Raw genomic sequence first — 44,170 nt, 5'->3', positions numbered from 1 at the left:
GGTTTGGGCGGCGCGGGCAGTGTGGCGGCAGGGTTTTCCTGCGACGCAGGCGTGGCGGAAGTGGATTCGGCCACGGCGTCAACGGCCTTCCAGGCGCAAGTGGAAAAGAGAATGAGCAACAAACAGCAGAGAATAAATTTTGAAAGCTTCTTCAACACGTTCGGATACAAAATAACAAGCTAACGGCATTACCGGTAAGCAACGGTGCAATGAAATGTGAACGGGTTAGGGTGGAGCCGAGCACCACGAGCATTTCAAACGGGACAAGCGGGGGAAGTGGCACAGGCATGCCATCATCGCTAAGGGAGGGCCAAAAATCAAACGCAAAGATTAACGAGAGGCAGGCGCAGGATTGTCGCTGTTAAAGGCTTCGTGTACACTACGGCTGGCATTGGTCAAACAGTGCAAGCACTCATCTGGCTGCGAACCGGTTCAAGGCAAAGCGCAGCACAACCAACAAACGCTGAACCCCGCAAGTTTTACTGAGCGGATCACGCTGAGGAAATGAACCTTATGGATAAACTCAACCTCCTAACGCGCAGCGCACTTTTGGCGTTGCTGGCTGGGTTGGGCACGGCCTGCCAGCAACCAACAGCGGCTGTGTCACCCCCCGGAACGGTGCCTGTGGCCAGTCCGTTGCCAGCGGCGAATGGCGCAGTTCAAAGTGCGCCTGCGGCGGCGGCGGCGGCGGCCCCCGCGCAAAACCCTGAAGATTCGATTCCGCGCGTGCCAGTGGCGGAAGCCAAAGCTGCTATTGACAGCGGCAAAGCGATCATCATTGATGTGCGCGGCCCTGACGCTTATAAAGCTGCCCACGTCAAAGGCGCGCTTGAGCATGGGTTGTCGCGGTTAGAACAGGGCGATTTCAAAGATTTGCCCAAAGACAAACGCATTATTGCGTACTGTAGCTGACCGTCCGAACACACGAGCGCCCGTGCGGCGCTGCTCTTGCAAAAAGCTGGCTTCACGAACGCGGGAGCCTTACTGGGCGGCAACATGGCTTGGGAAGCGGCTGGCAACGAGATGGTCAAGGCTCCGCCTGCCACACCTGCTCCGGCGGCTCCGGCTCCGGCGGCGCCAACCAAACCGGCGGCCAAACCTGACGCGAAACCTGCGCCTAAGAAATCGTAGTCTTTTTTGATGACCAACGTATTGAGCCGCTCTGCAATGCCAACCCGGCGTTCCCAGAGCGGCTTTCGCGTTCATGGACGAAAGCTTTGACCAGACATCTCTTATTCGCATTCCTGCGCAGGAAATCCTGGTAGGCAAGCCGCGCTGAGTTTGCTATAGTGCCGCTCGTGGCTGAGACGCTTTGCCCTTTAATTTTGCGTTCACGCTGCACCCCGAAACAGCATCCCTGCTTGATCCGAAACCCGTAACGACAAGGCCCCATAGCTCATTTCTACACACAGATCCTTGCGTCACTCTCACCCGTGCGCCAGGCAATTCTCAACGGTTGAAGTAGCAAGGTAGGTGCGCGCACAAAACAGTGCCGCCATAATCCTGGCCCGACCTTGACCACGTTGGGGCTAAGTTGGCCAAACTGGGTTGGCCAAACTGGGTTAGCCAAACTGGGTTAGCCAAGCTGGTCTGCGAACCCGGCAAGTCCTCGCATCCCGCGCGCCGTGGTTCGGTTAAGTTTGAATTTATCAGTGCTGCTATTTTCATAGCTGACCAAAGGCCCGTGTGACCCATGTGGCCCGTGTGAAAAGATGAGTGAGAATGTGATGATGGCTTTGGTGCGAACTCTCTGGTTGTGTCTATCTTTGGCGCTCTGGGCTGGCGTCGCAGTCGGTGTGCAGGCGCAGAATGGATTCGCTGTGCAGGTGGCGGCGGTGCAAACGCGAGCCGAAGCCGAAGCTTTGACCGGCGGGTTGCGCGAGCGCGGCCTGCATGCGTATTGGTTGATAGGCGAAGTGAGCGGCAAAGGCGTCTTTTACCGCGTGCGCGTCGGCGGTCAATTTGCCAGCACGCAACAAGCCACGGAATTCGGGCGCAAACTCGTGCTCGCCAAGTTAATTTCCGAATACACCGTTTTTCGCTACGAAGCGCCCGGCGCAGCCCTGGGGGCGAGCGGACACGCGCTCACCGAACGCGCCAATCCGCGCGAACGCAAAGGCGGTGAAACCAGTCGTGCGACAACTCCTGTCGCCAGCAAAAAGGCCGGCGGGACGCCTCGGACAGATTATCTGATTAGCGGCGATCCGCTGCGTGAGCCTGACGCCGCACAGTTGATTGCTCCACCGCCAGCCAAGACTTCAGGCGCCGCTTCCACACAAAAACATCAGGATGAAATCGAACTCGACGATTTCAAGGAATTTGCCCCGCCGATGCTGCAAGGCGTCATCGAGGCCAAAGACGGTCAATTGCTGGTGACGCTGCAAAATCGCAACAACCGCTATCGGTTTCGCGGCACGGTCAAATGGGCGCTCAGCGATGGCGAGCAGGAACGCCCGCAACCCGCGATGCAGATCGAAATCGCTCCGGGACAAGAGCAGGTATTTCCGCTCCAGGGCAGCGGCAAGAGCTATTTGCTGACCATTCTCGACGAACAAGGCGCGCCGTTGTTGACGCAGAATGGCGCTTTTGGGTCAGGCGGGCGGCAACAGGTCATTGCCGAAAATCGCTCGCCGCGCAATCTCGCGCCGAATCCAATCGGTCAACCCGGCGATGTGCCCGTCGAGCAAGTTGAGGAAGACGACGGCCGTCCACGACCGCCCCGGCCCGGCGAAAAGAGCGTGCTTCAAACGGCCAACTATCCGACCGGCAAAGTCGAGGATGGCAATCCGCCCGCCGAAACGGAGCCAGCCCCCGACGCGAAAAAAGACCCGGTTCAGCCGGGGGATGTCAAAGTGATCGTGCGCCAGGTGGCGGAAACCGCCGAGAATGTCACCATCGAATTCGAGATTCTGGCGCGTGAGCCTTTGGGGATGATCGCCATGACGATTCACACCGCCAGCACGTCCGATACCAAACAGGCGATCATGACGACCAAGCAAGGCCGGTTGCCGTTTCTAGCGCCGGCTGGCGATACCACAGGCAACATCAGTTACGAACTGCGCAATGAGCAGGGGGTGATCCTGGCGACAGGGAGCAAACCCTTTCGGGATTTAGCCAAGAATTGAAGTCCCTTTATGCCGGACTGCCGGATGAATCAGCAGACAAACCAACGCCACGCGCCCGGTAGCCTAAAGGCCGAACTCCATCAAGAAAAAGAAAACCACGGGGAGCGCGGGGGAGAGCAAGCATCGGACGACGTGCGTTGCTCAATGTTTACGTACCTTTTCGCTGTTTCGCTGTCCCCGTGTCCCCCGTGTCCCCCGTGTCCCCCGTGGTTTTGCCAAAGTTCTTTTCCCGCGAGGTACTTCGTTACGGCAACGGCCGGGTGAACACCGAACTGCCGATATTGCCTGCCGCCAGGCTGTTGCCGCTGACGACGAGGGCTTTGACAAAGAGGTTAGGGAGACCTTCGTTGAAAGGCGTCCAGAGTCCGCCGTTATTGATTGAGCGGAAGACGCCGCCAAAGGCTGAACCGACGAACAGGTTCTGACCGCTGGCGGCAAAGGATGACACCAGCACGCCGGTGAGGCCGGTGTTGGCCGCCGTCCAGGTCGCGCCGTTGTCGCTGCTGCGGAAGAGGCCGGTGGGGGTGCCGACAAAGAGCGTCGTGCCGTTCAGTCCCAGCGAATAGGCCGTGAGGCTGGAGAGGCCCGTATTCACCGCCGCCCAATTGTTGCCGCCGTCGGTGGAGCGGAAGACGCCCGCTTGATCGGTGCCGACAAAGACCGTACTACCGCTGGCGACGATGGACAGGATATTCAAGCTGCCCAAACCTGTATTCGCTCCCGTCCACGTAGCGCCGTTGTCGGTCGAACGATAAATCCCGCTGCCCGCCGTCGCGGCGAATAACGTATTGCCGCTCATCGCCAAGCCCGTAATCGCGCGATCCAGCAAGCCATTGTTGGCGGGCGTCCAATTCGCGCCGTTGTCGGTCGTGCGGAAGACGCCATCGCCTTCGCTGCCGGCATAGAGCGTCGTGCCCGTCACCAGCAACGACAGAATGATGCGATTGCCCAGCCCGTTGTTGACCAGCGTCCAGGCCGCGCCGTTGTTCGTCGTGCGGAAGACGCCGCTATAGGTGCTGGCGAACAGATTCGCGCCGTTGACGGCCAGCGCAAAAATGAATTGCCCGCTGAGGCCCGTGTTGGCGGCGGCCCAATTCGCGCCGCTATCGGCACTGCGCAAAGCCCCGCTGTTCGCGCCCGCGACCACGGCTGTGCCGCGCGCGGCCAGCGCATTGATGAACTGATTCGCCAGGCCGTTGTTGACCGCCGACCAATTCGCGCCGTTGTCGGTCGAACGGAAGACGCCGCCCACCTGCGATCCGGCATAGAGCGTCGTCCCGCTCACGGCCAATGAGGAAATGGCCTGAATGCCCAAACCCGCATTGACCGCCGTCCAGTTCGCGCCATTGTCGGTCGAACGGAAAACCCCGCCGCCATTGGTGCCCGCAAAAAGCGTCGTGTTGATGACGGCGAAGGATGAAATCGAGGGAAAGGTCAACCCTGTGTTGACGGCTGTCCAATTCGTGCCATTGTCAGTTGAACGGAAGACGCCGCCTGTCAGCGTGCCCGCGAAGACGTTGGAGCCAAGCGCGGCAAAAGCGTAGACGAGTTGTTGGCTCAACCCCGCGCCGGTGGCGGCCCAATTCGCGCCGTTGTCGGTGGTGCGAGCAATCCCGCCGGACACCAGACCCGCAAACACCGTAGTGCCGCTCGCGCCCAAAGCGAAAACATTCGGCGTGCTCAACCCGTTACTGGCGGGCGTCCAATTCGCTCCGTTGTCGGTCGAACGGAAAATACCAGCGCCGCCCAGCAGACTGGTTCCGTAGGTGCCCGCAAACAACGCCGTCCCGTTGGTCGTCAGTGCTGAGACGAACTGGCCAGCCAAGCCGTTGTTGGCGGGCGTCCAACTGGCTCCATCATTGGCCGAACGGAAGACGCCGCCATCGGTGCCGGCAAAGAAATTGTTGCCGCTGACCAACAAAACTCTGATCACCGCGCCCTCTGGCCCCGCCGTTTGCGCCCATTGCGTAATTGCGCCGCCGACGTTGATCGCCACTGACTTGCGGTCGGTCATGACTGGGCTGCCGTTGTCGGTGGCCGTGAAGGTCGCGGTCGCCAGGCCGGTTTGATTGGCGGTGGGCGTCCAGGTAAAGCGCCCGGTCGTCGCGCTCGTCTGCACGAAGCTTGCGCCGCTGGGCAGACTGGTTGCCATCAGCGTTACTGTCTGATCCGCATCCGGGTCTGACGCCGAAACGTTGAAGGCGAGTTGCTGTCCAACGCTGGCCGTTTGCGCCAGCGGCACGGATAGCACAGGCGCGCGATTGCCCGTGACGGTGAGCGAGGCGTTCAGCGTCGTGACGGCGTTCTGGTTATCGGTGGCCTTCAAGGTCAGCGGATACGTTCCCGCCGAGCCTGCGGGCGGGGCGATGCGTATGTTGGCGATGTTTTGAATGAGCACCAGCGTGACGAAGTTGGGGCTGGTCAGAACCAGTTGCACGGGTTGATCGGAATCAGGATCGCTCACCACCAGCGGGATGTTGCGCGTCTGGCCTTCGGTAGCGGTCAGCAGCGTCGGCGCGATCAATGACGGCGGACGATTGGGTTGCGTCGTTGGCGAAGGCAGCACCAAGTCGGGCGTGATGTGCGTCAGCCCGTTCGCGCCGACGGCGATGTTGTTGCGCGTCACGCTGTCGGTACGGCCAGTTGGTCGCACGAAACTGGCTTCGATGTTCAGCAGGTTATTGGCCGGGACGGGAATGTTGCGCAGCGTAAAGCTGCCGTTGCCATCCGTGAACGTTTGTTGCCCGCGCAAAGTGACCAGCGCGCGGCGCACGGGCGTTGTGTTATCGCTGTCTACCACGCGGCCCGTGACGGTGGTCAGCGGACGCGCGAGCGCGGCGAAATAGATGCTGGTTTCGGTGATCGCATTCGCGCCGGTTTCGACGCGCTGGCCGTCGGCGGAAACGGTGGCGACGCCTACGTCAACGAACTGGCCCAGCGTCGGGCTGCCAGCGGTTTGATCCAGTTTGTAAAGCCGCGCCTGTGCATTCGCCGCCAAGCCGTCGGTGTTGGGAAACGTCAGCTTGCCGCCCGGCGCGAGTTTGACGCCGATGGGTGAAAGTTGCGCAATGGTCGAACTGAAAATCCCGGCGGGCAGCGGCGTCGGCGTGCGGCTGTTGGTGAGCACCGTCAGGTAAATGCGGCCATCGGTGACACCGGCGGGAAAGGTGCCGACCGTGTTGTCGTCAAAACTGAATGTCACATTGCCGGTCGTGATCGTGCCGTTGGGCGCGAGCAGGCGGTGTTGCGTGAAGTCGCCTTCTTCAGCCGCGCCGCTGCCTTGCGTTTGAATCGAAGCGGCTTCGCCAGAGACGGTTTGCAGCGCGGTGGTGGTTTGCAGGTTGTCGCGGTTGGCGGTGGCCGTGGCGATTTTGCTGTAGGGTTGCATCGCCGGGGTCAGTGACAATTTTGACGGGTCAATTTTGAGCGTGCCGAAACCGGCGGGCACATCGCGCAACAGATAGGTGCCGTCATTGCGCGTCGTGGTTTTGAATGCGCCATAGCTGACTTCGACGCCGGGCAGCGGATTTCCATTCGTGTCGGTGGTGAGACCGCTGATGGTCGTGCGCACGCTGACATCGCTGTTGCTCGAACCCTCGCCGGTTGTCGTGCGCACGATGACGCGGCCGGCTTCCGCGCCGTAAGGCACACGCACGATCAATTGCGTGGCCGCAGCCGATTCGACCGAGGTTTCCAGCCCATTGACGCGCACCAGGTTGTTCGCGGCCACCGTCGAAAAGCCGACGCCGTTGATGTTGAGTGTTTCGCTTGCGGTGGCGAGCGTGGGCGCGAAACTCGTCACGGTCGGCGGGTTCGTGCCCGTCGCGCCCGCGATTTCGATTTCGACTTCGAGCGAAGAGAGTCCGCCGCCAATCACTGCGGTTTTGATTTTGCCGCGCCCCAGCAATTCGCGCGGGATTTCGACGTTGATCTGATCTACACCCACGAGGCCGCCCTGTTTGTTGGCGAATATCGGTGTCTGTTCGATGCCACCGATCAACACGCGCACATTCTCGGCCACGCCGTTGCCGCTGTTGCCATCGCTGTTAGGCAAGCCGCGAATGCCGCAGAGAAACAAAATCAGAAAGACGCGCTCGCCCGTCGGCCCCAGGTTGATGGCTTTGGTTTGCCAGCGATTGCTGACCAGTTGGGCGATGGTTTCGGTGGTTTGCGCGCCGTTCGTCGCCACACGCAAGACGATGGCGGCGGGGACGCCTGTGCCGTTGGAGTTGGCGGTGAAGATGGCGGGTGCGGCGCTGACGATGGTCACTTTGCCGGTGTGCGTGATGACGCCGCTACGCAAGACATTGACGGTTGCTTCACCCGCCGCCGTGCCCGCCGGGATCAAATAGTTGATCTGGCCTGATGAGACAAAGAACAACCCCGCGTTGACACCGTTGACCGTCACCGAAATCGTGTTGAGCGTGGTCGGCAGCGGCGTGGTGGTGGCCGATGCGGTACTCGGTGCGAGATTGCTGCCAAAACCGGCGGCGATGCCTTCGGGCGTGAGGTTAGTTTCAAAACTGGCGGCGGACAGGGAACTGAACGCCGCTGGCGTTTGAAACGGCGCGCTGAAGCCACGCGCATTGCCAATGAAACTCAGCCCGCTGAACAAGAGCAAATTGACGCAGACGAGCGCGCCGAATTGAACAACGTGCAACTGTGCGCGGCTGGTGAGAACTGACTTGGAAGAAAATTGATTTCGGAGTTTCATCGGATAAATCCTCTCGCTGATCATGGCGCTGAATTTTGATTCCGTTCCAAACTGGAACCTGGGGGAAGACTGCCTTGCTGTGCGCGCGGTGAGGTCGGCGCGCGGCAGTATATGTCGGCGGTCCGGATATGCCAAAGTTATTCGACCGTACCGCAGGCTGCCAGCAGGGCTTTTGCAAAGTCCTCAAAACACCCGCCAAAGACATTACACTGATTCCTGACTCCTGATTCCTGCTATAGATTTCAAGAAAAAGAATTTCCGAATTGAACCCGCGCAGCGGGTGGCCAGCATAGATCCCAGGGTGAAGGCGCAGCCGCAACCCTGGTGCCGGTTGCATGAGCAGTAAGCCCGTGAAACGGGCGGCAGAGACTGGTCTGTCGCCCATTTCACGGGCTTACTGCTCACCCTGTCGCCACCCAGGGCTAACGCCCTGGGCTTTATGCTGTCGCCCGCCTTCGCGGGCTTGCTACGGAAAAGCATTATCTTGAAATCTATAGTTGGAAAATGCCGGCTGATTTTCCAGCTAGCGGGAATCAGGAATCAGTTAAGCCGCTCAAGTGCTCTTGTTGGCGGCTTTGAATTCAGCCTCCCTCCGCTTCCCCGTCAATTTCTTTGCGGCAGCCCGCTGCCAACTGACAGGCTGCGATACGGTATTCGCAGTGCCAGGATTTACCTGTGCGGTTGGTAGCTGCAAGCGCCCCAAACAAGATTCCCTGAAAAAGTTTTTTCTCTCACCAATATGCATCCCCGCCGCCCATCGTTTAGCGGCGAAACCGTAGATGCCCCTGCTGCCCGATGCCCTGGCGGTCAAATGCCGAAAGTCGCCGCCGTTCCCCAAAAGCGCAGCACTCCTCTCTCTCCCACGTGTTAGTCCGTTAATTGTTTTCGTGTCATGCGCACGTCGCATGGACTGGGATTCACCCTAACCATGCCTGGCGGACGGGTCATGCACACGCTAGCGCGCAAACGCTGTGTTTGCGTACCCCACAAAATCCCAAAACTAATTTAGGGCCAAACAGATTTAAGGAAAAAGAAGCTATGCGTCTCAATAACAGGTGGCGTGCGACAGCCGCAGGGCTGTTTGTACTGGTCTGTCTCTGCCTGGTGCAAACCAACTCGTCAGCTCATGCGACGACTTTTTCAGCAGCACCCCTGGCAGTGACGGTGACGGTGGATCCGGTCACAGTGATCTTACCTTTCAACACAACCAAACAATTCAAAGCGACGGTCAGCGGCGCGGCGAATACGGCGGTGACCTGGTGCGTCAATAACATCCCCAACGGCAATGCCTCGGTCGGGACGATTGATGCGGCGGGGAATTACAAAGCCCCCGCCGCCTTGCCGCCCGGCAATCCGGTGACGGTCAAAGCCGTGAGCGTGGCCGATCCCAATGTTTCGGGCAGCGGCGCGGTGACGGTGGTATATCCGGTCGCGGTGTTTAACTGGTGGTCACCGAGCAAAGTGCCGCTGGGCAATACGACCTTCGATCTCTATAGCAATAACAATACGTTTTATAACGGCGCGGTCGTCAAGTTGGGCGGGGTGGCCTTGCCGACGACCTATGTTTCGGCGGGCCAGTTAAAAGCCACCAGCAATGTGCTGCAATCGGGCAGCGGCTACGTCACGGTGACGAATCCTGGGGCGGCTGCTTCGAGTTCGCGACTGGTCGAATTCGGGCAAGGCATTGTCATTACAGTTGCGCCCGCGACAGCCACGGTGGCGACGTATGCCAAACAGCAATTCACCGCCACCGTCACAGGCGCGCCAACGACCCAAGTGTATTGGGGCGTGGTGGGCGGCAGCGTCAATGGCACGATTTCAGCGAACGGTTTGTACACTGCGCCGAATGCCGTGCCTGCCGGGCCGGTGACGATTCGCGCGGCTGCGGCTGCCAATACAGAGCGGCAAGCCACGGCCACTGTGACCGTAGTATTGGGGCCGCCGCCATCACCCACGCCAACGCCGATGCCGTCACCGATGCCATCACCATCACCATCGCCGAGTCCTGTGCTTTCACCTTCGCCAAGTCCATCACCTTCCCCCTCGCCCTCGCCCGCGCCCGCGCCGACGCCCGATGCGCAAACATTGGCTGTCGGACGCTTTCTGGATCAGGCGACCTTTGGGCCGACGTCGGCGTTGATGACATACGTCAAGCAGGTCGGTATCAATCAATATCTGGACGAGCAGTTCCTCGCGCCCGAGTCAGTCTATCCGAATGGCATCAACTCGACGGCGACCGAGATGACCGATCAGTTTTACCTGCACTTCCTCAACGGGCAGGATCAGTTGCGGCAGCGGGTGATTTACGCGCTCAGCGAAGTCATCACGATTTCGCGCAACAAGAACTATTACCCGAACATGCTCATCCCCTGGCAGCAGATTTTGAGCAAGCACGCCTTTGGCAATTACAAGAACCTGCTCAAGGAAATCACGCTCGACGCTTCGATGGGCAATTTCCTGGACATGGTCAACAGCACCAAACCGCTTGGTGCGAGCGGCGCGAATGAAAATTACGCGCGCGAATTGATGCAGTTGTTCAGCATCGGCCTGTACAAGCTCAATCCGGACGGTTCGCAGATGCTGGACGCCGCCAACAAACCGATTCCGACCTATAACCAAACCGACGTGCGGCAATTGGCGCTGGCCTTGACCGGCTGGACGTTCAACCGCAGCGGCACACCGCCGACCTATCCGAACCCGAACTACTACCCGGGGCCGCTGTATCCGCTGCCGTCTTATCACGACACCAACTCAAAAACCTTCCTGGGCACGACGCTGCCCGCGAATCAGACCATCCAGAAAGACCTGGACGACGTGATTGACACGATCTTCAATCACCCGAACGTCGGGCCATTCATCTGCACCCGCCTGATTCACGCGCTGGTGACGAGCAATCCGTCAGCAGCGTATGTCACGCGCGTTGTGAATGTCTTCAACAACAACGGCCTTGGCGTGCGCGGCGACCTGGCCGCCGTCATCCGCGCCATTTTGATGGATCAGGACGCGCGCAATGACGCGCCGCCGAATGATTTCGGACGCTTGCGCACGCCCGTGCAAACGCACATCGCGCTGATGCGCGCGTTGGGCGGCACGATTACGCCGAGCCTCTACGCCTACGTTTATGACGAAATGGGCGAGAGCATTCTCAATGCCCCGTCGGTCTTCGGTCATTACTCGGCGCTCTATCGCATCCCGAAACAGTCGCCGCCGCTCAACGGCCCCGAATTCCAGATTCACGGGCCGGGCGAGACGGTCAACAGCGGCAACTTCCTGTGGGGCTTTATGAACTACTACAGCACCGGCATCTGGGATTTGTCCTGGCTGTTTGCGCTGGGCGGCAATCACACGGCCTGCATCAATGCGGTAGACACCTTGCTGCTCTATGGCCGTATGTCGCCCGGCATGCGCCAAACGCTGCAAACCGCGTTGCAAACGTCGCAAACCGCTGGGGCCGATGCCAAACACCGCGCCCTGACCGTGCTCTATCTGACGGCGATGTCGAGCGAGTATTTGGTGATTCGGTAAAGAGAAGTGGTCAGTGGTCAGTGGCTAGTGGTCAGTCGTGTGGCGGTTGCCCGCACTGACCACTAGCCACTGACCACTGACCACTGACAAAAAGAGGTGAACAAACAATGAAACAAGATTTATCCCGACGCAATTTTCTCAAACTCACGGCGAGCACGGGCCTGAGTGCGGGCATGGTCGCCGCGCTCGGTCAATTCGAACAGGCCGCCGCCGCGCAGGCACAGGATTACAAAGCGCTGGTCTGCCTATTCCTATTCGGCGGCAACGACGGCCACAACATGGTCATTCCCATGTCGGCCAGCGAATACCCGGTGTACCAAGCCAAACGCGGCGGCCTGGCGTTGACCGGCAATCACCTGTTGCCGATCACGACCACGAATGGCGGGCAGTACGCGTTCAATTACGGCATGGTCGAGCTACAGCAATTGTTTCAGCAAGGCAAGCTGGCGGTGGTCGCCAACACGGGCACCTTGAGCCAGCCGACGACACAGCAGCAGTATCAGCAAAACGCGGTGCCGCTGCCGACGCAACTGTTTTCGCATTCCGATCAAGTCGTGCAAATGCAGGCGGGCTTGGCGGCGAATACTGGCTGGGGCGGACGTATCTGTGATTTGGTGCAGGCGAACAATGCGAACTCAACCTTTCCGGCTTCGATCTCATTTAATGGCGCGGCGCTGTTTTGCAACGGCCAGGTCGTGTCGGGCACGAGTTTGCAACCCGGCAACGATCTGAGCCAATACGCGATGAGCGGCGGCTGGCCCTTGGCTGCGACCGACGCCCGCGCTACGGCGCAAAAGCAACTGGTCACGCTCAATAACAGCAATCGCCTCGTCGCGGCGGCGGACAAAATCATGAGCGATACCTGGGCGCTCAACGGCCTGCTCAAAGGCATCGGCAACAACGGCGGATTGACGACCGTATTCCCCAGCAGCCAACTTGGCAATCAGTTAAAAGACATCGCCCGTTACATCAGTTTGCGCGCGCAAACCGGGGTCGGGCGGCAGGTCTTTTTCTGCGGGCTGGGCGGCTTCGACACGCACAGCGGGCAGGATTACCAGCAATGGGTGTTGCTGCAACAGGTCAGCCAGGCGTTGAAGGCGTTTTATGACGCGACCGTCGAGATGGGCATCGCCAATCAGGTCACGGCGTTTACGCTGTCGGATTTCGGGCGCAGCTTGCAACCCAGCGGCACCGGCACCGATCACGGCTGGGGCAGCCACTATCTGGCACTCGGCGGCGCAGTGCTGGGCGGTCAGGTTTACGGCAAGTTCCCGCTGCTGAATCAGGCCGATTCGGCGTATGACCCGAATGCGTTTGCCGACAATCGCGGCGTACTGTTGCCCTCGACCTCGCTGGCGCAATACGGCGCGACCCTGGCGAAATGGTTCGGGGCACCAACCGCACAATTGACCGGCTTGTTCCCTGAACTCGCCAATTTCGGCCAGCAAGACTTAGGCTTCCTGGCCTAACGTAAAGCGGCCAACGTTGATGCTTCGCAAAAGAGCATGGAGTTCAAACTTTAGCTTGTCTGGCGCGCCCCTAGTGCGCTCCGGCAGCCTGTAGGCTGAACTCCATGCTCTTTTGCTTTTGCACGCCCTCACGCCGGTTAAAAAAAGCCTCTATACTTCGCGCTGCTATGCGCAATCGAATCGGACTCCCGACGCTCAATCGCCGCGCGTTGCTGCGTTCATTGGCAGCCGCATTCTTCCTTCCTGCTCAAGCTCGCGCTCCGCATAACCGCGCCGAATGGCAGCAAGCCCGCGCCGCCACACTCGCCGCCATGCAACGCGTGATGGGCGCATTGCCGCCGCGTGCCAAACAGGCCGTTGAGATGGAGACCCTCGAACGCGAAGACCTGTCCGCCTTCACCCGCACCAAGATTTGCTACTTGAGCGAGCCGGGCGATTGGGTACCCGCCTATTTGCTCGTGCCCAAACGCCCGAAGCGCCACGCGCCCGCCATGCTCTGCCTGCATCAAACCGTCAAAATCGGCAAAGCCGAACCGGCGGGCCTCGGCGGCAATCCCGAATTGCATTACGCCCAAGAACTGGCCGAACGCGGCTTCGTCTGCCTCGCCCCAGATTATCCGTATCTCGGTGAAAACAGCTTTGACCCTTATCAACACGGTTACGCCAGTTGCACCATGAAAGGCATCGTCAACCACATGCGCGCCGTAGACCTCTTGCAATCCCTGCCGCAAGTGAATGCCCAACGCCTCGGCGTCATCGGGCATTCGCTCGGCGGACACAATGCGCTGTTTGTCGCGGCGTTTGACGAACGCCTCAAAGCCATCGTGACGAGTTGCGGCTTCACTTCGTTTGGCAAGTACTACGGCGGCGATTTGACGGGCTGGAGCGGGGTGCGCTATATGCCGCGCATCGCGGAACAGTTCGGCAAAGACTCGGCGCTTATGCCGTTTGATTTTCCGGACGTGTTGGCGGCGCTGGCCCCGCGTCCGCTATTCATCAATGCGCCGTTGCGGGATGCGAATTTTGAGGTGAACGGCGTGCGCGATTGTGTGGCGGCGGCACAGCCAGTCTATGAAAAGGTGTTTCGAGTTGGTGGACGGTTGCAGGCGGTTTATCCCGACGCAGCGCATTCATTTCCCGACGAACAAAGAGCACAAGCGTATGCGTTTCTCGAACGCTGGCTGAGGCGTTGAACCTGGGTACGCACCGCTTCCAGCGTGCAGGTGTGGCGTCAGACCAATTCAGGCTGACGTATAACCCTTCAGCACGTTTTTGTTTGCTGCCACGCTTGCACGCTGGAAGCGGTGCGTACCCAGATTCATCTCGTTGATTTCCGTCCCACCCGCCGCGCCAATTCACGTGTTTTGCCGATGATCTTCTCTTCCAATGCTGGCGACCAGGAAGCCGGCTGATCGTAGTAGATCATCGAATCCACCACTTCATACCCGCCCTCGCTGAACATCCGCGCCGACGGGATGTAAGCCATGACTTCGTTGGTATAACCCGCGACCCACAAGCCGCGCGCGCCCAATTCGCGTTTGAGCCGCAACACATAATCGGTTACGACTTCGCCCGCCAACCCAATCAGCGTGAAGTCTTTGCCGAGTTGGAAGACCTGGATCGTGTAGGGATAGTCGCCCGCCAGCTTCCCGTCGCGCGCATAGCGTTCGAGCATGCGTTTGGCGTGGCGTTGTTTGAAGACATCTTTGTCATTCAACCGTGCCGTGAATTCTTCGCGCGTGGGCAACGGGCCGAAGGGCAGGGCGATGCGTTCAAACGCGGTCTTGAATGTGCCGCTGATGTTCAGGCGGCTGCTTTGCAAAACTTGCGTGACAACGGCAGCCAATGCTGTGCCGTGAGCCTGGGCGTTTTCGAGCTTGCTGCGCGGGTACGGATTGATGTCGGCGCCGCAACCCATCACGAACATGGCCGTCGCGCCGGGATGTTCGGCTTCGATAGCCAATTGCGCGAAGCCCGCATAATCGCCGCTGATAGTGTAATGCTCGCCCGTCAGCGTCGTGTTGTGGCAGGCGTAGCCGAAGACAATGCCGCGTGTTTTGCCGTCTTCAGATTCGATCAGCAGCACGGGCACGTCATGGTCTACGGGGCCAGCCTCGTTGACGCCGATGCGGATGCTGCCATCGGCGGCGCGTTGGCGGCGGTTCCTGGCGAAGCCGCCCACGCCGTGCCCGAACGAAATTTTGGCCGGGGCCAGGTCTTGCAACGCCGCGCCGATGACGCGCACGGCTTGATCTTGCAACCGTTCCGCAAACGCAGCGACGCGCGCGGTTTGTTCGGCGTCGAGGTCATACGCACCGATCAAATTGGAACGCACGATGGGTGCGGTGTGCGTGTGCGACGAGTTGAGCATCAACTGTTCGCGGCGCAACCCGAATTGCTGTTGCGCGCGCCCGGCAATGGTCGCGGCGACCTCGCGCGAAAAGCCGAGGATGTCGCTGGTGACGAGTACGACGCGGTTGCCGCGTTCGTCTTCTAGCGCCAGCGCCTTGACCCAGAGGTCGTGCAGCTTGCCTTCCGACGGTTTGTTGCGTGCGGCATACCCCGACAGCCAGGTCGGTTGTTCGGGCGTAATGACGGCGCGGGCCAGCCCGGCTTTTAGCGGTTTGGCGGCAGCCGTAAGCGCCCCGCACAACAGCACGAGGGTGACGAGGAAGATTCTTTTCATAGAGGTTCCTTTGCGAGAGAAAAGCGTTGGACAACGTGAGTTGCAACCAGCTTCCCTGATGCCTGACCCCTGGTGCCTGGCCCCTGAAACCAGAAAATGCGACGAGTTTTGCTCGTCAGGAGTCAGGCACCAGCGGTCAGGCATCAGCGCCTTGAACATGCCACTTTCAGGTGATTCGTTAGTTGATCTTCAAGACGCGCCGCGCATTTTCGTACAGCAACTTGCGCGCGACTGCCGGACTTGCCAGCCGGTGAATGGCTTCGATCATGCGGATGCCGCAACACTCTTTCACCTTCGTATCAATGTCTTGGCAGTCGCTGCCATAGAGCAGTTTGTTTTGATGGCGCGCAAAAAAACCGCGCGCGTGTTCTTCGTCACGCGTGACCGAATTCAACCCCGAACCTGCTGAGAGATCGGCAAAGAAATTCGGATAGTCGCGCAACCAGCGGTCGGTCAAACCACCTTGCGTGACTTTGCCGGTTGGATAAAGCACTGACTGATCGTGGTTGAGATCAACGTTGCCCCAGACCGATTGCGCGTGGCCGATGAAATTGACCTTGAGGAACTTTTTGAGCATCTGCTCAAAGCGCGCGAAGTTCGTGTTGAATTTGCCGTACTGAAAATGCAGCAGAATCGGCACGTTGTATTCCTGCGCCAGTTCGGCCATGCGCTGCGAATACACCGAATCACTCTCGACGCGGAACTTCTGTTCGCCGATGCCGATGGCGCCTTGCTTCAAGTATTTCTCAATCGTCGCGCGGGCATCCGGCGCTTGCGTCGTTTCGTTGGCGAACGTCACGAACTTGTCGGGGTAGCGTTTGACCAGCGCCATGCACGATTCGTTGCTGTAGATATACCCTTCCAACCCATCGTATGTCCCGCCCGGCAGCAAGACAGTTTTGGTCGCGCCCAGGGCCTGCTGATGCATCACCAGCCCCGTGTCGTCGCGGCCCCAGTAATGCGTGTGCTGGTGAATGTCTATCAATGCTTCTGCCAGCGGTTCTGCCGCGCGCGGATTTGGCAGCAAGTGCGCACAGGCGGTTGCCGTTGTTGCTGTAACGAACGCGCGTCGTGAAAGCGTGTGAGAGTTCATTGCCATTCAAGCTCCGTCAGATAAGTTTCCACTGCCGCTTTGCATTGTCGAATTGTTTCCAGCTCGCCGTTGATATGCGGCTCCAGCGAAAGCGGCCCGCCGTAGCCGCTTTCTTTCACTGCCCGCAAATGACCGCGCCAATCCAGCATCCCGCCGCCCGGCACGACCCAGGTAGGCAGGCCGCTGCCACGCGGCGCAGCAAGCTGGTCTTTGATGTGGACATTGGCGATGAACGGTGCCGCCTCGGCAAACTCAGCCAGCGGATCGCGCCGCCACCTCCACGCATCGTTGCACGGGTCGTAGTTGATGCCGAGCGCGGGCGAATCAACTGCGCGAATCATTCGTGCCGCTGCTGCTGCCGAATCGGCAAAGCAAACTGGCTCCGGTTCAATCAACAGTTTGAGGTTGGCTGCGCTTGCCCGTGCCGCCGCTTCGGCCAAACAATCCAACACCCACAGCGGCGGTGCTTCGGCAATGACCGTGTCCGCGTTCGCCTCCGTCGCGCCCGGTTTCTGAAAACCGAAGACGATCAGGGCTGGCAGCTTCCAGCGCTGCGCCCATTCGACCGCGCGCGGAAAAACCTCGGCCATTTCGTGTCGAAACTTTTCCGGCGTGTCCGTCCATTTGAACAAGCCCGGCGAGAGCGCGGTCAGTGTCAGCCCTTCGCCCGCGCAGATGCGTTCGATCTCGCCAAGCTCTGCGGCATCGCACAGCGGCGCGCGGCCCGATTGCAAGAAACGGATTTCGTAGCGGCGCAAACCCGCTTGCATGCCGACGCGCGCGGCGGCGCGAAAGTCACGGCTGATTTCATCGGCGACGATGCCTAGTTCTTTCATAACAGTGATCGTGAAGTTTGTGTTTGACGTGTCGCGTCTTTGGAGTGCGTGCGGCACAGGCCGCCGCTTTGGTAGTCCTTTGGCGTTTACGAAATGAAGGGCATACCAAAGCGGCGGCCTGTGCCGCGCGCACTCCAAAGGCTTCGCCAACCGGCAGCGACTCGTTTCCTTTCGCTGCGTTTATAACTTGACGGCTTGTCCCGTGCGCGCCGCTTCATAAACGGCGTGCACGACGCGCAAATCTTCGACGCCAGAGGCAATGGAAACCGGCGCGGGGCGGCCAGCGCACACGGCCTCCAAAAAGAGCCGATGCTGGTTGAACGGATTATGCACCTCGCCCAGCAAGGGCGCGGTGATCGTTAAGGTTTGCTGCGTGACAGCCGCGCCGGGAGCGCCAGGCGCTTGGCTGGCGCTGTTGGCGGCATACTTGATGACATTACCGTTGAACGCGCCCGCATCCGAATCGAGAATCAGCGTTTGATTGCCCAGGTATTCAGCCGTGCCGCGCGTGCCGTGCACTGCAAGCTGTTCGCCCGCCGTGTTCCAGGCCATATCCAAGGTCGCCAGCGCGCCGTTGCCAAATTCTAGAATCGCGCAGGCGAGGTCTTCGCCTTCGATGCCGGGGCAGTGCAGGTTTTTGGTCATCGCCGCGACGCGCACGATGGGCGAATCCAGCAACCAGCGAAAGAGGTGCACATAATGCACGGCCAACTGGATAAAACAACCGCCGCCCGTTTGCGCCAGCGACGCCCGCCAATTGGTTTCACCGCGTTGCAATTGCCGCGCGACCGCCAAGCCGCCGCGATGCATCAGGCGCGCGTAAAGATGCGCGATGTCGCCAAACCAGCCTTGTTCATTCATTGCGCGCAGGTCGTGCATCAGGGGCTGATCGAAATAGCTGAGATACAGCCCGCTGATGACGCCGCGTCGTGCGGCTTGCGCAGCGGCTTCAGCAATCACGACGGCATCTGCCAACGATGTTGCCACAGGTTTTTGCAACAGCAGGTGTTTGCCCGCCGCCAGCGCCGCCACGGCTTGATCGCGATGCAAATGGTTGGGGGTGTTGATGACGACGACATCAACATCGGCGGCCAGTGCGTCGTTGAAATCGGCAGTGGTACGTGGTTGCAGTTTAGCTTGCTCGGCATTTGTCGCCAGTGCTGCCGCGTGCGCGGCCCGCTTCAAATCGGGATCAATGCAGGTCACCACACTGACACCGGCGAGATCGCGGTACACACTCAAGTAATGTTCGGCGATGCCGCCGCAACCGACAAAGGCGGCGCGCAGTCGTTCACGTGTCATTTTTGGTTGAAGAGGGTTTTGCCACAGAGGCACTGAGTCACAGAGAGAAAGCAAGAAGGGCATTCACGTAGGTGTCGTGCAGCTTCTCTTTCTCTCTATGCCTCTGTGCCTCTGTGGTAACCAGGTTGTAATGAGCCAGAAGAAGCGTGTGGCCGAGAGGATCGCTTGATCCCCTCGGCCACGCAGTGTACCGCATCAACTGTCACAATCAATAGATCGTGATCGTGCGCGGTTGAGCCAGCCCGTTGTTGGCCGCGCTGTTGTCCCATTCGTCCACGTTATTGTCTTTGTCCAGCAACACGCCCAGGTAATACACGCCCGGCGGAGTGCCGGCGGGAATGTGCAAGGTGCGTGAGAAGGTCACCGTGCCGCCCGCCGAAACGTGCGCGCCGACGTTGGTGCCCAGCAACGTGTCAAAGGTCGTGATGTAGTTGTTGGTCGAGAGATAAAACCCGATGTTGAAATTGCCTGACGCGGCGCTGCCGATGTTTTGGAATGTGCTTTCAATCGTCACGTTCGTGCCATCCGCCGCGCCCGCAGGCCCGCTGACCAGCGCGCTCGACCCCGCGCCCGTGCGTTTGTAATTCAAGGCGACCAGATCGGGTTTGGCGGTGCCGCCTTGCGGGTAGAGGAAGCGCAGCCCTTGCCGCGCGTCGGCGGTCGGGATCATCAGTTTGCTGTACGAGAGCGGGCCGCCATTCGGGTAAAACGAATTCATCGTGTCGAGCACGTCGTCTTCGTGTTTCAAGCCCAGCGCGTGACCGAACTCGTGCACGGCGACGGTGCGGAAGTGAATGTTCGGCGACGTATAACTAAACGCCGACGTATACCAATTTTCATCCACATCGAAGATCACATCCGCCTCTTTGATGTCGGCATCGTCAAACGGATAGCAGAGGTTGTACCAGGTGTGTGTCACGGCCAGCGTGTCGCCCGGGCCGTCAATCTCGTCGAAGACGACTTCGTTGACATCGTTGTGGCCGTATGTGCCGTTGGTGTCGAGCAATTTGATAAAGGTGAAGTTGGAACGCTCCACCGCATTCCAGGTGTCCATCGCGGCATTCACTTCGGTCGTGAACGGATTGCCGGCGGGGAACGAGACCGTGTTGACATGCATGCGCGCGCAATCGTCGCACTCTTCGCTCCAGGTGATAGGGTCGGTGCCGTCATCGCAGGTCAGGTAAACATAGGCTTGGCTGATTTGCGCGGGCAAGGCCAGGCCAATGGTGAAGGCTGCGGCAATGAGTAGCCCGAAAATTGTCTTGCGTGTCAGCTTGAATTTCATAGTTCCTCCAATACTCGTCAGTTTTCGTCTCTTTCGTTTGTTCGCGTTGACTTGGTTGTGGGGTGCGCGGCGGCCTTAGTTTTTGCGGCGGGCCGAGCGTTGCGCGGGCGTTTCAAACGTGATTTCGGCGCTCTTCACCTTGGCGGCGACGCTGCGCTGATTACCGCCTTTGAGCAACACCGCGTGCACTTGCTGCCGCAATTCCGTCAGCGACAGATCGTCTTGCTGTTCGGCGGCGGTCAACGCCTGCAAGGGCTGCGTCCCGCCATTGTCGGCTTGGCCGGCACTGTTGCCGCCCGGCGCGTCTACTAGATAAACGCCGTCCTGTTGTTGGCCTTTTTGTTCGCCCGCGTCCAGTAGGAACGCGCCGCTCTTGATGCCATGAATGCGTTGGCCGCGGCTGGATTTGACGAGCGACTCGCCTGATTTCTGATCCTTCTCAATGCGCAACAGCCCTTGCTCCCAGCCGACGAACGGGCAAATCGCCTGGCCATTGCCTTTCAAAAAGATGACCACCTGTTCGCCGAACTGGAATTTCGGCACGCCTGGAATTACCAACCGCCGCCCGTCGCCCGTGTCACCGCCATCCATCCGCAAGGTGAGCTGCGACTCCTCAAAGCTGCCTTTCAGAATATCCAACTCATTCACCGTCACGTAGGTGTAGACGTATTGTTTGTCAGCGGTCGGAAAGGCTTGCACGTTGATGATGCGGCCGATGGCGACCAATTCGGCCTCCTGCACCAGTTCATTGAAATTCTTGCGCTTCACCGTCGTGGCCGTCAGCGGACTGACCAGACCCAGCAACAGGGCTAGGCTCGTAACCAAGAACAACAGTTTGGTTTTCATCACTCATTCCTCCTCGAATTTGTCGAAAGCGTTTTGGGTTGTGGCTCCCGCAATGACCGCGCGCCTGAAGAATCTGTCCCAGCAAAGCCGGGCCATCACGTCTGATTTAGTTGTTGAAGCCGTTGGTTCATTTGACGGCGTGAAGATAGGCCGACGCACCTAATCGCACAGCGACGCATAACACAGCGAAGGTGTGATGTCAGTAACAAGGGATAAGGGGCGAGGGATAAAAGACAGGTGGCGCTGGAACAGTACCGCGCGCGTGAGCAAGCGGCGCTTTGGCTGTCGTTCGATTACGGCAACGTTGATGACCCGCTTGCTCACGCGCGCGGTACAGCATCATTACGCAGGCTTTGTTACTTCCTGATAAAGCTGTCCAAAGCGTTCCGTCATCCACGCGCACACGTCCCACAAATCGCTGACTGGTTGAGCGGTGTAAGGCAATGTCGGCATGTAATTCGGCGGCCCGAATTCGGGATTGAAGGTGAAATGCGCCGCGCCCGCCCGCAGTCGCGCGCGAATGATCTCGGCCCACCACGTTTCGTGCGCCGCCAATTGCTGCGCCCATTCCGGCGCGCGCGGATCGTTGACCTGTGGCCCTTCTTCGTGGCCTACGCGCCCGTGCAAATGGCGGGAACGCGCAATGCACAAGGCCATGTCTGCGGTTTGGTCTTCCAGCAAGCTCTCGCACACGTTGCAGAAATGGCTGAAGTCCGCATTGATGTGCAACTCAGGGAATTCGCGCAACAGCCGCGCCGTTGCTGCGGGCGTAAACATAGGCCGCCCGCGATGCGTCTCGTGATTGATGATCAGGCCGGTTTGCCGCTCGACCTCCAAGGCCTTAGCAAAGAAGGCGCGTTGCGTTTCCCACGGCCACCAATCCTTGCCCGCGTGCACCGTCAGTTGCAGTGGTTCAAACGCGCGCACCTTTTCAACCTTGGCTTTGAATTCGGGCAGATGATCGTCGGTCAGCGTGATGACCATCGCGACGTATGCGAGCTTGGTTTCTTGCAGCAGGCGGCGAAACTCCGGCAGCAGTTCATCCGGCGGCAACTGCATTTCAACGGCGGCGTATCCGGCGTCGGCGATGCGGCGCAAATTTTCGGCGAGCGTGCCGGTCATGCCCCAGGTGCTTTTGACGAGTTTGAGTTGCATGGTTTGCTCCCAAATCGAAACAACCGAGTTTAGAACTTCAGTAGAAAAGGTAAGCGTAGACAGCAGGCGTTTAGAGTTTTCGCCTTTAGGCGGTCGGCGCGCCGCAGGCGCGTCAACTAAGGCGCTCCGCGCCACCACCGCCTAAAGGCGGAACTCTAAACACCTGTTGCCGGTTCACGTGATGAGACCTGAGCGCGTCAGCTTCGATTTAGCAAGAACCATCTTCCCCCAGCCACAGCGCCACCCGCTCTTCCGCCGTAATCTTTGGCACCTCTGCCACCGTGTAATGAAACTGCAAGGCGCGCCGCCGTTGCGCCGTGAGATTGCTCGGCGTGCCGTGCGGGATGTAGCTGTCGAACAGCACCAGCCCGCCCGGCTGTAACGGTGCAGCAATGCGGTGTGCTTTCGGCCCCGCCATCTCACGATCACAAATCTGTAAATCGCGCAGCAGGTAATGCGGCCACAGCGGGCGTAAGCCATCGCTTGTTATGACTTCGCGTGGTGCGGAGGCTTCCTCGCTACCTTGGCTCCCAATCTGCCGATGCCAGCCCGGCAGAAAGCGCATGCAGCTGTTCTCAATCCCTGCTTCGTCCAGCGCGATCCAGACGCCGACGACGCGCGCGTCGAGCGGCAATTCAAAATAGGCGTGATCCTGATGCCAAGGTTTTTCGCGTCCGCGCGGCGGTTTGACGAGCGCCATGCTCTGAAAAAGAACAGGCGGCGCGTTCAGCAGCTTTTCGACCGCCGCCAGCAAGGCCGGATGCTGCGCGATAGCAAGCAGCCGCGCGTCGTATTCAGCAAAGTAAAGCAAGCGCCGCACAGCGTTGATGCGCTCTTCGACGGTCAATTGATCCAGGCGGTCGCGCACGTCGCCGCGAAATTGGATGTTGGTAAATTCGGGTACCTTGCCCGCGATCAGATCGGTCAACCCGTCCAGCGCGTCTTGCACTTGTTGCGCTGTGAAGGCGTTATGCACCGCGATTACGCCTTGCGCGTGGTAGCGCGCGACCTGGACGTCATCAATGGCGTCCAGCCCGTCAATGCCTTCAGCCAGAGCCGCATAATCATACAAGTCGGGCGCATGCAGGCCCGGTTCATCGTCAAAACTAAATTGCGTTGCCGTCATTGTCGTGATGAAGAAATGCGTGTCAGCACATTGTTACAGTACGGGGAGCGTCAGCGACCTGAGCTTTGGTCATTGACGGATTGATGTTGTTGTAGTGCTTTGGCCTCAACCTCGGCCAAACCAACTGCTGGCCCAGGCTCAGGTCGCTGACGCTCCCCGTATCGCTTTGGTCGTGGCGTTCGCCGCCGAGTTGCGTGTTAAATACAGCGCCAGCGCCAGCGCCAGTAATGCCACGCCAGCCAAACCCAAGCTCGCCATCACATCCAGCTTCAAATAAATAATCAACACCCCGGCGAGCATCACCGAAGCGGCAATCAGCTTATCGCCGATGTCTTTCTCTTTGAAAATCAACCAGCCCAGCAGCACAGTTAAGATGATACCCGCGCGTTTGATGCTGATCGTGATGACCACTTGAATGTAGTTGTGCGACATCAATTGAAAGAGCAGCGCAATCGCTTCGCCCGTGCCCGCAATCATGCACCAACTTGGCATGGCGCGAATCACGTGTCCAATATCCGCCCGCCGCGCCAGTGCTAGCAGACCGAAGAAAAGCGCCATGCCTACGCCAAAGCCGCAGCCTTGCGTAAAAGCATCGGTCATCGTCACCAGCTTTTTATCAATCGGATTGGTGATCGCCATGATGAACCCGGCGATGAGCATGTAAAGGCAGCCGCGTTCACGATAAATCGCCTTGACCGGTTCGAGCCAGCCGTTCGCCCACAATGCGCGATGCATCACCATCGAACCGATGAAGATCAGCAACACGCCCACCATCGCCGCCTGCGAGATCGTCTCGTGGTTGATGAGCCGTCCGGTGAAGAGCAAAAACACCGGCGTGAACGATACGTATGGCATGCACAGCGAAATTGGCGACACCTGCATGGCGCGAAAGAACAGCAGCGTCGAACAGACGATCAAGGACACCTCAATCAGCAGGTAAACGAAGTAGGTCGGCAGCGGCGCGATGAACCAACCCGCCACGCCAAACAATGGGCTGGGATCAGGTTTCACGGCGGGCGGCCCGTACATCGCGATGCGCACCAACAGCGCCCCAGCAAAGACGACAGCGGCGAAGAAGCGAATCCAGAAGGTCGAGGCGACCAGTTCGTGCTGGTCTACGACCTTCTTGCCCGCGATGTCTTTGAAGACGTTGGTGACGGAGGTGGTGGCGGCCATCAGCAGGCCAGTTGTAGTGAATGCTTCAGACATAGATTCCTAAATTGTTTTCCACGAAGACACGCGCAGGAGCACAAAGCAGGTAGGGATAAGCGCGACAGTCGTTCGGCCAATCGGCATCATTGGTTCTGATTCCTGACTCCTGATTCCTGACCCCTGGTTAAGAAAATACGGCGAATTTTACTGACCAGGAATCAGGAATCAGGAGCCATGAGTCAGAAAACTGATGGCATTGTTTCTACTGCATAGCCAAATACGCTTTGTGTTCCTGCGCGTGTCTTCGTGGGAAAGAATAGTTATTTCAACCGCCCCGCCGCCCACAAAATCGCCTGCCGCACCAGCGTTTGATAATGCGGATTCAAATTCGCCTGCCGGTCGTGCCCCAATTGAATGTAGACAACACGCGACTTTTCATACGGACTGATCCACGCAATCGTCTTGTCGCTGCGCGGATGCGTGGTCGTCAACAGGGGTTTGACCTGGGGCGAAATCCAGAGGCCCTTGTACGTTTCGTCGTGAATGCGAAAGTCGCGCAGGCCGCGCGTGATGGGGTGATTGCCGGCGATCTTCACGTCCATCTCTTCGTCGTGTTGATACGTCGTGGCGGGCAAGCCGTTGGTGGGTTCAAACAGCCAGCGCCCGCCCGCGATGGTTTCGTACCAGGCGGGCCAGTCCGTATGACTGCAAATTGCGTGGTGCAAGATGACGATGCCTTTGCCGCTTTCCGCAAAGGCCAGCAGGTGCTGGCGGCGCGGCGCTTCCAGCGGTTCTTTGACATAGTCGTACAGCACCAGCACGTCGGCGCGTTTGCGAATGTCGTTGCGCAAGGCCGCCGGGTGCGGGTCAACAGTGGCGCGGATGCGGGCATCGGCAAAAACGGTGTAAAAATCGGCGTCGTGATCGTGGCCGCCCGTGACGACCAGCGTTTTGACGGCGTCAGTATTTTTAGGCGGCGGCAGCCACACGCCCTGCTGCGCAATGGCACGCCCCGCCCAGGCGTAACCACTCAGCCAGACAAGTGCCGCCGCCAACATGCCGCCCCACAGTATGGTCGCGCGCCCGTGTGCCGGGTTGTGCATTCTTTGCCCTCCTGATGATTGTTATCACAACGAAATGCCGGTTGGAATTGTGCGCACATCCTATGTGAGGCAGCGAGAGCGCACAAGCAAGCAACGCAGAGGCAGGAAAAAGGCTGCGCAGGCAGGCGTTGCGCGCTTGTCGGACAGGGAATAGTTGCGGGCAAAACAAGCGGGAACCAAACAGATTGAGGAACACGGGCAGATTTGTCGTTGGGGGCGCTGTGGGCTGCGCGCCGCACCAACAAACCTGCCCGACCTAGCTCAATTGCGTCCGGCCAAGTGTCCAGGCACAGGCATATCGGTGCCCAAGCCCCACGGTTTCACGATGGCCGCACTGGTGTTGCTGGGTTGAATGTACCAAGTGCCGTTGCTGCGCCGGAAGACGGCCACATCCGCGCGGCCATCGCCGTCATAATCGCCCGGTACGGGCACATCTTCGAGCGCGCCGCTGCCCCATTGAGTGACTTGGAATTGGCCGTCACTGCTCTTGCGCACATACCAATTGCCTTCGCCGCCGCGCCAGACGGCGAGATCGGCGCGCCCATCGCCATCGTAATCGCCGGGCACGGGCGCATCCGTACCGAGGCCCCAAGGCTGCACAATGATTTGTCCATCCGAACTCTTGCGCACGTACCAGACGCCGGTTTGCCGCCGGAAGACGGCGAGGTCGGTCTTGCCATCGCCGTCATAATCGGCGGGCACGGCGACATCGTTGTACGGCGCGTTGGGACTGCCCCAGGCTTGCACGGTGAATTGCCCGTCCGAGCTTTTCAGGATGTACCAGTTGTTGTCTGAGGGCCGCCAGACGGCCGGATCGGTCTGGCCGTCGCCGTCATAATCACCGGGCACAGGCACATCGCCGCGTTGCCCCCAGGCGCGCTGACTAAATGCGCCGGTGGACGAATTGATGATGTACCAACCGCCATCGAGCGGACGCCAAATGGCTACGTCAGCCTGGCCGTCGCCGTCATAATCGCCCGGTGCGATCACATCGTTGTAAGGCTCGCGGCTGCTGCCCCAAACGATGGGCGGCAAACTGCTGTTGCCGTCCCGCGCCGTGAACCAGGCGCCGGTCGCGCCGCGCCACACGGTCAAATCGGTCTTGCCATCCAGATCGAAATCGGCGGGCGCGGGCCGGGCGCGAATCGTCACGCGGCCTGCTGTGAGCGTAGTTCCGATGCCGCCTTCATTGAGCCGTCCTTGCGTGAAGGTGAAAGTGCTCGAACGGCCCACGCCACCCGTCGCGCGCAACCGCAGCCGCAATAGCTCACCGCTGCCCGCTACGCCGCGACTGCCCGCGAGCGCCACTCGCAGCAAGCCGGGCGTGTTGAGATTCACCGCGCGCAGCCAATCGCTGATCAAACTGCCATTCTCGACGGCCAGCACGCTGACGACCGTTGGGTCATAGGTGAGTTGCAAATCCGCGCCCAGCACCTGGCCTTGCGTCAAGCCCAGGCTGAGCAGCATGGGAAACTCTGCGCCTGCCGGCACGCTGACTTCCGGCAAACTGAGCGTGGCGAGTGTGTGCGGCGCGTTGCCTGTCGTGAAGCTGCCGTTGACATCGCCGAGCAGCATGCCGGTGAAATTTTGATTGGTCTGATCGGCGCTGAGATTGTTATAGCTGCGCGTGACTGGGTTGAATAACCAAGCCACGCCCGCGCCGGGGAAGGGCAGGCCGATCAAGCCGACCGTTTGTTGCAGGATGTAAAACGCATCCTGCGCATTCACGCCGCCGCTGCGATCCACATCCGCCGCCGTCAACGCCGCGCCCGTCAGCGTGATCAAGCCCGCCGAATGTTGCAGCACCAACGCCGCATCAAAGGCCGAAATGCCGCTGGTTTGATCGGTCTTACTTGGCGTCAGTGTGTAGCTGCCGCCCAGCACGTTGCTCAACGCGAATGCGCCATTCGCCTGACTGCTGGCTGTGTAATTGCCGCTGCCCGCGAGCGCCAGCGTCACATTGCCCAAGCCGCCCAACGTGTTGTTCCAATGACTGACCGTGCCGGAGATCGAGTAAACCGGCGCCACCGTGAATTGCCCCGCCGTGAGCGTGGCCGCAATCGCGCCGCCGTTGAGCAAGACTGAACTCAGTGTCAGCGGCGTCACCGCGCCCGGCGCGCCCAGCACTTGAAATTCGATCACCGCCACTGAACCCGAACCGCTGATTGGCCCGGTGGTGCTCGCCAGCGCCAGCCGCACTTCGCCCGGGGTGTTGAGATTCGTTTGCATGCCCCAATTCGGCGTGAGCGTGCCCGGACTGACGTTGACGGCGCTCAAGACCACGCTGTTAGAGGTGACGCGCACGTCGGCTGCCGTCAGCCCCTGCACGTTGGCGGCATTGATGGGAATTTGCACGTTGACGCCTTGCGGCCCGGTGGTCGTGGGCAAACTGAGCGCGGCTTGTGCGCCCTGATAGATGAAGCCGCGCGTCAACACATCGCTCGCGCCGTCGGGATTGGTCACGCGCACATCCACGGCGGCGGGGAAATGCGGCGGCGTGATGCAAACAAGCTGCGTCGCGCTCTGGTTGGTGATCGTCGCCAGCGCGCTATCAAAGCGCACGACCGCGTTCGCTTTGAAGTTGTGCCCCGTGAGCGTGACGCTTGTGCCGCCCGCCGCCGGGCCATTCGCCGGGTTGAGTTGCGTCAGATATGGGCGATCTGCGAGCGTCAGCCGGTACGGATCGTTGGGCTGGCCCGCTTGCGTGACGTTGCTCTGGTCGCGCGCTTCGAGGTAATACTCCACGCCGGGCACGACGAATTCGCTGCCCTGAATCCCTGTCTCATAAAGATTGTTGCCGCCGGTGAGCATGGCACGCTCGGTGTAACTGGCCGCGCCAAGCGTGCGGAAAAACAGCTTGACGCTTTGCACGCCGACGTTGTCCGTCACCGTCGCCAGGATGGGAATGGGCACGCCCGGCGCCGCAGGCGCGGCGGGCGGCGTATGCGTGATGACTGGCGGTTCACCGGCCACGGGTGTGGCGGCGGCGGGATTGGAAAAGCTCGATTCGCCGTTGCTGTCGAGCACGGTCAGCTTATAAAAGTACGCCGTGTTGGGCGTCACTCCCGTATCGCGGAACGTGCTGGCATTGGCCGCCAGGCTTTGCGCCAGCGCATACGACCCGCCGCTGACTGTGGCGCGATACAGCTTGAAACCCATCAATGAACTGTAGCCTGCCTGCGTCCAGTTCAAATCCACATAACCCTCGCCGCCCGTCGCCGCCAGATTGAGTTGGCCGACGCTGAGCGTGTAACCCGCGCTGCCTGTGCACGCGCCCGCGCTGGCTTCCACATTGAACACGAAGTTGCCGACCTGCGTGGGCGCGCCGCTCAGTGTGCCGTTGGCGTTGAGCGCTAAACCCGGCGGCAAGGCGCCGTCTGAAATGCTGAACGAATACGGCGGTACGCCGCCGCTGGCCGTCAGCGTTTGGTTGTAGGCATAACCGAGCACGCCGCTAGGCAAGGTGAACGGCGCGAGCGTCAGCCCAACGCAGGTGGGGTTCACCGTCAGTGCGGCGCTTTGTGTTACCGCGCCGCAGGCGCCGGTGACAGTGACGCTGTAGGTATCACTGTCGCCTGTGACAGTCTGGCCGATCAACAACGTGCTTTGCATCGCGGTCGAATTGATCTGCAAATGCTCGTTGCTTGAAAGCACCACCGCGCCTTTCTTCCAAACAAAGCCGAACGGGCCGCTGCCTGAGGCCGTGGTCGTGAAGCTGGCCGCTGCGCCTTCGATGACGGTGCCATTGTCGAGCGCCGTGGCCGCCGTGGGCTGATGTACTGTCAGGGAGACTTGCTCCAAAAATTGATAGTTGCTGGGGTTGCATTCGGTTGCCCATTCCACCAGGTAATCGCCTGCATCCGCAGCCGTGGCGTTGGGGAAGAAAAGCTGGGAGGCGGTTGAGACAGGATTCGACTGACCGACTTTGCGCCAGCGGAAGTTGACGGCCACCGGTGCGCCGCCGCTGAACGTCACATTGATCGGGCCGAAGAGCGCCTGCTGACCAACGCAGACGGTTTGGCTGGTTGGATTGTTGTTGGTGAATTGAATGGTCGGCAGCGGTTGCAACCCAACCGTGACAACGCCGCTGGTGGCGTTGTTGTCGGCATCGGTCACGTTGAGGTTAAAGCTTTGCGTGCTGCCCGCCAGATTGCAGGCGGCGTTGAGCAGCGCGCTGATGAATCCATTTCCATCGTGCTGCAATCCGCTCACCGTCATCCCGGCGGGCACGTTGCTGAGTGCCAGCGTCAGGTTTCCCGCCGCCGTCTCGAAATCACTGACTTGCGCTATGGTGCGGCGCGTCGGCGAATTGTAGGGAATGGCCGCCACCGTTTGCGGCGTCACGTTGGGCGGGGCCAGGCTGAGCGAGAACTCCGACGTATTGCCGTTCGCATCCGTCGCCGTCGCAGTCAGGAAGTGGTTGGCTGTGGCGCTGATGGGCAAGATGACGTTGAAGGCGGTATTGCCGCTGGCGTCAGTTGTGACGTTGATGAAGCCTAGAAAAGTTTTCCCTTCGCCATAGCCCGTCGAATGGCGCGCCGGGCTGTCGAAGAATTCCAGCCGGAACGTTGCATTCGCCGTGCTGTTGAACGTGCCTTGCACAGCGACATTGCCATTGCTAATCGCCGCCTGCGTCAGCGCCGGAAAGTTCTGCCGGTTGTTCGCGCCCGTGTCGCCATCGCCCGGATCGTTGGCGGGAAAGTTGTTGAAGTCGAGCGTAATGCCGCGCCGCACATTGCTGAAAATTGAATTGCCCTGAATCGCATTGCGCGTTGAAGCCGTGCTCAGTCCCACGCCCGCGCCGCCGTTGAAGGCGATGACGTTGCCCGCGCCCGCCGCCGTGCCGCCGATGGCATTGCTGTTGGCGCTGCCGCTGAATTGACCCGTCAGAAAAACGCCGTGACTGGCATTGCCCAAATTGGCGTCGCCGGCGCTGTTTGTGCCGATGAGATTCCCCTGCACCACGTTGTTGCCCGCGCCGCTGCCGGTGCTGCGAATGGCGACGCCGCTGCCGTTATTGCCCGCGATGATGTTGCCTGCGCCCGCCGTAGTGCCGCCAATTAGGCTGTTGGTGGCGTCGCTGAGGCCGATGCCATCACTGACGTTCGGCACTTTCGCTGTGCCCGCCGCATTCAAACCGATGAGATTGCCTTGCACCGTCACACCGCTGGATTGCAGCGAAATGCCGTCGCCGCCAGCAGCGCCATTGCCGTTGCCCGAAATGACATTGCCTTCGCCGCGTGCTGTGCCGCCGATGAGCGCGCCATTCGAGGCGCTGACAAAAACGCCGAATTGATTGTTGAGCAGCGCCGCCGTGCCCGCCGCCGTGAGGCCGATGTAGTTGCCTTGCACGCGCGAGTTGCCGGCATTGCTCAGCGAGACGCCATTGCCGCCATTGCCCGCAATGATGTTGCGCGCGCCCAGGCTGGCGCCGCCGATGAGGTTGTTCGCCGCGCCGCTCACATTGACGCCGCCAAACACATTGCCGAAATCCAGCGCGCCGTTCACATCGGTGCCGATGCGATTGCCTTGCACCGTATTGCCGGGGGAACCCTGAAGATCAAGGCCGAAATTCCCGTTGGCCGCCAGCACATTGCCCGCACCCGGCGTGTCGCCGCCAATCAGGTTGTTCGGTGTGTTGACGATGACGATGCCCGACGCGCCATTGCCCGCGTTCACAATGCTGTCGCCGTTTTCGTTCGTGCCAATGAAACAGTTCTGAATCGTATGGCCGCCGCTGCCGTTGAAAATGCGGATGCCAAACAAAAACCGCTTGATGACCAGGCCGCGGATCGTGCAACCGCCGGTTTGCAAATCCAGCCCATTGCCGCTGTTGGTCACGCCGTCCAACATTACACGCGTTGCCCCGCCCGTCGCCCCGTCAATCGTCACCGCTTGTGTAATCGTTGGCGCGCCGCCGCTCAACGTGATGACCGGCGTGCCCGTGCCGAGATTGAACTCGATCACATCCAATCCCGCCGCGCCCGCCGGACAACCGCCAAACACAGCGTTTGTATTGGCTGCGGTGATGGCTTCGCGCAACGAACACGCGGCGCTGTTCGCGCCGTTCTCATCCGCCGTTGTATTGACGGTAATGACGTTGAAGACACGTGCCGGCGCTCTGCCAAGCCGCGCGGTATAATCCGGCGCAAGCCGCTGCCAAAGCTGCGCCCAACGCTGGCCGGCGCTGGCGCTGAAGCCGGTCAAACAAGCCAGACAGATGAACAACGCCAGATACAGCCTGGCCGTGCGGCGGAAGAGTTTCAAAAAACGCATAAGCTGCTCCTTTTGATTTTGCAAGATTGACGTTGACGTAGAAGTTGCTGATCAAATGTGCTGAAAGGCCAGGCTGCCGGGCGCGCTGTGTTCAGATGGCGACGCCCAATTGCTTCAGCAAGCTCAGCGCATCCCCCACCGTGCGCTCTTCGACCAGTTTGCCGTTGGCGAAGCGGTAAATGCTGACGCCATCCAGCGTGAATTGCTTGCCGGTGGGCGCGATGCCGTTGAATTCGCCAACGTGTGTGCCCGTCACCGTCCAGTGATGGGCCGCCGCGGCACCCTCGCCGACGTGCCAGTTGATGACGAAGTGCATGGGGTGAAAGGCTGTGTGCAGCGCTTGTACGACGGCGCTGTATGCGGCAAAGCCGCGCTGGACGCCGCTGGCCGGATCGTGGCGCACGATGTCGGGCGCGGTGAATTCGTCGAGCCGGTTGAGTTCAGCCTGGTTCCAGATCACTTCAATGTAGCGGTGGCCCAATTCTTTGCTGTTCTGATTGTTCATCTTTTTGCTCCTGTGATGGTTGGACGGTACCGCGCGCGTCAGCCAGCGGCGGGGCGTCGTTGCACGCTGGTTCAATTGCGCAAGCACCGCTGACTGACGCGCGCGGTACCGTCTCGCTTCGTGTTTGAAGAAAAGCCGTGCTTGGTTGTTCAGGCGACGCCGAGTTGTTTCAAACAACCCAGCGCGTCCCAACTCACCCACACGTCAACGATCTTGCCGTCGCGGAAGTGATAAACATCCATGCCGGTCACGCTCACCTGCTTGCCGGTTGGCGCGAGTTCGCCGAGCGCGCCCGTGTGCGTACCGCGCGCCGACCAGCGCACGGCGGCTTTGGTTTCGCCCACGACGATGTCTTCAATCGTGTATTGCGTGTCGGGGAAGGCGGCGCTGTACATCGTCACCACTGCTTTGATAGCCGCTACGCCGGGGGCGACGGGCGGCGTGAGTGAATCGCTGACGTGTGCTTGCACGGCGGGATCAAAAATCTCGTCGGCGACGGCCAGCTTGCCGTGACAGACTTCGGCGCGGTAACGGCGTGCGATGGTTTCATGGCTCGTTTTCATTGTTCGTCCAAAAATTGTGGTTGATGAACTGCGTCGCGCGCGTAGCGCAACCCGCCGAGGTTGCGTGGTGTCGCAGTTACGGCGGGTTGCGCTACGCGCGCGACGCCATTACTCGTTACCTGATGGCAAGTGTGACGCTGTTGCTCGCCACCCCGCCGCGCGTGATGACCAGCGTGTGCGTGCCTGCGGCCAAGCCTGCCGGCAACGTCAGGTTGAATTGATTCACGCCCGTGATGCCCGGCCCGCGTCCGGCATACAGCACGGTGGCCGCGCGCCCGCCGATGGTTGCTGTCACGCCGGCGTTGACGTTGCCATCCAGGTCGGTGGCATCCGCGCCGAGGCCGGTGCCGAAGACGGCGAGGATGTTGGGCTGTCCATTAGCTTGCGTCGCGTTGAAGGGGGCCGCCGCGCCTGTCAGCGCATCAATCGCCGCCGCTGGGCCAGCGCCGTTGGCAGTGAGGGCGAAGAGGGCGGGCGCGGTGGCCGCGATGTTGAATTCACCCGTTGCGCTGATGCCGTTGGCATTCGTGATGATGACGCTGGCCGTGCCGGCGGCGGTGCCAGCGGGGACTTGATAATTGACTTGCTCGGCAGCGACGGCGAAAAGCGGCGCGAGGCGTTCGACGCCGTTGCTGTCGCGCACTTTGACCGTCGTGCCGCCCAGATTGGTGGGCAGCGGCAAGCTGGTGGCGCTGGCGTCGCGTGTGGCGAGGTCGCGGCCAAAGGCGGCGACGATGCTTTTGTCGGCAATGCGCGGGGTGAAGCTGGCGGCGCTGACCGTGGCGGCGCGATTGACCAGGCCGTTGCTGACGTAAACACCGTTGGGCGTGCCGGCGTAAAGCGTGCCGCCGTCGGCGAACCAGCGGATGCCCCAGCGCGCGTCGAAGCCCGCGTTGACGTATTGCCAAGTGCGGCCTTCGTCGGTTGAACGCAGCGCGCCGGAGGCTGAGAAATTCGAGGCGTAAAAATTGCCGCCCGCCGCATCAATCAGCCAGCCCGTGCCCGTGGGCATTGCGCCGCCTTCGGGCTGCCGCCAGGTCTGGCCGTTGTCGGTAGAGCGATACAGCGTATTGCCGATGACTGCGGCAACGACCGTATCTTTGACGGCGGCCAAGCCGACAATCGTGAGGCTGGGCAAACCATTGTTCACCGCGACCCAGTTTTGTCCGCCATCGGTCGAACGGAAGACGCCTGCACCTGTCGTGGAGGCAAAGAGCGCCGTGCTCGTCGCCGCCAGATCGAAGACGTTGCGGCTGGTCAGCCCGTTGTTGAGCGCCGTCCAGGTTTGCCCGCCGTCCATGGTGCGAAAAACCCCGCCCGTCGTGGCATTGTTGATGCCGGCGTAAAGCGCGTTACCAATGTTGAGCAACCGGAAGACGAACCCGCCACCGATGCCGCTGCTGGCTGGAATCACCGTCCAGGTTTGGCCTTGATCGGCGGTGTAAGCAACGCCGCCCGCAAAACCTGCGAACACTTTTCCGTCGAAGGGCAGGATCGAATAACACTCGACGATGGGTGCGGTCGTTTGCGTCCAGGTCTGGCCTTCGTCGCACGAGATCATCACGCCGCGTGTCGTGCCCGCATAGATGACGCCGTTGGCCCGGTAGATTCCGCCCACCTGGCGGCTGTTCAGGCCATTGTTGGCGAAAGCCCAGGTCGCGCCGCCGTCAGTCGAACGCGCGATGCCGTGATACCACGAACCGGCAAAGAGCGTGTTGCCGCTGGCGGCGATGGAAAAGAAGCTGGTGATGTTGGTGCCCTGAAAAACGGTGCTCCATTTCGTGCCGTCAAACATAATCACGCCGGTCGTTCCCACAGCGAAGAGCTTGCCGCCCGCGACCGCCATTTCGTAAATGCGATTGGAAAAGCCCGTTGGGAAATCCGCCGCGATGCCGTTGCCTAGCTTCTTCCAGTTCAGCGCGTTGTCTTCCGACATCCAGACTTCATTCTGCGCGGCAGTGCCTTGCTGGGTACCGGCATAAATTTTTCCGCCGTCAAGCGCCAGTGCCTGAATCACCGAAAAGGTCATTCCGTTGTTGCGCAGCGTCCACGTTGCGCCGCCGTCGGTCGAGAGATAGACGCCGCCATTGCCCGCCGCATAAAAGTTATTGCCGCTCCCGGCGAGCGCCCAGATGTTTTGATTGGTCAGCCCCGTGGTGCCGAGCTTCTCCCACTTGTACGGACTGTCGCCCAAGCGCCAGACGCCGTCGCCGACCGTCGCGACATACAACCTGCCGTTGTATTCATAAAAGTCATGCACCAGCGCCGTCACCGCGATGCCCAGCAGCGGACGTTCCCAGTTCTCACCGCCATCGGTCGAAAAATACAAGGCGCCGCCGCTGCATCCGGCGTAGAGCACGTTATTGAACCCAGCCAGATCAAAGACCGTGTCCGCGCGAATCCCGCGCGTCGCTCGCCAGGTTTGTCCGTTGTCCGCCGAGATGAACACGCCGCCGCCGGTCGAACCGAGGAAGCTGTTGCTGCCGCCGCCGCCCGCATAAATTTTCCCGTCGTGGATGATGACTGCATTGAACTGACCACCCGTGGGGCCAATGCCTTTCCAATCCTTGTTGGCCGGATCGTCTTTGAAAAAGGCCGCGCCGGTCAGGCCCACTAAGCGTTCGACGCAACTGTCCACGCGCGTGGTGGCGGCGGTCAGCGTCAGGCGATTGCCCGTGATGGTGAATTGATACATGCCCTCGCCGCTGCACGTGTCCATCGTCGCGGGGCTGGCGAATTTCACCAGATTGCCGCTGACGGTATAGGTGCCTGACAAAGTGATGAAGTTGTTGCGGCCCAACTGATACTTGCCGCCTTCGAGCAAAGTCAGTTGATATTCGCCGCCCGGAAACGTCAGGTTGCCGACGCGCATGTCTTGCGCGATGACGGCGGTGTAACTGCCGAGTGGAATGGTTGGTGTTTGTGCGGCGGCGCTCATCCATAGGCCGAGCGCCAGCACGCCGCAGGAAAGAATTCTGCGTAGATGGGTTGCGTGGCTTTGCATTTGAATACACCTCCGGTTAAGCGAGCGGAATGTGGCTCGCGGAAAGACGCTGCAAATTGGGATTGATGGCACTTCAGGCGTTAGACCGCCGCGCCTGAAACGTTGGTGAAGGCTGGCAATGCAAGGTGTTGGTGCGAGGCGTAGGGCGGGTTAATAACCCGCCTTATGCCCCGCACCAGCACCCTCCAAGTAATTTTGGTGGTATGCGCTAAGAACTCTTCGCGCGTGCTTTGCCCAGCGCGCGCGTCTCGTTGTCATCCAAAACCACCGACAGATCCAAATCCAGCAGGCCACTCCAGTTGAGGCACCAGTTCGCCACCGCCTCGGCGCTGTCGGATTCACAGATGGTCACCCCACGACCGCGCACTACGTCATGCCAGCGGCCAATCTGTTTGACTTGGCTGCCCCTGTCCGCCGCATCCTGCTCAGGGGTCATGGGGAAAAAGAGCGAGTATGCTTCCTGTATTTTTCCTTGGTGTATTTGCCACGTAACCATGAATTTCATTGTGGTTCCTTTCGTTGAGGTACTGCTGGGTTGTTTGGGTTTTGCCAGGCCGCAAAAAGCCTGACTGCAAGTTCGGCGCCTTACCTTGCAGGCGCGATGTTGTTATTCAACCGGAACAAATTCGCCGGATCGTATTTGCGCTTGAGCGCGGCCAGCCGTTCGTAATTCTGTCCGTATGCGAGCCGCACACGCGCCGCGCCGTCATCCACATCGAAGTGATTCAGGTAAGCGCCGCGCGTGTATGGTTCAAGCTGCCGCCAGAAATTGCGCGCCCAACCGCGATTCTTTTCATCGTCACCAGCGTCCTGCCACTGGCTGATGATGTCCACCTCCCATTGCGGTTGCCGCGCGGTGAACGGCGTCAGCGTGGTGATTGTCAATTCGCTCATACAGTGTTCTTTGTCCAGTTGTTTCAAGCGCCCGGTATTGCAGGGTTGAGCCACACAACGCCAGGCGCCTTGGCCGAGAACGATGTAACTCGTTCTGAATTTTGACGAGAGCGGTTTGCCATTGCTGTTGCGGGAACGCACGCCGAATCAGTACCGCGCGCGGCACTGAGCCGCAGCCGCAAGCGCAAGCCGAGCTAGCGGCATTCGCCGATGTGTCCGCCGCTGAATGACCAGTGTACGGTCGGCGGCGTGGCGGCGAAATTGATTTCGCCATCGCCGTCGGTGGCGTCAATCTTGCCGCAGGCTTTTTCAAAGCGGCCATGCCCATCCGAAACGGCGAGCACCGAACGCAGCTTCATCAAGCCGGGCGTCGCGGTCGGAATCAACGCGGCGCGGTCGAGCGTTAACAGGCAATCTTCGCCGGGTTCACACTGGCCGTTTTCGTTGCTCTGGCCTTTGATCTCGATGACATGCGAAGTGATGGCGTTGATCGTGCCATCGGCAGCCGGCGGATTTTGCGCCAGCAGCCGCGCCGTGGATTTAACCGGTAACATGAGCGAGCCAAATACGCCGCCATAGCGCCCGCCGCTAAACGTGAATTCAGCGTCTACAGAAAAGGTGTCCGCCGCCGTGGCGATGCCTTGCCCGCGCGCCGAGACCTGATCGAAAGAACTGTTGCCACGCTGCGGGCCGAATTGCGCGTGCGCCGTCGGCATGGGCAGCCGGGCTTGTCCAGCGAGCAACAGCGTGCAGACTGCCGCGAGCCAGTAGGTTGGTTTCATCAGCTTGGGTTTCATGATGTTTGCTCCTTTTTGAGATGAGGTTGGTGGTGAGGCGCGATTGTGGGGAAGTTGCGCCTCACGCTGTATGACAGCGAGTTTGCCGTTCACCTTTTCTACCACGCCCATGTCTTGCTCGCTGCCGCGTGTGTGTCAGCCAGTATGATTACTTGATGCGTTGCGCCACGCCGGAAGCGGCGATGCCCGGTTCATTCCCCTGAATGAAGAGCGTGTCGCCGCCATTCACGACGGTAAAGACGTAGTTGATTTGGTTGCCGAGGTTGTCGGTATAAAAGCCCGTGCCCCGACAATTGCTGTTGAGCGTGTAGATACCGTTGTTGATGCGTGGAATGAATTGCCCCATCGCATTGAAGGTATCTGTGCCGCTCCAAACGCCCTTGTAGTTGTTGTCTACTGAGTGCGTGAACGTGCCAGCAATGATGAAGGCCGGGACATTGGGGAGGCTGCCACCCAGGCGATAGCCATAGCTGCCGATGATGGTGCCATTGTTGCAACTCGGCGCTTTGCCCGCTTTGGCGATACGGCGGCCTACACCTTGCAAGAGGACGCCGGGATTGGTGTTGAGCAAGTCAATTTGGTCGCCGCCGTCAGTGGCAATGAAGTTATAGGTGACTTCGAGATTGAGCGCCGCCACGGTGAATTTGCCCGTGCCGGTGCAATCGTCATTGATCTTCCAGGTGCCGCCGGTACCTGAGGCGGGGAAACTTTGCGGACCGACGACGAGTTGCACTTCGGCATCCATCGTGCCGTCAGGCCGGTGCGTGAACAATCCGTTGACTAGGAAGGGGCCAGCGCCAATGATCTGGCCTTCCATGTGGTAGCCATAGGTGCCGCTGGCCGTGCCCAGCGTGCAACGTGGCGCGCGGCGGCCAAAGACATCGTCTTGGGCGTGGACGCGCATGAAGTTGGAAGTGGCCGCGCTGAAGAGTGTCAACAGCAGCGTCAGCGTTGCGGAAATAAACCATTGCCGTTTGGTTTGCATTGTGGCTCTCCTTTTTTACGATGCAGTTGTTAGCTGTGCACTGCCAGCGTGGCTGCTTGAGAGCAGCCACGCTGGCAGCAATGATGGTGTTAGCGGAAGGTCACACCCGCCCGCACGTTCAAAAAATGCACGGCATCGCCATTGCCCACCGCGATGTTGTCGCGGAATTCGACGCGTAAGCCCGTGCGTTCTTTGAACCAGTAATTGGCGCCTACGCCGAAATTGACGCCGTTGAGATACCCGCTGCGGAAAAAGCCGCTGTACCCGCCCGTGACGAACGGCACCGTCTTGCCGCCCGCTTTGAGAAAGTGATAGGAGCCGTTCAGCGCGAACGTGCCCAGCCCGCTGCCGGGTGCTTCAAAGGGCAACAGGTAACCGAGTTCCGCGCCGAAACCCGCGCCGTTTTTGAAAACGCCTTCGCCGCCGCCCGCAATTTGCAGCGTCGCCCCGCCGCCATTGGGCGCCGTGCCGCCCGGCCCGGCCAGCAAATAACCGTAACTGTTGCCTTGCGCGGTCACGGCTGTGGACAGCAAACCAGCGCAACAGGCGCTGAGTACAAATGACAAAATCTGTTTGAACATAGTTCCTCCGTTGTAAGCATCGTGAAACAGGCGGCCAGTCGTGCTGGCGCGTGCCTGTCTGTCAGGACACCTTGGGTGTCCGCGAATGCAACCGGATAGGACTTTGCTGTGGCGCTCTCTCGCCGTCAGCCTATAAAATTCGTGCAGGCTGGCAGCGGGGGCCGTTGTATTGCTGGCCGGGTGACGCTACAATCGGTGCCGTTCGCACAGGCCAGCGAATCAAGTTGTTCAAGTTACTTCAGCGAATAAGGGCAAGTAGGACGGCCCCAAAAGCCGCTCCGCTTGGGAAAACGAAACGCCCACCAGCGACGAAACCAGCGGCGCTTCGCTCCCCGAGCAGAAACGATTTCTTCATCGCTTCCATTCAAGTAAAACGGGAAATGTCGGCGCAAGCTGCCATGCCCGGCGCACTTTTTTTCAGTCCCCAAGCACACGTCCAAGTCTGCGCGCGTCCCACGCGCGGTCTTGGTAAAATAAGGAAGGCGATTATGACTGCCGAACAGACGACCTCACCGCATCGCGTCTCACAACTGTTGCTGGCCTGGGGCCAGGGCGATCAGTCGGCGCTGGAGCAACTGGCCCCGCTGGTGGACGGCGAATTGCGCCGCCTGGCGCATCATTACCTGCACAAACGTCCGCCCGATGCGCTGTTGCAAACCACCGCGCTCGTCAACGAAGCCTGGTTGAAATTGATTGACTGGCAAAATTCCAATTGGCAAAACCGCGCGCATTTTTTCGGCATGGCCGCCACGCTGATGCGTCAAATCCTGGTGGACGAGGCGCGCAAACGGCAGTACCAGAAACGCCAGGGCCTGCACGTTTCCTTGAGCGAAGCCGCCGACGTGATCGGACAACAGCGCCCCGACTTGCTGGCGCTGGATGATGCCTTGAATGCACTGGCTGCCTTTGACGCCCGCAAAAGCCGCGTCGTCGAGTTGCGCTTTTTCGCCGGGTTGAATGCCGACGAGACGGCGGAAGTCTTGCGCGTCTCGCCGCGCACGGTCGCGCGTGATTGGGATTTCGCCCAGACCTGGCTGTACCGCGAATTGCGCAAGGGAGCCAGCCATGCCTGATGCCGCGCAATGGCCGCGCATCGAAGCGCTGTATTACGACGCGCTCGACCTGCCTGAGACTGAGCGTGCCGCGTACCTAGCGCGTGTTTGCGCTGGTGAAGAAGCGGTGCGCTGCGAAGTCGAATCGCTGCTGGCCGCGCGCAATGAAGCGGGCAGCTTTCTGTCGCAACCGGCGTTTGAACCACCCTTGCTCAGCGGCGCGGGGCAAGCTGCGTTGAACGCGCGTTTGGGCAGCACCATCGGCCAATACCAACTGCTCTCCGTGCTCGGCGTCGGCGGCATGGGCCAGGTCTTCCTGGCTGAAGACACGCGCTTGCACCGGCAGGTCGCGTTAAAACTCTTGCCGCCGCAATTCAGCCAACAACCAGGGCGCGTGCGGCGTTTCGAGCAGGAAGCCCGCGCCACCACCGCGCTCAACCATCCCAACATCGTCACGCTCTATGACACGGGGCAGCACGAAGGCTCCTATTTCATCGTCAACGAGTTCGTAGACGGCCAGACCCTGCGCGCGCACTTGAACGCCCAGCTTTCTGCAAGCCGCCCGCTGCCCGTCAATGAGGCGCTCAACATCGCCCAACAAATCGCCACGGCACTCGCCGCCGCGCACGCCGCCGGCATCGTGCATCGCGACATCAAGCCCGAGAATGTGATGTTGCGGCATGACGGCTTCGTCAAAGTGTTGGATTTCGGCTTGGCGAAACTGACCGGCGCTGCGCTTGATTCAGCGCAGGACGACACGCACGACGAAGACAATCCGCCATCCGCCATCGGCATTTTCCAAAGAGGGCCACAATCCCACACGGCGGCGGGCGCCTTGCTGGGCACGATTCGCTATATGTCGCCCGAACAGGCGCGTGGTGGCAGTGTGGATGCGCGCACCGATGTCTTCAGCCTGGGCGTCGTGCTTTACGAAATGCTGACCGGGCGCACGCCCTTTCACCGCGCGACAGCGACCGAAACGCTGGCGGCGATTTTGGAGGCGGGAGCGCCCGCGTTGCCGGATTCGATGCCCGCACCGTTGCAACGATTGGTGACGAGTGTATTGCGCAAAGATCGTGAACAGCGCTTGCAAACGGCGGATGAGTTGGCGGCGGCGTTGCGCGGCGTGGCGGAAGAAGCGCAATTCAGCGCGCGGCTGGCGGGTGAGCCTTGGTGGCGCGGCTGGCGCTGGCCGTTGTGGGCCGGCTTGGCGTTGTTATTGACGCTGGCAGGATATGTGGTGATGCAACGGCGCGGCGCGGCGCCTGCCGCTGACCTGGCGCAATTGGTTCCTACTTCGATTGCCGATTGGAAGACAGAGCCGGAAGAGACTGGAGTTGAAGCGCGCGTTGCGCCGGATGAGCGGTTGCTGTCGTATACCCACAACGAGGCTGGCCAGCGTGATTTGTTTGTGCGCGCGTTGCCGGACGGCGCAGCCCTCAATCTCACCCATGACGCCGGACGGGAGGATTCGCACGTCTGGTCGCCGGACGGACGGGAACTCGCTTATGTGGTGCAGCACAACGGCCTGAGCGAAGTGCGGCGTGTGGCGGCGCAGGGCGGCGCGAGCGCGCGGATAGCCGAATTGAACACCCCCTTCCTGCTTTTGTTGCGCTGGTCGCGCGTTGCGCCGCGCCTTTACTACTACGCCGAATGCGGCATCCATGCGTTGGATGTGCGTTCGGGCGCGCAGCAGCAATTGTTGGAAATGCCCGGCTGCCTGATTAACCAGATTGATCTGTCCTTTGACGAGCAATGGGTGACCTATGCCGCCGACGGTCAGATTTGGGCCAGACCTGTGGGCAGCGGCGCGCCGCGGCAACTTACGCACGAAGCCAGCGACAATGATCATCCGCACTGGCTGCCCGATGGACAGCGCGTGGTTTACAGTTCCAACCGCAACGGCGTCCGGCAAATTTGCGTGGCTTATCTGGATGATCGCACGCCGACGCAATTGACCTTTGGGCATGAACACCTGACGCCAGCCTTTGTTTCTGCCGCTGGCCGCGTGTTCTATCGCGGCGAGAATGGCGAAGCCGATCTGTTCCGGCTCGAACTCGCCACGCGCGCCGAAACGCATCTGACCGTGAGCCGCGCGCTGGATTTCAGCCCCACGCTCGCGCCCGCCGGCCAGGCGCTGGCTTATCAACAAACCGAAGAGCTGGCCAATCTGCTGAGCCTTTCGCTCTGGCACACGGCGGCGCAAGCCAATGCCCAACCGGTGCGCCTCGCCGCGCAAGGCTTCGATCCGCGCTGGTCGCCGCGCGGCGCTTGGGTGGCTTTTTTGCGCGCGCAAGGCGACGGCTATGCCCTGGGTGTCGTCGGCGCTGACGGCCAGGGCGAACGAGTCATCGTGCCTGCCGGGCTTTACATCGGCGGTTACGTGGATACGCATTTCGGCTGGAATTACGCGGCGAATTTCAGTTGGTCGCCGGACGGGGAACGTCTGGCCTATACGGCAGGCGGGCGCGGCGCGCGCAACCTCTGGACGGTGCGGCGCGACGGCACGCAGACACAGGCGCTGACGGACAATCGCGACCCGGCGGTGGGGCTATTCTGCCCGCTGTGGTCGCCGGTGAAAGAGCAAATCATGGTGCTGGCGCGGGGCTTCAGCGAAGGCGTCACACACTATCAATTGGTCGTGGTTGAAGCCGGACAAACGCGCGTCCTCTGGGAAACAGACCAACGGCTGGCGCCGCTCGGCTGGTCGCGCGACGGCCAGCAGTTTCTTGTCGTCGCGTTTGCGCCGCGCGGCGGCTTGGTCCGGGATGGCGCTTTGTTGCAGTTGAACGCCGCGACAGGCCGCACGGAAACCCGCGCGGCATTGGCGGCGGTCTATACCAACAGCGTGCAGCTTGCGCCCGCCGGCGCACAGGCGGCGTTTGTCGCGCGCCGCAACCAGCACGACGAGTTGTGGTCGGTCGCGTTGGCGACGGGTCGGGCGACCAAACATTTGAGCAGCGCCGACCCTTACCTTTACCTGACGGGACTCGTCTGGTCGCCCGACGCGCGCGCCATTTTTTTCAGCAAGCAGTCTCACGCAATCTCCCTTTGGGCGATTGATAACTTCCGTTAAACAACAAAAAGGAGACTTTCGATGGCCTTACCAAACCAAGCCATGTTTGTGGGATTCGATGCCCCAACGATTGGCAATTACTTGTGGGCGTACAATGAAACGGTGCGCAAGTTCCGCGCGCGCCGTGCCTTCACGCCGGAGTTCAACATCGCGCTGGTGCAGTTGATCGAAACGCACCTTCGACAAATCGAGTTGCTGGCTGGCTTGAAAACACACAACGGCGCGAATGAGGTTGAGCAACCCACGCCGCCGCTGGAAGCCGATGTCGCGCCTTACTTCACCGCCGTGCAACGCCTGACGCCGCACCAACGTGAAGATCCGTGGCGCGGCCCGCTGCAAACCCTGGTCAGGACGCATCTCTATCAACTCGGCATTTTTGGTGGCTGGCAATACGAACTGCCGGCAGTCGCTGCGGGTGTTGCCGCGCCGGCGGATGGCGGTGAGGGAGAGGCTGAGGGGGAAGATGGGTTGAAGCGTTGCCCGGATGGCAGCCTGGTGCAACACGGCGTGGGTTGCCCCTAGCTCGGATGTCAGATCGGTATAGGGGCGGCGCTCCGGGGCAGTACCGCGCGCGTCAGCAAGCGGAGACCTTGGATGTGCCGTAATCCGCCAGCATTGACGCACCGCTTGCTGACGCGCGCGGTACCGCCCCCACCACGCTGGCCCTACGTTCAATTGCAAACCGATCTAAACGAATGGAGCGTCGCCCCATGAACCAGCGTGCGTGATTTGCTCTGACCAATATTGCAAAGAGGGGAAGCCATTGGCCTTGTCATTACCCACATTTTCCGGATTTAGCGGTCTTTGCTTTTGGCCCTGAAAGGGCCGTGGATATTAGCCGGTGGTGAAACCACCGGGAACGAGTGGCATAACATTGCGCCCCGGCAGGGGTGCCGGACGTAGCGTCAGGTCACGAAATCCACTGCCGGTCATGTCTCGTCCCGCGCCCCTGCCGGGGCGCAAAGGCAATAACGACAAGCCTCCGGTGTTTTCACCACCGGCTAATATCCGCCGCGCCTC

29 protein-coding genes are annotated in these 44,170 nt (G+C 60.4%); 9 read left to right on the top strand and 20 right to left on the bottom strand.

The genetic code is table 11. The features are described from left to right. The first annotated feature begins 513 nt into the window (after positions 1-513). The 3 genes from HY011_17700 to HY011_17690 all read left to right on the top strand — a co-directional run bounded on the left by HY011_17700 (position 514) and on the right by HY011_17690 (position 3,125). Entirely contained in the window at positions 514-912 is a 399-nt protein-coding gene (locus HY011_17700) for a rhodanese-like domain-containing protein (GenBank protein MBI3424773.1), read from the top strand. Positions 913-948: 36 nt separating this feature from the next. Beyond that, positions 949-1,131, top strand: coding sequence for a hypothetical protein (locus HY011_17695; GenBank protein ID MBI3424772.1), 183 nt, complete (start codon positions 949-951; stop codon positions 1,129-1,131). A 581-nt stretch (positions 1,132-1,712) separates the two neighbouring features. Then, positions 1,713-3,125 carry an SPOR domain-containing protein gene (locus tag HY011_17690; protein MBI3424771.1) on the top strand — a complete coding sequence of 471 codons (1,413 nt, stop codon included), beginning with the start codon at positions 1,713-1,715 and terminating at the stop codon, positions 3,123-3,125. Between the two features lie 244 nt (positions 3,126-3,369). Here HY011_17690 and HY011_17685 read toward each other — a convergent pair whose 3' ends face one another. After that, positions 3,370-7,839, bottom strand: a complete 4,470-nt coding sequence (locus HY011_17685; protein MBI3424770.1) for an IPT/TIG domain-containing protein — start codon at positions 7,837-7,839, stop codon at positions 3,370-3,372. A 1,038-nt stretch (positions 7,840-8,877) separates the two neighbouring features. Here HY011_17685 and HY011_17680 point away from each other — a divergent pair. The 3 genes from HY011_17680 to HY011_17670 all read left to right on the top strand — a co-directional run bounded on the left by HY011_17680 (position 8,878) and on the right by HY011_17670 (position 14,026). Further along, complete coding sequence (locus tag HY011_17680) at positions 8,878-11,364, top strand: DUF1800 family protein (protein ID MBI3424769.1); 2,487 nt, start codon at positions 8,878-8,880, stop codon at positions 11,362-11,364. Positions 11,365-11,471: 107 nt separating this feature from the next. Next, positions 11,472-12,833: a DUF1501 domain-containing protein gene (locus tag HY011_17675; protein MBI3424768.1), complete on the top strand. Its 1,362-nt coding sequence runs from the start codon at positions 11,472-11,474 to the stop codon at positions 12,831-12,833. 167 nt (positions 12,834-13,000) lie between these two features. Beyond that, entirely contained in the window at positions 13,001-14,026 is a 1,026-nt protein-coding gene (locus HY011_17670) for an alpha/beta fold hydrolase (GenBank protein ID MBI3424767.1), read from the top strand. 125 nt (positions 14,027-14,151) lie between these two features. On the opposite strand, the gene HY011_17665 is transcribed toward HY011_17670, so the two are convergent. The 19 genes from HY011_17665 to HY011_17575 form a co-directional block, all read right to left on the bottom strand. Beyond that, positions 14,152-15,519, bottom strand: coding sequence for a neutral/alkaline non-lysosomal ceramidase N-terminal domain-containing protein (locus HY011_17665; protein MBI3424766.1), 1,368 nt, complete (start codon positions 15,517-15,519; stop codon positions 14,152-14,154). A gap of 178 nt (positions 15,520-15,697) precedes the next feature. Then, a complete protein-coding gene (locus HY011_17660; protein MBI3424765.1) occupies positions 15,698-16,612 on the bottom strand; it encodes an amidohydrolase family protein in 915 nt (304 codons plus the stop codon). Then, positions 16,609-17,448, bottom strand: a complete 840-nt coding sequence (locus HY011_17655) for a sugar phosphate isomerase/epimerase (GenBank protein ID MBI3424764.1) — start codon at positions 17,446-17,448, stop codon at positions 16,609-16,611. Before HY011_17655 ends, HY011_17660 begins: the two co-directional genes overlap by 4 nt. 180 nt (positions 17,449-17,628) lie before the next feature. Continuing rightward, positions 17,629-18,750, bottom strand: a complete 1,122-nt coding sequence (locus tag HY011_17650; GenBank protein MBI3424763.1) for a Gfo/Idh/MocA family oxidoreductase — start codon at positions 18,748-18,750, stop codon at positions 17,629-17,631. Between the two features lie 208 nt (positions 18,751-18,958). Continuing rightward, positions 18,959-20,035 (bottom strand): matrixin family metalloprotease, encoded by a 1,077-nt coding sequence (locus HY011_17645; GenBank protein MBI3424762.1) that lies wholly within the window; start codon positions 20,033-20,035, stop codon positions 18,959-18,961. Between the two features lie 75 nt (positions 20,036-20,110). Next, positions 20,111-20,881 (bottom strand): hypothetical protein, encoded by a 771-nt coding sequence (locus tag HY011_17640; GenBank protein ID MBI3424761.1) that lies wholly within the window; start codon positions 20,879-20,881, stop codon positions 20,111-20,113. Between the two features lie 342 nt (positions 20,882-21,223). Next, positions 21,224-22,036, bottom strand: a complete 813-nt coding sequence (locus tag HY011_17635) for a sugar phosphate isomerase/epimerase (GenBank protein ID MBI3424760.1) — start codon at positions 22,034-22,036, stop codon at positions 21,224-21,226. 208 nt (positions 22,037-22,244) lie between these two features. After that, a complete protein-coding gene (locus HY011_17630; protein ID MBI3424759.1) occupies positions 22,245-23,162 on the bottom strand; it encodes a phytanoyl-CoA dioxygenase family protein in 918 nt (305 codons plus the stop codon). A gap of 138 nt (positions 23,163-23,300) precedes the next feature. Continuing rightward, positions 23,301-24,371 (bottom strand): EamA family transporter, encoded by a 1,071-nt coding sequence (locus tag HY011_17625; GenBank protein ID MBI3424758.1) that lies wholly within the window; start codon positions 24,369-24,371, stop codon positions 23,301-23,303. A 263-nt stretch (positions 24,372-24,634) separates the two neighbouring features. Continuing rightward, the gene (locus HY011_17620; GenBank protein ID MBI3424757.1) at positions 24,635-25,417 is read right to left on the bottom strand and encodes a ThuA domain-containing protein; all 783 of its coding nucleotides are present in this window, start codon (positions 25,415-25,417) and stop codon (positions 24,635-24,637) included. A gap of 261 nt (positions 25,418-25,678) precedes the next feature. Next, positions 25,679-31,693: a VCBS repeat-containing protein gene (locus tag HY011_17615; GenBank protein ID MBI3424756.1), complete on the bottom strand. Its 6,015-nt coding sequence runs from the start codon at positions 31,691-31,693 to the stop codon at positions 25,679-25,681. Between the two features lie 91 nt (positions 31,694-31,784). Then, the gene (locus HY011_17610) at positions 31,785-32,198 is read right to left on the bottom strand and encodes an ester cyclase (protein ID MBI3424755.1); all 414 of its coding nucleotides are present in this window, start codon (positions 32,196-32,198) and stop codon (positions 31,785-31,787) included. A gap of 149 nt (positions 32,199-32,347) precedes the next feature. After that, positions 32,348-32,761: an ester cyclase gene (locus HY011_17605; protein MBI3424754.1), complete on the bottom strand. Its 414-nt coding sequence runs from the start codon at positions 32,759-32,761 to the stop codon at positions 32,348-32,350. A 115-nt stretch (positions 32,762-32,876) separates the two neighbouring features. Continuing rightward, positions 32,877-35,765 (bottom strand): hypothetical protein, encoded by a 2,889-nt coding sequence (locus tag HY011_17600; GenBank protein ID MBI3424753.1) that lies wholly within the window; start codon positions 35,763-35,765, stop codon positions 32,877-32,879. Positions 35,766-35,973: 208 nt separating this feature from the next. After that, positions 35,974-36,270 carry a DUF3303 family protein gene (locus HY011_17595; GenBank protein MBI3424752.1) on the bottom strand — a complete coding sequence of 99 codons (297 nt, stop codon included), beginning with the start codon at positions 36,268-36,270 and terminating at the stop codon, positions 35,974-35,976. An 80-nt stretch (positions 36,271-36,350) separates the two neighbouring features. Continuing rightward, positions 36,351-36,659, bottom strand: coding sequence for a BBE domain-containing protein (locus HY011_17590; protein ID MBI3424751.1), 309 nt, complete (start codon positions 36,657-36,659; stop codon positions 36,351-36,353). A 194-nt stretch (positions 36,660-36,853) separates the two neighbouring features. Continuing rightward, entirely contained in the window at positions 36,854-37,456 is a 603-nt protein-coding gene (locus HY011_17585; GenBank protein ID MBI3424750.1) for a hypothetical protein, read from the bottom strand. A 148-nt stretch (positions 37,457-37,604) separates the two neighbouring features. Further along, positions 37,605-38,441: a hypothetical protein gene (locus HY011_17580; GenBank protein ID MBI3424749.1), complete on the bottom strand. Its 837-nt coding sequence runs from the start codon at positions 38,439-38,441 to the stop codon at positions 37,605-37,607. Between the two features lie 89 nt (positions 38,442-38,530). Beyond that, positions 38,531-39,022, bottom strand: a complete 492-nt coding sequence (locus HY011_17575; protein MBI3424748.1) for a hypothetical protein — start codon at positions 39,020-39,022, stop codon at positions 38,531-38,533. Between the two features lie 488 nt (positions 39,023-39,510). On the opposite strand from HY011_17575, the gene HY011_17570 reads away from it, so the two are divergent. Genes HY011_17570 through HY011_17560 form a run of 3 tightly spaced genes read left to right on the top strand, consistent with a single transcriptional unit; the run spans position 39,511 to position 43,672 of the window. Next, on the top strand, positions 39,511-40,095 hold the full coding sequence (locus HY011_17570) for a sigma-70 family RNA polymerase sigma factor (protein MBI3424747.1): 585 nt from the start codon (positions 39,511-39,513) through the stop codon (positions 40,093-40,095). Then, a complete protein-coding gene (locus tag HY011_17565; GenBank protein MBI3424746.1) occupies positions 40,088-43,150 on the top strand; it encodes a protein kinase in 3,063 nt (1,020 codons plus the stop codon). Before HY011_17570 ends, HY011_17565 begins: the two co-directional genes overlap by 8 nt. A gap of 21 nt (positions 43,151-43,171) precedes the next feature. Next, entirely contained in the window at positions 43,172-43,672 is a 501-nt protein-coding gene (locus HY011_17560) for a hypothetical protein (protein ID MBI3424745.1), read from the top strand. The last annotated feature ends 498 nt before the right edge of the window (positions 43,673-44,170 follow it).

The organism is Acidobacteriota bacterium, assembly GCA_016196035.1.
In the GTDB taxonomy this organism is placed as follows: domain Bacteria; phylum Acidobacteriota; class Blastocatellia; order RBC074; family RBC074; genus JACPYM01.
The sequence above is the reverse complement of the archived record's forward strand: the minus strand, read 5'-3'. Positions and strand labels throughout refer to the sequence as shown.

Coding starts and splice junctions, on each gene's coding strand:
- HY011_17610 (MBI3424755.1), bottom strand. CDS start 32,198: ATGAACAATCAGAACAGCAAAGAATTGGGCCACCGCTACATTGAAGTG.
- HY011_17620 (MBI3424757.1), bottom strand. CDS start 25,417: ATGCACAACCCGGCACACGGGCGCGCGACCATACTGTGGGGCGGCATG.
- HY011_17590 (MBI3424751.1), bottom strand. CDS start 36,659: ATGAGCGAATTGACAATCACCACGCTGACGCCGTTCACCGCGCGGCAA.
- HY011_17615 (MBI3424756.1), bottom strand. CDS start 31,693: ATGCGTTTTTTGAAACTCTTCCGCCGCACGGCCAGGCTGTATCTGGCG.
- HY011_17670 (MBI3424767.1), top strand. CDS start 13,001: ATGCGCAATCGAATCGGACTCCCGACGCTCAATCGCCGCGCGTTGCTG.
- HY011_17635 (MBI3424760.1), bottom strand. CDS start 22,036: ATGCAACTCAAACTCGTCAAAAGCACCTGGGGCATGACCGGCACGCTC.
- HY011_17675 (MBI3424768.1), top strand. CDS start 11,472: ATGAAACAAGATTTATCCCGACGCAATTTTCTCAAACTCACGGCGAGC.
- HY011_17645 (MBI3424762.1), bottom strand. CDS start 20,035: ATGAAATTCAAGCTGACACGCAAGACAATTTTCGGGCTACTCATTGCC.
- HY011_17585 (MBI3424750.1), bottom strand. CDS start 37,456: ATGAAACCCAAGCTGATGAAACCAACCTACTGGCTCGCGGCAGTCTGC.
- HY011_17655 (MBI3424764.1), bottom strand. CDS start 17,448: ATGAAAGAACTAGGCATCGTCGCCGATGAAATCAGCCGTGACTTTCGC.
- HY011_17680 (MBI3424769.1), top strand. CDS start 8,878: ATGCGTCTCAATAACAGGTGGCGTGCGACAGCCGCAGGGCTGTTTGTA.
- HY011_17685 (MBI3424770.1), bottom strand. CDS start 7,839: ATGAAACTCCGAAATCAATTTTCTTCCAAGTCAGTTCTCACCAGCCGC.
- HY011_17690 (MBI3424771.1), top strand. CDS start 1,713: ATGAGTGAGAATGTGATGATGGCTTTGGTGCGAACTCTCTGGTTGTGT.
- HY011_17560 (MBI3424745.1), top strand. CDS start 43,172: ATGGCCTTACCAAACCAAGCCATGTTTGTGGGATTCGATGCCCCAACG.
- HY011_17605 (MBI3424754.1), bottom strand. CDS start 32,761: ATGAAAACGAGCCATGAAACCATCGCACGCCGTTACCGCGCCGAAGTC.
- HY011_17565 (MBI3424746.1), top strand. CDS start 40,088: ATGCCTGATGCCGCGCAATGGCCGCGCATCGAAGCGCTGTATTACGAC.
- HY011_17700 (MBI3424773.1), top strand. CDS start 514: ATGGATAAACTCAACCTCCTAACGCGCAGCGCACTTTTGGCGTTGCTG.
- HY011_17580 (MBI3424749.1), bottom strand. CDS start 38,441: ATGCAAACCAAACGGCAATGGTTTATTTCCGCAACGCTGACGCTGCTG.
- HY011_17640 (MBI3424761.1), bottom strand. CDS start 20,881: ATGAAAACCAAACTGTTGTTCTTGGTTACGAGCCTAGCCCTGTTGCTG.
- HY011_17665 (MBI3424766.1), bottom strand. CDS start 15,519: ATGAAAAGAATCTTCCTCGTCACCCTCGTGCTGTTGTGCGGGGCGCTT.
- HY011_17630 (MBI3424759.1), bottom strand. CDS start 23,162: ATGACGGCAACGCAATTTAGTTTTGACGATGAACCGGGCCTGCATGCG.
- HY011_17570 (MBI3424747.1), top strand. CDS start 39,511: ATGACTGCCGAACAGACGACCTCACCGCATCGCGTCTCACAACTGTTG.
- HY011_17660 (MBI3424765.1), bottom strand. CDS start 16,612: ATGAACTCTCACACGCTTTCACGACGCGCGTTCGTTACAGCAACAACG.
- HY011_17650 (MBI3424763.1), bottom strand. CDS start 18,750: ATGACACGTGAACGACTGCGCGCCGCCTTTGTCGGTTGCGGCGGCATC.
- HY011_17625 (MBI3424758.1), bottom strand. CDS start 24,371: ATGTCTGAAGCATTCACTACAACTGGCCTGCTGATGGCCGCCACCACC.
- HY011_17600 (MBI3424753.1), bottom strand. CDS start 35,765: ATGCAAAGCCACGCAACCCATCTACGCAGAATTCTTTCCTGCGGCGTG.
- HY011_17595 (MBI3424752.1), bottom strand. CDS start 36,270: ATGAAATTCATGGTTACGTGGCAAATACACCAAGGAAAAATACAGGAA.
- HY011_17575 (MBI3424748.1), bottom strand. CDS start 39,022: ATGTTCAAACAGATTTTGTCATTTGTACTCAGCGCCTGTTGCGCTGGT.